54 protein-coding genes and 1 riboswitch (1 of these 55 running past the window's edge) are annotated in these 57,671 nt (G+C 42.3%); of the genes, 29 read left to right on the top strand and 25 right to left on the bottom strand.

Features of this window, described 5'->3' with window-relative positions:
• From era to WKF69_RS01480, 4 genes are all read left to right on the top strand, one after another.
• A protein-coding gene (gene era, locus WKF69_RS01495; RefSeq protein ID WP_340378930.1) for a GTPase Era crosses the window boundary here: on the top strand, window positions 1-50 show its 3' end. It extends 829 nt beyond the left edge of the window; 50 of the gene's 879 nt are visible here — the last part of the coding sequence; its start codon lies beyond the left edge, outside the window; its stop codon occupies window positions 48-50.
• Window positions 51-165: 115 nt separating this feature from the next.
• Entirely contained in the window at window positions 166-516 is a 351-nt protein-coding gene (locus tag WKF69_RS01490) for a four helix bundle protein (RefSeq protein WP_340378928.1), read from the top strand.
• Between the two features lie 67 nt (window positions 517-583).
• Complete coding sequence (gene der / locus WKF69_RS01485) at window positions 584-1,885, top strand: ribosome biogenesis GTPase Der (protein WP_340378925.1); 1,302 nt, start codon at window positions 584-586, stop codon at window positions 1,883-1,885.
• Window positions 1,886-1,907: 22 nt separating this feature from the next.
• The gene (locus WKF69_RS01480) at window positions 1,908-2,111 is read left to right on the top strand and encodes a hypothetical protein (protein WP_340378923.1); all 204 of its coding nucleotides are present in this window, start codon (window positions 1,908-1,910) and stop codon (window positions 2,109-2,111) included.
• A gap of 4 nt (window positions 2,112-2,115) precedes the next feature.
• Here WKF69_RS01480 and WKF69_RS01475 read toward each other — a convergent pair whose 3' ends face one another.
• Window positions 2,116-3,729, bottom strand: a complete 1,614-nt coding sequence (locus WKF69_RS01475; RefSeq protein WP_340378921.1) for a S41 family peptidase — start codon at window positions 3,727-3,729, stop codon at window positions 2,116-2,118.
• A 194-nt stretch (window positions 3,730-3,923) separates the two neighbouring features.
• On the opposite strand from WKF69_RS01475, the gene murQ reads away from it, so the two are divergent.
• The 6 genes from murQ (at window position 3,924) to WKF69_RS01445 (ending at window position 11,424) form a co-directional block, all read left to right on the top strand.
• The gene (gene murQ, locus WKF69_RS01470) at window positions 3,924-4,748 is read left to right on the top strand and encodes an N-acetylmuramic acid 6-phosphate etherase (RefSeq protein WP_340378919.1); all 825 of its coding nucleotides are present in this window, start codon (window positions 3,924-3,926) and stop codon (window positions 4,746-4,748) included.
• Between the two features lie 40 nt (window positions 4,749-4,788).
• A complete protein-coding gene (locus tag WKF69_RS01465) occupies window positions 4,789-5,355 on the top strand; it encodes a hypothetical protein (protein ID WP_340378917.1) in 567 nt (188 codons plus the stop codon).
• 34 nt (window positions 5,356-5,389) lie between these two features.
• On the top strand, window positions 5,390-6,127 hold the full coding sequence (locus WKF69_RS01460; protein WP_340378915.1) for a Bax inhibitor-1/YccA family protein: 738 nt from the start codon (window positions 5,390-5,392) through the stop codon (window positions 6,125-6,127).
• Between the two features lie 108 nt (window positions 6,128-6,235).
• Window positions 6,236-6,336, top strand: a riboswitch (SAM riboswitch).
• A gap of 148 nt (window positions 6,337-6,484) precedes the next feature.
• Window positions 6,485-10,159 (top strand): methionine synthase, encoded by a 3,675-nt coding sequence (metH, locus tag WKF69_RS01455; protein ID WP_340378913.1) that lies wholly within the window; start codon window positions 6,485-6,487, stop codon window positions 10,157-10,159.
• Window positions 10,160-10,445: 286 nt separating this feature from the next.
• Entirely contained in the window at window positions 10,446-10,805 is a 360-nt protein-coding gene (locus WKF69_RS01450; protein ID WP_340378911.1) for a hypothetical protein, read from the top strand.
• Window positions 10,806-10,896: 91 nt separating this feature from the next.
• Window positions 10,897-11,424 (top strand): ferritin, encoded by a 528-nt coding sequence (locus WKF69_RS01445; RefSeq protein ID WP_340378909.1) that lies wholly within the window; start codon window positions 10,897-10,899, stop codon window positions 11,422-11,424.
• Window positions 11,425-11,455: 31 nt separating this feature from the next.
• Here the strand turns inward: WKF69_RS01445 and WKF69_RS01440 are convergent, their stop codons facing one another.
• The 5 genes from WKF69_RS01440 to WKF69_RS01420 form a co-directional block, all read right to left on the bottom strand.
• Window positions 11,456-11,725, bottom strand: a complete 270-nt coding sequence (locus tag WKF69_RS01440) for a (2Fe-2S) ferredoxin domain-containing protein (RefSeq protein WP_340378907.1) — start codon at window positions 11,723-11,725, stop codon at window positions 11,456-11,458.
• Window positions 11,726-11,906: 181 nt separating this feature from the next.
• Window positions 11,907-13,214: a threonine synthase gene (thrC, locus tag WKF69_RS01435; protein WP_340378905.1), complete on the bottom strand. Its 1,308-nt coding sequence runs from the start codon at window positions 13,212-13,214 to the stop codon at window positions 11,907-11,909.
• Window positions 13,215-14,150, bottom strand: coding sequence for a homoserine kinase (locus tag WKF69_RS01430; protein WP_340378903.1), 936 nt, complete (start codon window positions 14,148-14,150; stop codon window positions 13,215-13,217). It abuts the gene before it with no gap.
• 77 nt (window positions 14,151-14,227) lie between these two features.
• Window positions 14,228-16,678, bottom strand: a complete 2,451-nt coding sequence (thrA, locus tag WKF69_RS01425; protein ID WP_340378901.1) for a bifunctional aspartate kinase/homoserine dehydrogenase I — start codon at window positions 16,676-16,678, stop codon at window positions 14,228-14,230.
• 341 nt (window positions 16,679-17,019) lie between these two features.
• A complete protein-coding gene (locus tag WKF69_RS01420) occupies window positions 17,020-17,295 on the bottom strand; it encodes a hypothetical protein (RefSeq protein WP_340378899.1) in 276 nt (91 codons plus the stop codon).
• Window positions 17,296-17,386: 91 nt separating this feature from the next.
• Here WKF69_RS01420 and rsgA point away from each other — a divergent pair, with 91 nt between their 5' ends.
• Genes rsgA through WKF69_RS01405 form a run of 3 tightly spaced genes read left to right on the top strand, consistent with a single transcriptional unit; the run spans window position 17,387 to window position 19,091 of the window.
• Window positions 17,387-18,307, top strand: a complete 921-nt coding sequence (gene rsgA / locus WKF69_RS01415) for a ribosome small subunit-dependent GTPase A (RefSeq protein WP_340378897.1) — start codon at window positions 17,387-17,389, stop codon at window positions 18,305-18,307.
• 1 nt (window position 18,308) lies between these two features.
• Window positions 18,309-18,761: a D-aminoacyl-tRNA deacylase gene (dtd, locus tag WKF69_RS01410; protein ID WP_340378895.1), complete on the top strand. Its 453-nt coding sequence runs from the start codon at window positions 18,309-18,311 to the stop codon at window positions 18,759-18,761.
• Window positions 18,762-18,764: 3 nt separating this feature from the next.
• Entirely contained in the window at window positions 18,765-19,091 is a 327-nt protein-coding gene (locus tag WKF69_RS01405) for a nucleotide pyrophosphohydrolase (RefSeq protein WP_340378893.1), read from the top strand.
• Between the two features lie 118 nt (window positions 19,092-19,209).
• On the opposite strand, the gene WKF69_RS01400 is transcribed toward WKF69_RS01405, so the two are convergent.
• The 6 genes from WKF69_RS01400 to WKF69_RS01375 all read right to left on the bottom strand — a co-directional run bounded on the left by WKF69_RS01400 (window position 19,210) and on the right by WKF69_RS01375 (window position 25,293).
• Entirely contained in the window at window positions 19,210-19,950 is a 741-nt protein-coding gene (locus tag WKF69_RS01400; RefSeq protein WP_340378891.1) for a 2-phosphosulfolactate phosphatase, read from the bottom strand.
• Window positions 19,951-19,966: 16 nt separating this feature from the next.
• Window positions 19,967-21,043, bottom strand: a complete 1,077-nt coding sequence (gene gcvT, locus WKF69_RS01395) for a glycine cleavage system aminomethyltransferase GcvT (protein ID WP_340378889.1) — start codon at window positions 21,041-21,043, stop codon at window positions 19,967-19,969.
• Window positions 21,044-21,108: 65 nt separating this feature from the next.
• Window positions 21,109-21,714 carry a ribonuclease HII gene (locus WKF69_RS01390; RefSeq protein WP_340378887.1) on the bottom strand — a complete coding sequence of 202 codons (606 nt, stop codon included), beginning with the start codon at window positions 21,712-21,714 and terminating at the stop codon, window positions 21,109-21,111.
• 176 nt (window positions 21,715-21,890) lie between these two features.
• Window positions 21,891-23,135: a PP2C family protein-serine/threonine phosphatase gene (locus tag WKF69_RS01385; RefSeq protein WP_340378885.1), complete on the bottom strand. Its 1,245-nt coding sequence runs from the start codon at window positions 23,133-23,135 to the stop codon at window positions 21,891-21,893.
• A 69-nt stretch (window positions 23,136-23,204) separates the two neighbouring features.
• Window positions 23,205-24,338, bottom strand: a complete 1,134-nt coding sequence (locus tag WKF69_RS01380; RefSeq protein ID WP_340378883.1) for a glycosyltransferase — start codon at window positions 24,336-24,338, stop codon at window positions 23,205-23,207.
• Entirely contained in the window at window positions 24,319-25,293 is a 975-nt protein-coding gene (locus WKF69_RS01375; protein ID WP_340378881.1) for a lysylphosphatidylglycerol synthase domain-containing protein, read from the bottom strand. Before WKF69_RS01375 ends, WKF69_RS01380 begins: the two co-directional genes overlap by 20 nt.
• A gap of 86 nt (window positions 25,294-25,379) precedes the next feature.
• On the opposite strand from WKF69_RS01375, the gene ruvC reads away from it, so the two are divergent.
• The gene (gene ruvC, locus WKF69_RS01370) at window positions 25,380-25,946 is read left to right on the top strand and encodes a crossover junction endodeoxyribonuclease RuvC (protein ID WP_340378879.1); all 567 of its coding nucleotides are present in this window, start codon (window positions 25,380-25,382) and stop codon (window positions 25,944-25,946) included.
• A 108-nt stretch (window positions 25,947-26,054) separates the two neighbouring features.
• On the opposite strand, the gene WKF69_RS01365 is transcribed toward ruvC, so the two are convergent.
• From WKF69_RS01365 to rsmA, 4 genes are all read right to left on the bottom strand, one after another.
• Window positions 26,055-26,447 (bottom strand): HIT family protein, encoded by a 393-nt coding sequence (locus WKF69_RS01365; RefSeq protein ID WP_340378877.1) that lies wholly within the window; start codon window positions 26,445-26,447, stop codon window positions 26,055-26,057.
• Between the two features lie 10 nt (window positions 26,448-26,457).
• Window positions 26,458-26,931 (bottom strand): transcription elongation factor GreA, encoded by a 474-nt coding sequence (greA, locus tag WKF69_RS01360; RefSeq protein ID WP_340378875.1) that lies wholly within the window; start codon window positions 26,929-26,931, stop codon window positions 26,458-26,460.
• A 586-nt stretch (window positions 26,932-27,517) separates the two neighbouring features.
• Window positions 27,518-28,441 carry an NAD(P)-dependent oxidoreductase gene (locus WKF69_RS01355; protein ID WP_340378873.1) on the bottom strand — a complete coding sequence of 308 codons (924 nt, stop codon included), beginning with the start codon at window positions 28,439-28,441 and terminating at the stop codon, window positions 27,518-27,520.
• Window positions 28,442-28,447: 6 nt separating this feature from the next.
• Window positions 28,448-29,227 carry a 16S rRNA (adenine(1518)-N(6)/adenine(1519)-N(6))-dimethyltransferase RsmA gene (gene rsmA, locus WKF69_RS01350; RefSeq protein WP_340378871.1) on the bottom strand — a complete coding sequence of 260 codons (780 nt, stop codon included), beginning with the start codon at window positions 29,225-29,227 and terminating at the stop codon, window positions 28,448-28,450.
• A gap of 351 nt (window positions 29,228-29,578) precedes the next feature.
• Here rsmA and pdxA point away from each other — a divergent pair, with 351 nt between their 5' ends.
• The 13 genes from pdxA to WKF69_RS01285 all read left to right on the top strand — a co-directional run bounded on the left by pdxA (window position 29,579) and on the right by WKF69_RS01285 (window position 40,417).
• Complete coding sequence (pdxA, locus tag WKF69_RS01345) at window positions 29,579-30,634, top strand: 4-hydroxythreonine-4-phosphate dehydrogenase PdxA (protein ID WP_340378932.1); 1,056 nt, start codon at window positions 29,579-29,581, stop codon at window positions 30,632-30,634.
• 130 nt (window positions 30,635-30,764) lie between these two features.
• Window positions 30,765-31,001 carry a DUF4160 domain-containing protein gene (locus WKF69_RS01340; RefSeq protein WP_340378869.1) on the top strand — a complete coding sequence of 79 codons (237 nt, stop codon included), beginning with the start codon at window positions 30,765-30,767 and terminating at the stop codon, window positions 30,999-31,001.
• Window positions 30,985-31,350, top strand: a complete 366-nt coding sequence (locus WKF69_RS01335; protein WP_340378867.1) for a DUF2442 domain-containing protein — start codon at window positions 30,985-30,987, stop codon at window positions 31,348-31,350. The genes WKF69_RS01340 and WKF69_RS01335 overlap by 17 nt, the downstream gene beginning before the upstream one ends.
• Before the next feature lie 121 nt (window positions 31,351-31,471).
• A complete protein-coding gene (locus WKF69_RS01330) occupies window positions 31,472-32,341 on the top strand; it encodes a hypothetical protein (protein ID WP_340378864.1) in 870 nt (289 codons plus the stop codon).
• A 254-nt stretch (window positions 32,342-32,595) separates the two neighbouring features.
• Entirely contained in the window at window positions 32,596-33,129 is a 534-nt protein-coding gene (locus tag WKF69_RS01325) for a DUF177 domain-containing protein (protein ID WP_340378862.1), read from the top strand.
• A 20-nt stretch (window positions 33,130-33,149) separates the two neighbouring features.
• Complete coding sequence (gene rpmF / locus WKF69_RS01320; RefSeq protein ID WP_276348793.1) at window positions 33,150-33,341, top strand: 50S ribosomal protein L32; 192 nt, start codon at window positions 33,150-33,152, stop codon at window positions 33,339-33,341.
• A gap of 12 nt (window positions 33,342-33,353) precedes the next feature.
• Window positions 33,354-34,289 (top strand): phosphate acyltransferase PlsX, encoded by a 936-nt coding sequence (gene plsX, locus WKF69_RS01315; protein WP_340378859.1) that lies wholly within the window; start codon window positions 33,354-33,356, stop codon window positions 34,287-34,289.
• 14 nt (window positions 34,290-34,303) lie between these two features.
• Window positions 34,304-35,290 (top strand): beta-ketoacyl-ACP synthase III, encoded by a 987-nt coding sequence (locus WKF69_RS01310; protein ID WP_340378857.1) that lies wholly within the window; start codon window positions 34,304-34,306, stop codon window positions 35,288-35,290.
• A gap of 122 nt (window positions 35,291-35,412) precedes the next feature.
• The gene (gene accB, locus WKF69_RS01305; protein ID WP_340378855.1) at window positions 35,413-35,892 is read left to right on the top strand and encodes an acetyl-CoA carboxylase biotin carboxyl carrier protein; all 480 of its coding nucleotides are present in this window, start codon (window positions 35,413-35,415) and stop codon (window positions 35,890-35,892) included.
• Between the two features lie 62 nt (window positions 35,893-35,954).
• Window positions 35,955-37,295, top strand: a complete 1,341-nt coding sequence (gene accC / locus WKF69_RS01300) for an acetyl-CoA carboxylase biotin carboxylase subunit (protein ID WP_340378853.1) — start codon at window positions 35,955-35,957, stop codon at window positions 37,293-37,295.
• Between the two features lie 142 nt (window positions 37,296-37,437).
• On the top strand, window positions 37,438-38,313 hold the full coding sequence (gene tatC, locus WKF69_RS01295; RefSeq protein ID WP_340378852.1) for a twin-arginine translocase subunit TatC: 876 nt from the start codon (window positions 37,438-37,440) through the stop codon (window positions 38,311-38,313).
• A 41-nt stretch (window positions 38,314-38,354) separates the two neighbouring features.
• Complete coding sequence (gene rpiB / locus WKF69_RS01290; RefSeq protein ID WP_340378849.1) at window positions 38,355-38,789, top strand: ribose 5-phosphate isomerase B; 435 nt, start codon at window positions 38,355-38,357, stop codon at window positions 38,787-38,789.
• Window positions 38,790-38,812: 23 nt separating this feature from the next.
• Entirely contained in the window at window positions 38,813-40,417 is a 1,605-nt protein-coding gene (locus WKF69_RS01285) for a M28 family peptidase (RefSeq protein ID WP_340378847.1), read from the top strand.
• Window positions 40,418-40,577: 160 nt separating this feature from the next.
• On the opposite strand, the gene WKF69_RS01280 is transcribed toward WKF69_RS01285, so the two are convergent.
• Window positions 40,578-41,231, bottom strand: coding sequence for a hypothetical protein (locus WKF69_RS01280; RefSeq protein WP_340378845.1), 654 nt, complete (start codon window positions 41,229-41,231; stop codon window positions 40,578-40,580).
• Window positions 41,232-41,393: 162 nt separating this feature from the next.
• Here WKF69_RS01280 and WKF69_RS01275 point away from each other — a divergent pair, with 162 nt between their 5' ends.
• Together WKF69_RS01275 and WKF69_RS01270 are read left to right on the top strand one after the other, a co-directional pair.
• On the top strand, window positions 41,394-42,776 hold the full coding sequence (locus tag WKF69_RS01275) for a LutB/LldF family L-lactate oxidation iron-sulfur protein (RefSeq protein WP_340378843.1): 1,383 nt from the start codon (window positions 41,394-41,396) through the stop codon (window positions 42,774-42,776).
• Window positions 42,777-42,849: 73 nt separating this feature from the next.
• Window positions 42,850-44,832, top strand: coding sequence for a dehydrogenase E1 component subunit alpha/beta (locus WKF69_RS01270; RefSeq protein WP_340378841.1), 1,983 nt, complete (start codon window positions 42,850-42,852; stop codon window positions 44,830-44,832).
• A gap of 162 nt (window positions 44,833-44,994) precedes the next feature.
• Here the strand turns inward: WKF69_RS01270 and WKF69_RS01265 are convergent, their stop codons facing one another.
• The 8 genes from WKF69_RS01265 to WKF69_RS01230 form a co-directional block, all read right to left on the bottom strand.
• Window positions 44,995-45,603 carry a sprT domain-containing protein gene (locus WKF69_RS01265; RefSeq protein ID WP_340378839.1) on the bottom strand — a complete coding sequence of 203 codons (609 nt, stop codon included), beginning with the start codon at window positions 45,601-45,603 and terminating at the stop codon, window positions 44,995-44,997.
• 3 nt (window positions 45,604-45,606) lie between these two features.
• On the bottom strand, window positions 45,607-47,721 hold the full coding sequence (gene feoB, locus WKF69_RS01260) for a ferrous iron transport protein B (protein ID WP_340378837.1): 2,115 nt from the start codon (window positions 47,719-47,721) through the stop codon (window positions 45,607-45,609).
• Window positions 47,722-47,724: 3 nt separating this feature from the next.
• Window positions 47,725-47,940, bottom strand: coding sequence for a FeoA family protein (locus tag WKF69_RS01255; protein WP_340378835.1), 216 nt, complete (start codon window positions 47,938-47,940; stop codon window positions 47,725-47,727).
• A gap of 268 nt (window positions 47,941-48,208) precedes the next feature.
• The gene (locus WKF69_RS01250) at window positions 48,209-48,613 is read right to left on the bottom strand and encodes a VanZ family protein (RefSeq protein ID WP_340378833.1); all 405 of its coding nucleotides are present in this window, start codon (window positions 48,611-48,613) and stop codon (window positions 48,209-48,211) included.
• Window positions 48,614-48,994 carry a glycine cleavage system protein GcvH gene (gene gcvH, locus WKF69_RS01245; RefSeq protein ID WP_340378831.1) on the bottom strand — a complete coding sequence of 127 codons (381 nt, stop codon included), beginning with the start codon at window positions 48,992-48,994 and terminating at the stop codon, window positions 48,614-48,616.
• Between the two features lie 174 nt (window positions 48,995-49,168).
• On the bottom strand, window positions 49,169-56,227 hold the full coding sequence (gene sprA, locus WKF69_RS01240) for a cell surface protein SprA (protein ID WP_340378829.1): 7,059 nt from the start codon (window positions 56,225-56,227) through the stop codon (window positions 49,169-49,171).
• Between the two features lie 21 nt (window positions 56,228-56,248).
• Window positions 56,249-56,833 (bottom strand): Holliday junction branch migration protein RuvA, encoded by a 585-nt coding sequence (ruvA, locus tag WKF69_RS01235; protein ID WP_340378827.1) that lies wholly within the window; start codon window positions 56,831-56,833, stop codon window positions 56,249-56,251.
• Window positions 56,834-56,838: 5 nt separating this feature from the next.
• Window positions 56,839-57,671, bottom strand: an 833-nt coding sequence (locus WKF69_RS01230) for a phosphate acyltransferase (RefSeq protein ID WP_340378825.1), incomplete at its 5' end; no start/stop codon positions are given.

The raw sequence follows: 57,671 nt of genomic DNA, 5'->3' as shown, positions 1-57,671 counted from the left end.
ATTGGAGGAACAGGAAGAATTATTTGAAGAGTTTCGGATACGAGGACTAAGAAAGAGTATCAAGTAGCTAGTATCAAGTATTAAGACACGAGGCCGGATAATAAAAAATGTCCGCCGGTGATAAAAAACACCGATGGAACAGCGAATAAAATATGAGTTTGAGAAATGCACAACTTCAAAGAACTTAAGGTGTGGCAAAAATCAATTGATTTAACTACACAAATTTATTCGGCACTTTCTTGCTTTCCTTCGGATGAAAAATATGGACTGGTTTCACAGATGAAACGAGCAGCAGTTTCGATTCCATCTAATATCGCTGAAGGATGTGGACGAAAATCAAACAAAGAGTTAAAATACTTTTTGTCAATCAATCTCGGGTCTGCATTTGAACTCGAAACTCAACTAATCGTAGCGCATCGGTTAAATTTGATGGAGCAGACAAAAATGAATGATATCGAATTAAAGATATCAGAAATACAAAAAATGATCTTTTCGCTTGAACGATCTTTTATATAATTTGAAAACAGTACGTATAATTATCCGGTCATCAATCCTGATACTTAATACTTGATACCAAAACAAAATGAGTAACATAGTTGCAATAGTAGGCCGCCCCAATGTAGGAAAGTCGACGTTATATAACCGGCTAACTGAAACACGGAAAGCTATAGTGGACGATTTCAGCGGGGTAACCCGCGACAGGCATTACGGCACGGCTGAGTGGACGGATAAGAATTTTACGGTAATTGATACCGGAGGCTATGTAGCGCACTCTGACGATGTGTTTGAAGCAGCGATACGTGAGCAGGTTATTATCGCCATCGAGGAAGCTACGGTGATCCTTTTCATGGTTGATGTGGTTACCGGTATTACCGACCTTGATGATGATATAGCAAAGCTTTTGCGCCGCAGCAAGAAACCTGTGTTTGTGGTTGTGAATAAAGTTGATAATAACCAAAGGCTCAATGATGCCAGCATTTTTTACAGTTTAGGGCTGGGTGAGATCTATTCATTATCGGCTATGTCAGGTTCAGGAACCGGCGAGCTTCTTGACGAAATGATCAAACATTTTGAAGACGAGCCTGAGGACGAAAACCAGCTTCCGAAATATGCAATCGTTGGCCGCCCGAACGTTGGGAAATCCTCTCTGATCAATGCATTGATTGGCAAGGAGAGAAATATTGTTACCCCTATTGCTGGTACTACCCGGGATTCAATTCATATTCATTACAATCAGTTCGGACATGAGTTTATGCTTATTGACACCGCTGGTTTACGTAAAAAGACTAAAGTAAAAGAGAATATCGAGTTTTACTCGGTGATGCGTACTATTAAAGCGCTTGAAGAGGCCGATGTGATCATCCTGATGATTGATGCGGTTGAGGGTATTGAGTCGCAGGACATCAACATCTTCCACCTGGCGGAAAAGAATAAAAAGGGTGTGGTGATCCTGGTAAACAAGTGGGATCTTATTGAAAAGAATACCAAAACAACCGGTGTATTTGAAGATACTATCCGGGATAAAATAGCTCCGTTCAGCGATGTTCCAATTGTATTTACATCAGTGGTCGAGAAACAACGGATCTATAAATCGCTGGAAGCTGCTTCTAAAGTTTATGAAAATAAGCTGAAGAAGATCCCGACGTCAAAGCTGAATGATGTAATGCTGCCGATCATTGAGAAATTCCCTCCGCCTGCTGTGAAGGGAAAATATGTCAAGATCAAATATATTACCCAGATCAACGGTGCATCACCGATGTTTGCATTTTTTTGTAATTTACCCCAGTATATCAAGGAGCCATACAAACGCTTTATTGAGAATAAACTCCGCGAACATTTTGATTTTACCGGGGTTCCAATCCAAATCTACTTCAGACAGAAATAATTATATACTAAACACATAAAGCATGAAGAAAATAATCTTTCCACTATTTGCTGCTGTATTAGTTACAGCAGCGTGTACAAGCATTGATAAAAAAGAAAAAGAAACCCAGGATTCTATCGCGCAGGCTGCTGCGGCTGATTCTATTTTAAATGCTGCAATGGCTGCTGATACACTTAGTGTTGATTCAGTTGGAGTTGACAGCGCTGTTGTAGATTCTATAAGATAATAAGCTATTTAAGAACTTCCAGCGATCGGGCGATGGCCTGGTCGCCGGAGTTTAAAGCTTTATGATACCCTTCATCCCCGAAATAGTACCGGGCAAACAAAGCCTTGATCTGGGTTTCTATTTCCTTCCGGGATAATTCAATTTGCTTTTCAGTAATCTTAAGCTTTTTTGCTGCTGCCAATTGCACGATCTTTTTAATATCTGCGCCGGCCAGCTTAAAATTCCTTAAAATCTCTTCCAAAGAGGTGAATTTTGGATTTGTTTTGACCAGGCTATTAAAGACCAGTTCGTTTAATACCCCCCTGGCCCCCAGCGCATAGTAAGCGCTGGTATATCCGCTTGTATCAACGGGGACGTATATATCGGGCATAATGCCGCCGCCGCCATAAAGCACTTTGCCGGATTTGGTAGTAAAGGTTTTCTTCTTGTCAAAGAGGGTATCACTAAGGTTTCTACCGTCAGAAGCCAGCTCGCCGTTCTTATGACGATCGCCAACCTCACCATAATAAGCATCATTCCCTTTTTTGTAGGATTTCTGGATTGACCGTCCGGATGCCGTGTAATACCGGGCTATTGTCAGGTTCAGCGCTGAGCCATCTCCAAAATCGAATTGCTCCTGCACCAGGCCTTTACCGAAGGAACGCCTGCCGATAATCGTCCCGCGTTCCAGGTCCTGCACTGCGCCCGCAACAATCTCACTTGCGGAGGCCGTATTTTCATCGATAAGCACAACCAATTTTCCCTGCTCAAAATTCCCTTTGGAGCTGGCGAAATAATCCGTTCGGGGCTCGTGCAAGCCTTCTGTATAAACGATCAGCTCATTATCTTTTAAAAACTCATCGGCAAGTCCTGTTGCTGCACTCAGATAGCCCCCGCCATTATCGCGAAGATCAAGCACCAGGTTTTTCAATCCAAGTTTCTGCAGCTTTTGAAGCTGCTCATGGAAATCTTCATCGGTTTGTGCGCCAAACTTGCTGATCTTAATGTAGCCGCTCTGCTCGTTTAACATATAAGCAGCGTCGATGCTGCTAACCACAATTCTTTGCCTTAAGACACTGAAATTTTTCCTTGTTGTATCACGCTTCACAAGGATCTCAACCGGAGTGCCTTTTTTGCCTCTTATCTGCTCAACAATTTTTTTCTGCGTGATCTGGATACCCGATACCACCTGCTTGTTTATGGCGAGGATCTTATCTCCATGTCTAAGCCCAGCTTTAGATGCCGGGCCGCCCGGGCTGACGGATGTAACTAGTAATGTGTCGTTAAGAATATAGTATTCGATACCGATACCATCAAAGTTGCCTTCGAGATCTTCGGAAAGAGACTGAGCTTCTGAGGGGCCCAGGTATGCAGAGTGGGGATCCAGGTGTTTCAGGATCTCCTGGATTGCCATGTTATTGACGGTATCAATTTTTACAGAGTCTACATAATTGTCGTTAATGATCTGAAGTACCTCTTCAACCTTATCAACACGGCCTCCAAGTTCAAAACCAAGCAAGGATCTTTTTCGGGGATTTCCATCATTCGAAGCAATCCTGGGCCCCAGGAACAAACCAGCCACTAACACCGCTGCATAGCCTGCAGCAATCCACAAATTTTTCCTCGTAAAAGAGCCCATTACAATATTCCCAGAATCAGAACGTAAAGTTAGTCGCTTAATGTACGTTTAACACTATCTTTGTGTTACAAAATTTAAAAATACCGCTTTTTTTTGCCTTTTTCCGGTCAATTAGTCGGATGAATGTATATTAGTTGATTAATATTTTACGCTATTGGATAATATTCCGATTTTAGCGGCATCAAATTTAAAAAATGAAACGAACTACGGAGGCGGACTCAAACTATAATGATCTAGAAAAAATGTCGGTTGCGGATTTATTGCACGGCATTAATAAGGAAGACACTACTGTACCACATGCTGTTGAAAAAGTAATACCTGCAATTGAGAAAGTAGTTACTGTGATTGTGGAGAAGATCAGCAAGGGAGGACGCTTGTTTTATATCGGAGCTGGAACCAGCGGCAGGCTGGGAGTACTTGATGCTTCTGAATGCCCTCCGACTTACGGAGTGCCGTTTGATATGGTTATTGGAATTATTGCTGGCGGTGATAAAGCCATCCGGAAAGCTGTAGAAAACGCAGAAGATGACATGGAGAAGGCCTGGGAAGATCTTTCAACATACGGGATAAATGATAAAGATGTAGTTGTTGGAATAGCTGCTTCGGGAACAACACCTTACGTGGTAGGAGGTTTGCGCAAAGCCAATGAAAACGGCCTTGAAACCGCATGTATTGTTTGTAATGACAAGAGCGCCATTGCCGCGGAAGCTAAATACCCTATCGAAGTTGTAGTTGGCCCTGAGTTTGTCACCGGATCGACCCGGATGAAGTCGGGAACGGCCCAAAAGCTTGTATTAAACATGATCAGTACGGCAACAATGATCCGTTTGGGAAGAGTGAAAGGCAATAAGATGGTTGATATGCAAATGACCAATACTAAGCTTGTTGGACGAGCGGTCAATATGGTAATGCAATCTACGGATGTGGATCAGGAATCTGCGCAAAAGCTGCTTGATAAATATGGCAGTGTTCGCAAGGCTATTGACAATGCACCAAAAAACGACATGGATCTGGCATAAAATTAATTGAACAGTTCTCCGTTCAGAAATAAAAAAGCCAATGCATGAAATAGAACCATATTACAGATGGCGCGATGATTATGAAGCTTCCGAAGATCCCCGTTCCCCCTTCTTTGAAACGAAGTATAATGAATTCGAATTCGATAAGCAGATCTACAACTATCTCATCCACCCTCAATGGGATTTCTTTGGTTCTCAAACACTATATTTAAAGGTACTTTACGCCGATTACAACAGAGGCTATGCCGTCATCGAATTTATCGGTGAGTGGAATGATGCGCTGCATAATGACATTATGATGCTCAAGCGGGAGATCCTCGACCTGATGGTAACCGACGGCATTAATAAGTTCATCCTGATTGGTGAGAATATACTGAACTTCCATTCTTCAGATGACTGTTATTACGAGGAGTGGTTTCAGGACGCAGATGAAGGCTGGATTGCCGGAATAAATTTCCGTGAGCATGTCATCAGCGAATTTAAGCGCAACAATATTGATTACTATATTAATTTTGGGGGCAACCTGGATGATATGAACTGGAGGAACCTGAAGCCTCTGCAGCTTTTCAAAAATGTAGAGCTGGAGTTAGGAAGACGGTTGAATTGATAAAATTTCATTAAATTTAGAAAAAAACATTGTTATGCCAGAAGTAAGAAATGCCTTTGAATTCGATCAAAACCCATTAGTACAGCGCGGCGGTGCCATCACATCAAGAAACTTTCTTCCAAATGTTTTCCTTTGGATGTTTATCGCTCTTGGGCTTTCGGCAGGATTTGCATATTTCTTTTCAACTGATGCAGGCTTACTAAGCTTGTTGATCGATCCAATCAGCGGAAGCAGGACCGGCCTTGGCACAATTGCAATGTTCGCTCCTCTTGCATTCGTTCTTCTAATGTCTTTCGGTTTAAACCGCTTATCCTTTCCGGTCCTGGCATTGGCATTCGTGCTTTATTCGGCCACAACAGGCATCAGCTTAAGCTATATTCTCCTGGTTTACACCTCGGCTTCAGTACTGGGATGTTTTATCTCGGCCTCCGTATTATTTGCTGTAATGGCCATAGCTGGCTATACCACAGAGACTGACCTTACTAAATTCGGCTCAATCCTGATGATGGCCCTTGTCGGGATCATTGTCGCAAGTCTTGTAAATTTCTTCTTAGGCAGCAGCCAGCTTGATTACATAATCAGCTTTATCGGCGTAGCATTATTCATCGGCCTAACCGCTTATGACATGCAACGCCTTAAAAGAATTGCCGCCGGCATAGAATACGGCGACGCCTCAGCAAATAAAATGGTAATCATGGGCGCCCTTACCCTCTACCTCGATTTTATTAATCTGTTTATTATGCTATTGAGGTTGTTTGGAGGACGTAAGTAGTTGTTAGTTGGTTCGTTATTGGTTGGACTAACGTACCAGTCGAACAACTAACAACCAACAACTAACCAACCAATTTGCTTTTTACCGAAAAATCCCCCACCTTTGCACTGCTTATTCAGAAAGACGGAGGGATTAGACCCTGCGAAGTCTTAGCAACCTGTGCTAACAAGGTGCTACATTCTATCCGCCCCAGGCGGAACAGATAAGTGAAAGTCAATGCATACCGACTTTTCGAAGATAAGCCTGTTATAGATGTGAGATATGAGATATGAGGTATGAGACTGACTGAGCGGAATTTGATCGCTGGTTACTTGCTATCTCACATCTCCCATCTCACATCTCATATCTAAATAATATATGAGCATAAGAGAAGAACTAAAGAAACGCATACTGGTTATTGATGGCGCAATGGGTACGATGATCCAGCGCTATCAACTTACTGAAGAGGATTTTCGTGGCGAGCGGTTTAAAGACCATCCTTGTGACGTAAGGGGTAATAATGACCTTCTTAATATAACCCGTCCGGATATAATCAAGGCGATCCATGCCGAATATCTGGAGGCAGGCGCCGACATTATTGAAACGAATACTTTCAGTACACAGCGCATTTCCATGGCTGATTACCAGATGGAAGATCTCTCTTATGAGATGAGTTACGAGGGTGCACGTATTGCGAAAGAAATAGCCAATGAATTCACGCTTAGAAATCCTGATAAACCACGCTTTGTGGCAGGAGCCTTAGGCCCAACGACAAAAATGGCTTCTATGTCGCCGGATGTAAATGATCCGGGTTATCGTGCAGTTACTTTTGATGAGCTTGTTGATGCTTATTATGAGCAGGTAAAAGGGCTTATTGAAGGAGGTGCTGATGTACTTTTATTCGAGACCATTACAGATACTCTGATCACTAAAGCTGCGCTTTTTGCTGCTAAAAACTATGAGAACGAGATCGGCAAAAAAATAGAGATCATGATCTCCGGCACCATTACGGATGCCAGCGGCAGAACTTTATCCGGCCAGACCGTTGAGGCATTTTTAAATTCTTTAAGCCATGCAAATCTTTTAAGCATCGGTCTTAACTGCGCTTTAGGAGCAAAAGACATGCGCCCGCACATTGAGGAACTGTCTCAAAAGGCGGGATGCTATATTTCGGCTTATCCAAATGCCGGCCTGCCAAATGAGTTTGGTGCCTATGACGAGCTTCCGCATGAAACTGCCCATTTGGTGGAGGATTTCATGGCAAGCGGTTTTGTGAACGTTGTTGGCGGATGCTGCGGAACTACACCTGAGCATATCAAGTGCATCGCTGAGAAAGCGGCTAAATTTTCGCCAAGAGTTCCGGGTGTTCCCGAGCCATTTCTGCGTCTAAGCGGATTGGAGCCGGTGACTATGACTCCTGAAACTAATTTTGCGAATATTGGGGAGCGTACAAACATCACAGGTTCACCTAAATTTTCGAAACTTATATTGAACGGTGACTTTGAAGAAGCGCTATCAGTTGCACGTCAGCAGGTAGAAGGCGGCGCGCAGATCATCGATATAAACATGGACGAAGGAATGATCGATTCCGAGGCCTCGATGGTGAGATTTCTGAACCTGATCGCATCGGAGCCTGATATTTGCAAACTGCCCATCATGGTCGATTCGTCGAAATGGTCGGTTATTGAAGCTGGTTTGAAATGCCTGCAAGGTAAAGGTATTGTAAACTCCATCTCCCTGAAAGAAGGCGAAGAAGCATTCATAAAGTCCGCAAAAAAAATTGCCCAATACGGCGCTGCTGTTGTTGTAATGGCATTTGACGAAAATGGGCAGGCAGACTCACTGGAAAGAAGAAAAGAGATCTGTAAACGCTCATACGACATTCTTGTCAATGAAGTTAACTTCCCTCCGCAGGATATCATTTTCGATCCGAACATCCTTACCGTTGCAACCGGCCTTGAGGAGCACAATAACTATGCAGTCGACTTTATAGACGCGACACGATGGATCAAGCAAAATCTGCCTCTCGCTAAAGTAAGCGGGGGAGTAAGTAATATTTCGTTCTCTTTCAGAGGTAATAATACCGTGCGTGAGGCGATGCACTCTGCCTTTCTTTACCATGCCATCAAAGCCGGTCTGGATATGGGAATTGTGAATGCTGGTATGCTTGAAGTTTATGAAGAGATACCGAAAGATCTGCTCGTGCTGGTTGAAGACGTGCTGTTAAACCGTCGTCAGGACGCCACCGAACGCCTTGTAGATTTCGCAGAAACTATCAAGACCAAGGGCAAAGTGTTGGTGAAGGATGAGGAATGGCGCAAGGAAAGTGTTGAATCGCGACTATCGCATTCTCTTGTAAAAGGAATTATTGATTACCTCGACGATGATGTAGAAGAAGCGCGTCAAAAATATGCGAAACCCCTTGAAGTGATTGAAGGGCCGTTAATGGATGGAATGGGCATTGTTGGTGACCTGTTCGGCCAGGGGAAAATGTTCCTGCCACAGGTTGTAAAATCAGCAAGGGTGATGAAAAAAGCCGTAGCCTACTTACTGCCATTTATTGAGGAAGAGAAATTAAATAACGCCGACAGCAATCAGCGTAAGAACGCCGGTAAGATCTTGCTAGCTACTGTAAAAGGAGATGTTCATGATATTGGAAAGAATATCGTTGGGGTAGTGCTTGCATGTAATAATTTCGAGGTGATCGATCTTGGGGTAATGGTTCCGGCACAAAAGATCATCGAGGTTGCCAAAGCAGAAAACGTAGACATTATCGGCCTTAGCGGTCTGATCACTCCTTCTCTTGATGAGATGGTGCACTTTGCTAAGGAAATGGAACGTGAAGGATTCAGTATTCCATTGATCATCGGCGGTGCAACTACTTCCCGCATCCACGCGGCTGTTAAAGTTGCTCCTAATTATTCGGGTGCAACAGTTCACGTCCTTGATGCATCAAGAAGTGTTACTGTCTGCAGTACGCTGATGAGCGATGACAACAAGGAGGAATATATCACTAATATCCATAACGAATACAATAAGGCTCGTGAGGCTCATTTGAGCAAAAAATCCGACAAACGTTTTAAAACTATAGAGGAGGCACGGGCTCAGAAATTCCAGATAGACCTTAACGGATCTATTGCACCTAAACCGGCATTTATAGGGACGAAGGTGTTCACAGATTTTTCGCTGGAGGAATTGGTACCATATATCGACTGGACGCCTTTCTTCCATACATGGGAATTACGCGGAAGCTACCCGAAAATCTTTGATGATCAGTTTGTGGGAACTGAGGCTAAAAAATTATATGACGAAGCGAGAGTATTACTCAACAAGCTTGTAAAAGACAAAAGCCTGAAAGCAAATGGCGTTATAGGCTTCTGGCCTGCCAACTCTGTTGGTGACGATATTGAACTTTACACAGACGAAAGCCGCACCGAAGTTTTCAGAACTATTCATACTCTTCGCCAGCAGGCTGAAAAAGCTGCCGGGGAACCTTATTATGCTCTTTCTGATTTCGTTGCGCCTAAAGAATCGGGCGTTGCTGACTACTGGGGCGGTTTCGCCGTAACCACTGGTATTGGCGTGGACGAGCTCGTGGCTGAATTTGAAAAGAACTACGATGACTACAACAGCATCATGGTAAAAGCACTTGCAGACCGTCTGGCTGAAGCTTTCGCAGAGCGGATGCATGAGCTTGTCAGGAAAGAATTCTGGGCTTATTCTCAGGGTGAAACTCTTTCAAACGAAGAATTGATCAAAGAAAAGTATGCTGGGATCCGTCCGGCACCAGGTTATCCTGCCTGCCCGGATCATACGGAGAAAGCTACCTTATTTGAGATCCTTGACGCTGAAAAAGCTACCGGGATCAATCTCACAGAAAGCTTCGCGATGTTCCCGACAGCAGCTGTAAGCGGCTTCTACTTTGCACATCCGCAATCACGCTACTTCGGCCTTGGAAAAATCAACAAGGATCAGGTAGAAGAATATGCCGTGAGGAAAAAGATGACGCTGGAGGATGTGGAGAGGTGGTTGGGTCCCAACCTTAGTTATTAGTGGGTTGCCCGTTGCGGGTTACCAGTTGCCAGGCTTGTCCAGCAGTGTAAGGAACTTATTGAAGCTGGCGCCCGGTACTTCATTTCTATACAATGAGTAATCCCGGACCAAGGAAAAGGATTGCAGAAGCGCTATTTTAGAGCCAGGAACCAAGTGTAAAGAATCAAGACTTTCAAGTTCTGCAATGAATTTGTTTTTTATCCGCAACGTGTCTTGATTCTTGGCTCTTGATTCTTTTTCAATCTTTTATTTGGATTCCTTCTAAATAATCCGATCTTTGTAGTCAATGTTAGACAAGGATCTCATCGCTGCAGCTGAATTAATAGAAGTATTCGTTACTTCGAAAGGCGGAGTCTATCAATCTGACGCAGAGAAATGCCTTTATCTTAATTTCTCCGGAAAAACTTCCAGGCTCAGCTTTCAATCACTTAGTGATCTGAAAAAAATAATTGACAAGGTGGATCTTGGTCATATGTGCACGCTTATTGAACACGCCGATATCGAGATTATCCTGTTAAAGGACAATTGCTTTGTTTTATCGGGTATCGAAATTATCTACCTGAAGGAAATTCTGCAGGGCGCGTTCACTATGTTCAGCCTAAATCATATCATCACCGATTGCCTTGACCGCCTGATCGTATCTTAATTTAGATTAACTCCATATTGCCTTTCTTCAAATTCCTGCAACTTATTATAGTTAAGTTTGTTTATTAGTAAACAATATTAATACTTAGGTTATGAAAGATCTGATGCGTATTAAAAGCATTCTGTCAACAGAAATCGAAACCCTTCTTAATCAGCAGGTAAAAAAAGAAGCACATTCTTCGGCCATTTATCTGTCAATGGCTTCATGGTGCGACCGCAATGGCTTCGACGGCTCGGCAGAGTTCTTCTTTAAGCAATCTCACGAAGAACGAGAACATCAATTAAAAATCTACAAGTACATCCTTGATATGGGCGGGACGGCTATCTCTCCGGAGATTAGTAATATAAAACATGAATTCAGCACCTTCCGCGAAGTATTCGAAGATGCTCTTGATCAGGAAATTTCGATCACCCAGTCATTCAAGAATATTGTGGCACGCTGCCATAAAGAGCAGGATTATGTCACACTTGAATTCCTTAATTGGTTCATGAGAGAACAACGTGAAGAAGAATACATAGCTCGCAGGGCTCTCGAATTATTCGAAGTAATTGGCGAGAATGGAACAGGTTATTGGGATATTGATAAGAACATCGCGAATATTAAATATTCTGCAGATTAAAAAGCAAAGGCTGTCCCAAAAGGATGGCCTTTTACTTACTCTTTAAAAGATCGTCAACCAACTTCACAACATCTTTTGCATTGTACTCGTGCAGCCAGATATTGGCAGGCTGAGCAGCCAGAACCGGAGCGTATTTACACCTGTCGGTACATTCGGTAACGATAAGCTCAACATCATTCTTTACTCCCATACTCTTCAGATAGTGCTTCAAATTTTTATACAATTCCCTGCTGCCCCGCTTCGAGCATTTGCTGCCCTGACAGATGTAGATGGTGTTTTCGGGAACGGTGAATTTGCCCATATAGGTAAGGTACGGTTTTTGGTTGGTTTGGTCCGGAATCTGTTGCTAGTTGTCTGTTGCCAGTTACCAGGCTAACGTACCTAAAATGCCGCTAGGTGCTAACCTGTCACTTACACACTTAGTAGGAACACTTGATATATCTCGTCATCGATCTTGGTACCTGATACTAGATACTCACTACTTAATTATCCAACAAATACTTCTTAAACCCTTCAAAATCCTTGCCTAAAGTAACTGCAAGTTTTTCACGAGTTTCGAGTTCCTGCACCTGGGAAGGGACATCGATCTTTGCGGCTATTTCCTGCGGGAAGATATCCGGGAATTTGCAGGGGTGAGCTGTTGATAGGAAAACAAGTTCTGGGTTTTCGTTCGGATGATCTTTTAACCACTGCTTAGAAGCAAGCCAGGCTATCGCGGTATGTGGACACATAATGTAGTTCTGTTCGCTATAAACTTTCTTTATCGCGTCAAGCGTTTCTTTATCACTAAATGTATAAGCAGTCAAGAGTTTTTTCAGGTCATCACTGTTGCCCTGGAAAAGATCCATGATCCTCACCCAATTGCTTGGATCGCCCACATCCATCGCATTCGAGTAAGTTTGAACAGAAGGCTTAGCGGCATACACACCGCTGCGCAAAAAGGCTGGAACGGTATCGTTAATATTGGTTGCTGCGATAAACTGCTTAACAGGCAGGCCCATCTTCCAGGCAAGAAAACCTGCGCCGATATTCCCGAAGTTGCCGCTGGGCACTGCGAAGATCACTTCAGTTTTGCCTTCCCGCATCAGTTGAGCATAGGCATTAAAGTAGTAAAATGTTTGAGGGATCAGCCTGGAGATATTAATCGAGTTAGCAGAGGTTAAACGAAACTCCTGCTTTAATTCGGGGTCATTGAATGCCTGCTTCACTAGAGACTGGCAATCATCAAATGTTCCCTCTATTTCAATAGCTCTGATATTCTGGCCATTGGTGGTTAACTGCAATTCCTGAATAGGGCTTACCTTACCTTTAGGATATAAAATGGTGACCCTTGTATTCGTCACACCCAGGAATCCAAGTGCCACTGCCCCGCCGGTATCCCCGGATGTTGCAACAAGTACATTCAGCTCCTTTTCACCTGCCTCAAGGAAGTAGCTCATCACCCTGCTCATAAAGCGGGCGCCAAAATCTTTAAAGGCTAAAGAAGGTCCATGGAAAAGTTCCAGAACATGTACCTGTTCCTCCAGTTTCACAACCGGCGCCTTAAAATTTATAGCATCATCTATAATACTCTTCAAATCCTGGTCGGGAATGTCATCATTAAGGATATTCTTAGCCACTTTAAAAGCTATTTCAGCCAGGTTATAAGTGTGAAGACTACGGATGAATTCCGGGTCTAATGCAGGAATTGATTCGGGCATGTATAAGCCTTTGTCGGCAGGCAGGCTGTTGAAAACGGCTTCTTTAAAAGATACCCGAAGGCCTTTATTATTAGTACTGTAGAGTTGCATTTAATCTAATATTATCGGGCCTTTGGAATTAATTGGAGAATGGTAGGAGATACTTTCAGTATCCAGCCACAGGAAATGTTTCCTGAGTTTTTCATTGATGATCTGAGCATCGTCAGCATTCCGCGTAAACGTGAAAACCGATGGCCCAGAACCGGAAATGCCAAAGCTCAACGCGCCGTTTTCCATGGCAATTTCCCGCAATTTGTAAAAGTCAGGTATCAGGATAGATCTCACAGGTTCCACTATAACATCCTTCATGCTCCGTGAGATCAAATCAATGTCTTTCAAAAATAGACCACTAACCAAGCCGGCCACATTCCCCCACTGCACGACAGCATCTTTCAATGATACATTGCTACGGATAATTTTACGGGCATCGCGTGTTGGAACGTCGACGTGAGGGAATACAATTGAACAATACAATTCCTCAGGGTATGGCAGTTTTATAATGTCTAGTGGCTCATAGCTTCTGATCAGCACAAATCCGCCAAGCAAGGCCGGCGCCACATTGTCAGCATGGCCCGTTCCGCACGCCATTTCTTCACCTTTCATGGCAAAAGGAACAAGCTCCATCTGAGTTAAGGGTTTTCCCATTAACGTGTTTATCGCGAATAATCCCGCAACCGTGCTCGCAGAACTTGACCCAAGCCCGCTGCCAATGGGCATTTTCTTGAACAGTTCAATCTCCACTCCGACATCAGTACGTCCAATGTGTTCGAGGTAATGCTGTACGCTCACACTCACTGTATTCTTAGCAGGATGGTAAGGCAACCGTCCTTCATCACCGCTGATCTTTGTTATAATTACTCCGGGCTCATCCTTAATACGCATGATCACTTCGTCTCCTGGCTGGTCGACAGCAAAGCCCAGGACATCATAACCACAAACAACATTCGCTACCGTCGCCGGAGCAAAGACTTTAACTGATCTATTCATTTTAAACTATTTCCCTCTGACGCATATGCCTTTCACCCTGTGCATCAAAATTATCAAATTCATTCGTTCGGAGAGCTTTATTGTGCGCCAACATTCACAATATCTGCAAATACCCCCGCAGCTGTTACATCGGCTCCGGCTCCTGGTCCTTTCACAACCATTGGACGTTCTTTATACCGGTCTGTTGTAAAGGAAATTATATTGTCACTTCCGGAAAGCGCGTAGAATGGGTGCGTATCGTCAACCATCTGCAAGTTGATCGTTGCCTTGCCATCTTCAAGCTTTGCGATATATCGCAGAACTTTACGACCATCCTCAGCCTGTTTCTTCAGGTTCTCGAAGAAAGCACCTTCCTTTCTCAATTCGTCGTAGAATTCATCGACCGATTGGGCATCGATACATGATTGTGGCAACATACTTTCGATGTGAACATCTTCGGCTTCAAGCGGATATCCTGCATCCCTGGCAAGGATGAGCATCTTACGCATGAAGTCGGTTCCTTTCAAATCATCACGAGGATCAGGTTCTGTATAGCCTTTTTCCTGCGCCTGCTTCACGATATCATGGAAAGTGACATCGCCTTTGTAGTTATTAAATATGTAGGAGATCGTACCGGAAAGGATAGCTTCAATACTGAGCACTCTATCGCCACTTACCATAAGATCTTTAAGCGTGCGAACTATGGGCAATCCTGCACCCACATTAGTTTCATAGAAGTAATCTACGCCATGAATCCTTGCCGTGTCTTTGAACAGCTTGTATTGGGCGTAGCTTGAGGAATTGCCAATCTTATTACAAGTAACAATTGAAATATTTGAGCTGAAGATCTCGTGATAAAATTCTATCGGTTTTAAACTCGCTGTATTATCCGCAAAAACACAATTCGGCAGGTTCATATTCTTCATTTTTTCGACAAAACCTGGCAGATCTGCAGCGTGACCTGAGTAGTCCAGGGTTTTTTCCCAGTTTTCGAGATCTATTCCGTCCGGATCAAAATACATTTTCCGGGTATTGCTGATCCCCACCACTCTGATCTGAATGCCATTGTGTTCCTGTAAAAACTGGCGGTGTTCCTGAACCTGACGAAATAAGGTTTTACCAATATTTCCAGTACCCAGGCAGAACAGATTTAGTGTTTTATTAAGATCAACAAAGAAGGCATCATGAACTGCATTTAAGCCTTTGTTAAGGTCATCTTTGGAGATGATCACAGAAATATTGTATTCTGATGAGCCCTGAGCAATAGCCCTTACATTGATACCATTCCTTCCCAGCGCGTGAAACAGCTTTCCCGAAATACCGGGTGTTTGTTTCATATTTTCCCCGACAATTGCAAGCACGGCCAATCCTTTCTCAAAAACGGGTGCCTCCAATTTTTTTGCTAATAACTCCAGTTCGAATTCATGCTCAATTACCCGCTGTGCTTTCGCAGCATCAGTAGGATGAATGGCAAATGTAATGCTGTGTTCCGACGACGATTGAGTGATAAGGATCACGTTGATCTGCTCACGGGCAAGAAGGGAGAATAAGCGGCCGCTGAAGCCTGCCTTGCCGACCATGCCACTTCCCTCGATATTTATTATGCTGGTATCATTAATAGATGATATTCCTTTTATTGCCAGGTCAGAGCTGTCGCAGTTATGTTTAATTACAGACCCAGCAAATTCAGGCTCAAATGTATTTCGGATAACAATAGGGATCTTCTTCATGAAAGCCGGGATCATGGTTGGCGGATAAATTACCTTCGCCCCAAAAAACGAAAGCTCCATTGCTTCTGTGTAGGATAATTCAGGCAATGAAAATGCCTTTTTTACCATTCGAGGATCCGCCGTCATCATGCCGTTTACATCTGTCCAGATCTCAATCTCGCTTGCGTTAAGCGCTGATCCGAATATAGCTGCAGTATAATCGCTGCCGCCTCTGCCGAGAGTGGTTACCCTGCCGTCATCGTTACTCGCAATAAAGCCGGTAACGAATAACATTTTAGCCTTATTTTTTTCATAGAAATCACGGATCAGCATTTCCGTGAGCTCGATATTGACTTTAGCTTGTCCGAAGCTGCTGTCAGTCTTAACAAGATCAGCCGCATTCACAAACATGGTATTGTCCTTTTCCTGGCCGACAATCTTACTGATCATGAAAGTTGAGCAGCGCTCTCCATAACTTAAAACCAGATCGCGGGTTCTCGGAGTAAGTTCCCGCAACATGGACACCCCCTGCAGCAGATCCTCAATTTCGTTAAACAATATCCTCAGTTGAGTAAACACCGGATTTTGTCTTGAAACCGCAAGCAGCTCCTTGATAACGTCAAAATGACGTTCTTCCAGTTCCTTCAGCTCATCATGAAAAGCCCCTCCCTGTGAAGCTTTATCAGCCATGGAAGAAAGCAGGTTCGTGACCCCACTCATCGCTGAAAGAACGACAACGGGGTTACCGGAACTCTGATCCTCTCTTTCAATGATTTGCAATAGCTTGCTGATCGATTCAACTGATCCAACTGATGTACCTCCGAATTTTAAAATTTTCATCTATTATTTAGTTTGTTTTCAATGGAGATGAAGCTTGCATGAGCTTGAAATTTAAATTATTCTATGAGTGGTAAGCTCATGCAGGTTTCATGTTATTCTTTTAAACTCTTGATAAAAAAAAACGCCTTCCCCGTTATCGGAGGAAGGCGCTTTTGATGTTTTTATTTTAATTACACCATACAAAACCTTCCCCATCGCTTAAGCGTGGTTGTTGTTGTTGTAGTGGTATAAAAATTAATGTTCATTGCTTTTTCTGTGCCGCTAATTACGGGCTTAGTTTTTGAAATAGCAAATGAATATGAATTTATTTAAAAAAACTCCTTTTAAACAGCTTTAAACAATTAAGCAATAACGTTTTTTCTTGATCTCATATAAAACACCAACCCGCCAAAGGCAAGTACCAGAAAAATTGGGATAAATAAGGTCGTCTGCAATACTTCAGGCCCGGCTAAGTTCTTAGCATCGTTCAAAGCTGTCGCCATCGGACTACCCCCAGGGGCGGCCCCATAAGTACCGAGATCCGCATCGCCCGGAAGATGTTTCGCAATAAGCTCATCATAATAGCCTCCCATGAAAATGGTATATAAAGAGACTGCAAACATTCCGGCACCTCCCATCAGGTTTATACCTAAGGCGGTCTCTCATCATTTACAGCGTTTAGTTTCCAACAACTAACAACCAACAACTAATAAGTATCTTTACACCCCAATGCAAGGACTAGTAATTAAATCTACAGGGAGCTGGTACGAGGTAGTCGTGGATAATGGTGAGACCATTAATTGCCGCATAAAAGGAAAATTCAGGACGCTTGACATTAAGACTACAAACCCCATTGCAGTAGGTGATCACGTTGATGTTGAACCCGAGCCTGAACAGGACACAGGATTGATAACTGCACTCCACCCTCGAAAAAATTATATCATCAGGAAGTCTGTTAATCTTTCAAAACAGGCACAGATCATTGCCGCTAATCTCGATCAGGCATTTTTAATCGTTACGCTGGCTTCTCCCCGGACTTCCCTTGGATTTATCGATCGTTTTTTGGTTACCGCCGAAGCATATGCTATCCCCGCCAGGCTAATATTTAATAAGCTGGATCTTTTTAGTGATGAGGGCCTGGACATTCTGAAGCAATATCAGGAGATCTATGAAAAAGCCGGGTACCCATGTTACAGTGTTTCCGCGGTTGAACAAACCAATCTTGAGCAGATAAAAGAATTATTAAAGGATCAGGTTACTTTGGTTAGCGGTCATTCGGGCGTTGGAAAATCTACCTTGATAAATGCGCTGCTTCCGGGGTCACAATTAAAAACAGGCGATATATCGGATTGGAGCGACAAGGGAAAACACACCACAACTTTTGCGGAAATGTTTGACCTGCCTTTCGGGGGATATCTGATCGATACTCCAGGTATTCGTGAATTGGGAGTGTTCGACATCGAAAAACAAGAACTGGGTCGGCTTTTTCCCGAGATCCGGGAACTGATGAGTGATTGTAAATTTCACAACTGCAGGCACATTAATGAGCCTGGCTGCGCGGTACTCAGGGCAGTGGAAAACGATGAGATTGAGCCTTCACGCTACGACAGCTACTTGAGCATTTACCACAATTACGATACCAGGGCTTAAAATGAGAGCAATTATACAGCGTGTAAGCAGTGCCTCCTGTACCGTAGACGGAGAAATAACAGGAAAGATAGGAACCGGGTTTATGGTTCTGTTAGGCATTGAAGAATCCGACAATGATGAGGATGTAAGTTGGCTTGCCCAGAAAATCGCAAACATGCGGATCTTCTCTGATGAAAATGGCGCAATGAACAAAGCTCTTGCCGAAGTTAACGGCGACATCTTATTGATCAGCCAGTTTACATTATATGCGTCAACTAAGAAGGGAAACAGGCCCGGCTTTACGCGATCGGCTAAGCCTGACGTGGCGATCCCTCTTTATAAAAAGATGATAGCAGAACTTGCCAGCGTGACCGGAAAGCAGATTCAAACCGGCATTTTTGGAGCTGACATGAAGATAAGCCTTGTAAACGACGGACCAGTCACGATTCCGATCGACACGAAATCTAAAGAATAAGACATGACCATACAGGAAGCACAGGAAACGGTTGACAAATGGATAAATACAACAGGGATCCGCTATTTCAATGAGTTAACAAACACGGCTATTCTTATGGAAGAAGTTGGAGAAGTTGCCCGCATCATGGCTCGTAAATACGGCGAGCAATCCTTTAAAAAATCTGATGAAGGCAAGGATCTGGGTGATGAATTCGCGGATGTACTATTTGTACTGATTTGTTTAGCGAATCAAACGGGGGTTAATCTTACAGAGGCACTCGAAAAGAATCTTGAAAAGAAAAGCATCCGCGACAGCGAGAGGCATAAGAATAATGAGAAGTTGAAATAGTTGCTTCGCTTCGCTCGCAATGACATGCAATCAAAAATAATTAAGAATAGCTGAGTAAGTCCCTTCTTAATTACGGTCCTAACTTGCCCGGTTCCTGTTTCTTGCTTCTTAAAAGTCTTTATTCTTTGCTCTTTGTTTCTTTATCTAGCTTCATTCTCACCAAACGCTCACCGTCAAGCACAGGAATGCTTGTAGTAACGTCAAGATTTAAACAAAAAGCAATATCTTCTTCTATCCCCAGTTTTTTGAGACGCTCACTATGTGATGTCTTTTTCAGGTAGTTGTTCAGATCTTCTTTTGCGAGAGTATACAGATCTTCTGAAGCGATCCCGGAATCATCGAGATGATAATTTGCATCTTTAAGCAAATGCACAACCCCACCGGCAAATAAAGTATCTTCAAGATTCACCTTATCTTTCCACCCTGAACATAAGAGCAAAACATCGTTTGGCTGGGTTTTAAGCCAGTCGCAAAGTGCTGTGATATTTAGAAAAGAACCTATAACTATTTTACTTGCCCCGCGGGAAAGATTGATCGCATGGGTGCCGTTTGTAGTTGTAAGAACGATTGTTTTCCCCTCTACCTTTTCCTGGACGTATGAAAATGGTGAGTTTCCGAAATCAAAACCTGCGACTACCTCGCCGTTTCTTTCGGCAGCAAGTAAAAATTCAGATTGCCTGTATGATTCACATGCTTCGACAGTAGCAACTGGGATTATCGCTTCAGCACCGTTTTCGATCCCATAGCAGATCGACGAGGTCGCTCTGAAAATGTCGATCACTACAACGATGCTTGCCTTGAAGTCATAAAGATGGAGAAGAGCAGGTGTCAGGCAAACTTCCAGATTACGTTTTTGCATGCGGAACTAAAATGAATTATTTGAACGGAAATTTAACTACCTGCGCTTTGACCCTGTTATCCCTGATCTTAATATATATCTCTGTATTTTCTTTTGAAAACTCTTTCGCAACGTAACCCATCCCAATTGCTTTCTGCAAAGATGGAGCCTGTGTTCCTGAAGTTACTTTTCCAATAATATTTCCATCGGCATCCACTATCTCATAATCGTGTCGCGGAATGCCCCGATCTATCATTTCAAAACCAACAAGCTTACGTGCGACGCCATCCTGTTTTTGTGCTGCCAGGTTCTCTGAATTCACAAAGTTCTTGGTGAATTTCGTCACCCATCCCAGGCCTGCTTCTATTGGTGAAGTAGTATCGTCGATATCATTACCATATAAACAGAAGCCCATTTCCAGCCTCAGGGTATCTCTCGCAGCCAATCCTATTGGTGTTATTCCAAACTCTTCTCCGGCCTTAAATATCTCATCCCAAATATGCTTAGCATGTTTGTTGTCAAAATACAGCTCGAAGCCACCGGCACCCGTGTATCCGGTAGCAGAGATCAGCACATTATCAACGCCTGCAAAAACACCTTTCTTGAAAGTATAGTATTCCATCGATGGCAGATCAACGTCGGTGAGGCTTTGCAGGGCTAAAGCCGCTTTAGGACCTTGAACAGCCAGCAAAGAAGTTTGATCTGAGATGTTTTTCATCTCTACGCCACTTGAATTATATGAAGAGATCCAGTCCCAGTCTTTATCAATATTTGAGGCATTAACTACCAGCATATATGTTTTCTCATCTATCCGGTAAACTAACAGATCATCAACAATTCCACCATTTTCATTTGGCAGACATGAATACTGGATCTTGCCGTCGAAAAGCTTAGATGCGTCATTAGAACTCACTCTTTGGATAAGATCAAGCGCCCCTTCGCCTTTCAGGATAAATTCCCCCATATGGCTTACATCAAACACTCCTACATCTTTACGAACGGTTTCGTGTTCCGCATTTATGCCGCTGTATTGCACTGGCATATTAAATCCTGCAAAGGGAACCATTTTGGCACCAAGGCCAACATGCACATCATTTAAAGCTACATTCTTCATTCAGGCTAAGATTGTTTGCGGCAAAAGTAATTAAAAACGGGTAAAGGATTGGCTATTTTGAAAAGCTATTCTTCAAAGCTAATAGCCAGCTGTGGATCAGTTACTCTAAATGTCCTGCGATGGTATGGCGACATGCCGTAGGAGATTACAGCATTGCGATGCTTTATGGTAGGATAACCTTTGTTATTGCACCAATCGTACTGAGGGTGTTCCTGCGAGATCCTGTGCATGTGATCGTCCCGGTATGTCTTTGCAAGGATGGATGCCGCAGCAATCGAATAATATTTGCCGTCCCCTTTAATTACACACTGATGAGGCACCTTTTGATAAGCCTTAAAACGATTACCGTCGATGATAATGAACTCAGGGGAAATGTGAAGCAGCTCCAGGGCAAGATGCATAGCTTTGAACGATGCATTTAAAATGTTTATACGATCAATTTCTTTATGATCTACCTGTGCCACTGCGAAAGCAAGCGCTTCCCGTTCAATGCATTCACGCAATACATATCTATCCTTTTCACCCAGCTGTTTCGAATCAGTCAAAACATCATGCTGAAAGTTTTTGGGCAAAATTACCGCAGCTGCATACACCGGACCTGCCAGGCAACCGCGGCCTGCCTCATCACATCCTGCTTCAATAAAATCGTCCTGGAAATACGGTAAAAGCATTTAATTCTGGGGAGTTTTTGTAGCAACAAATTTAGAAATTCCTGCGATACTTTTTGTTGGTTGTTAGTTATTGGTTGTTGGTTGTTGGTTGTTAGGCTGGGCGGTGATCCTTTGCGAAGTTTATGTCAGTTATAAGTTGACCCGAAGCGTCTAGATTAGTTCTAACTACTAACAACCTACAGAATCCGGATGGACAGAAGGGTGATATCATCTGAATTCATCCTGGCGTTATTAGTAAGCTGGATATTTCTTAAAATCGCTTCGTTAAGGTCGTCGACCGACAAGCTGCTGTTTTTCATCAAATGATCCACTAATTCATCGTCAGAAATATATACATCTTCATTCGCGCTTTCAACCAGACCGTCAGTGTAGTTGAAAATAAGGCTTCCTGGTGATAATATCTCAGTTCCCACCCTAACGGACGGAAGCTTGTCGAACGCTCCAATAATAGTAGTTCCGTCTTTAAGGAATTTTATCCTCCCGTCCGTCAATAGAATGGGCGGATTGTGCCCTGCATTCACATATCGCAGCTCACGGGTTTTTTCATTGTAAAGCCCCAGGAAAAGGGTGATGAACCTTTCACCATTTGTGTTGGATACTACAATTTCATTGAGCCTCTCTGTTATCTTAACAAGATCACTCTCAACGGAAGACCATGCCCGAAGGCTTGCCTGTAAATTTGCCATCAACAGGGCGGCTGACACTCCCTTGCCAGATGCATCGGCGATACACCATAAAAACTCTTCCGGACCAAGCTTGATAAAATCAAAGTAGTCCCCTCCAATATTCTGATTTGGCAGATAGGTCGCTCCCACCTCCACCGAGCCGGTTTTTGGCAAGCTTCGCGGGATCAACATGCCCTGTACTTCTACAGCGAGTTCCATGTCGCGCTGCGAGCGTTCGCGGTCAACTCTTTCCTTAAATAATTTCTTATTCTCAAGGGCAACGACAATCACGTTAATAAGGGTTTCCACAAAGTTCAGGTCATTGCCCAGCAATTCATGTCCAATATCAAAATCACCGATCAAAACAAAAGCGAGAAATTCGTCCTTATGGAACACAGGCACGAAGTACTCGTACTTGCTTAATAAAGCATCAGGATTGGATCGTAAGGCCGTTATATTTTTGTAATCCGAGAGCGCCTGGCAGGTTTGCTGCAAGGTTTTGGCATTTTCGAACTCTCCGCCGAACCGGGATGCGCAATAGAAATGCTCGCCTTCGCGGATGAGCAGGCGCACCATACCTATTTTAAGATGAACATTCAGGATCACCTCAAGCATCTCAAACAAAACGTTTGACGAGCTATTCTTATTAATTGCCTGGGTTATTTCAAGCAGGGAATTTAACTCTGCCTGCCTTTTTAAAAGGAGTTGGATTAACTCACTCTCATCATTAATTACTGAAGTTGGAAGATGTGCCAATACAATATTTATTGGTGATGGTGTGTTTAAAAATAAGAAATTCTTGCGTAATAGCAAAAGAAACCCAACTCATCTTACCATCCGCCCCTTCCAGTTATATTTCCCCGAATTCCCCACAATGCCAATAAACACTAAATAAAATATGTGAATTACTGACGAAAGGGGCTGATATAACAGAAGCGTTTTCCGCTCTGCAAAAGAGCAGAGAGGTATTAAAAATAAAATTTCAACAACCATCTTAATGAGCAGTGCAATTAATCCTATTGTCCAAAAAACAGGGTCTATAAACCCTGAAATGAAATTTCCAATAAATGATAAATTGAATAACCAGACGGTTAACCCCAAAAATATAACGCTCTTATTTTTGTACCGTGTACTCTTTGATGCCCAGCGCTTCCGTTGCTGGATAAAATCGCGAAGGTTGTCCTTTGCATGAGTGTAAACTATGGCGTCACGGGATTTACAGAAGCCTATAGTTCCCGGATAAGCCGAAGCGACCTTATGAAGGAATAATTCGTCATCGCCGGATGCCAGCTCATCAATTCCTTTGAATCCATTCAATTTAATAAAGACCTCTTTTCGGTAAGCTAGATTTGCTCCGTTGCATGTTGCTGGCATCTTATTACCGATACCTGCCGCCCCCAGACCAATTAGAAACAGAAACTCAAGTGTCTGCATATCCTCAAAGGCATTCCTTTCCTCAAAATAAGTTACTGGTGAGGATATGAGATTATAATTTCCTGATTCGTAATAAGATGCAATGGTCCTAAGCCATGACCTATTCATCCGGCAATCGGCATCAGTAGTAATTATCAGCTCACCCCGGGAAGCGTTAATCGCTTCCGTGATAGCTTTCTTCTTGTATGAATTAAGGATTTCAGACTCGTTTAATTTTATGAGCTTAACGCCAGACGATGCGAACGACAAGATAATTTCTGAGGTTCGATCTGTGGAATGATCATCCACGATGATAAGCTCAAATAATTCACGGGGATAGTCTTGAGCTAAAATATCCTGAATCGTCTTGTCAATCTTTCCTTCCTCATTTCTGGCCGCGATAAGAATACTCACAAAAGTTACCGGTTTTACATCCGGATTTTTAAAATGTTTGATTCTTCCCCAACCCTGGTTAAGATACAGGATCATTAAAATATAAAACAATGTCAGGCATCCTGTTAGGATACTAGCTGCGATTATTACCAAAGAAATTAAGTTTTAAGACGAACACGGAACCCAGAACAGCCGGAATAATTAAATTAATCAGCCAGATACTTGCAGTTGCAGCCATAATAGCAACCTCCTGATTGGTTAGAAATCCAAAAAAATATTTGGCGGTCAATGCTCGAACCCCTATATCGAAAATATCCAGAGAAGGAAGAGCGGATTGAACAAAAAACAAGATAAAAAGCATAAGAATCATCGAAACAATAGAAATTCCGGGAATAAGAAGATTTATTATGAGACAATATTGAGTAGTGAATACAGCGAACCTGGTGAGACAATAGATCAAGACTCTTAGCAGATCTGCTTTTTTATACTTAGCGAGAATGCTGAAAAATCTTCTGAATGGCTTAATAAATTTCACTTTCGACAGAAGCCCATCGATCAATTGTATATTAAAATAGAACAGCAAAAAGAAGCTGCAAAAGAGGGCTACCAAAAATGCAAGAGCAAAATTGATAATTAAATTCAGTTCGATAAAACTCCCTACAAACCATAATAAAGCAAGCGATCCCAGAACGTTGGTCACGACCATTTGACCTAATGCTCCAACCCCCATAGATATCACTCCGATTATTCGCTTGCGTGGCGACAGAAAGAAGACCCGTCCTCCATACTCACCAATGCGGTTTGGTGTAAAAACAGCCCAGGTCAGGCCACAAAAAACAGACTCAACAGCTCTCCAAGTACTGATCTTTTCCACATCCCGCAATAGATATTTCCATTTCAAAGCCTCAATAAACCAGTTCAATAACATTAATAGGAAAAGAGTAATCACTACACTCCATATGCTGGTAGATGACAGCGAGGCTGTAAGCGATCTGAAGTTGCTAATATTCTGATCGTTTCTGAGCGTCTGAAAAATAGACCAGGAGGCAAGCGCCAGAACGCTGATCTTGATAATGATGCTTAAAATTTTCTTTGCGCGGGGATTCAATTGCTTTCTTTCTGCAATGTTAAGAAAAACCTTTGCCGAATCTAAATTTTAGAACAGCTTTGACGGCAAATCGCTAATATTGAGGCATGCTAAAAGAGAAAGCGAAGGAGAGAATAATTCTGGGAATAGACCCAGGTACCAGCATCATGGGATACGGGATCGTGAAGGAAGTGAAAAGCAACATTGATCTTTTATGCATGGGAGTGGTCAAGCTTGATCATTTGGATGACCATCCCCACAAGCTAAAACACATTTTTGAAAAGACCGTAATATTAATAGACCAGTATAACCCGGATTGCCTCGCCGTGGAAGCGCCTTTTTACGGAAAAAACATTCAGGTTATGTTAAAACTGGGCAGAGCTCAGGGCGTTGCTATGGCTGCAGCCCTCTCCAGAAATCTGCCCATATTCGAATATTCACCGAGAAAGATTAAGCAATCCATAACAGGAAATGGGAACTCTTCGAAGGAACAGGTTAGCGCTATGCTTAAGACCTTATTGAGGTTTACAGAAACACCGGAGTTCCTTGACGCAACAGACGGACTGGCAGTTGCCGTTTGCCATTCCTTTCAGAAAATAACGACTTCAGGTGATAAAAAGAATTACACCGGATGGGATGCGTTTGCAAAGGATAATGTGAAAAGGATTAAATAAGACTGAGGTCAGTGGTCGGAGGTAGGATACCGAGGTCCGATGTCTGAGCTGAATGGAGAGAAGCAAGGTGTGTACGCCTGCGTCAGACCTCCGACTTCGGACCTCCGACTAAAGCTCCCCCCTGATACGGTCGGCAATTTCCGTTAGGCCCTCTTCACTAAGCTTCAACTTTGGACGGCTAAAGTTCATATCATCCATAGTGTTCATAGGTATCAGGTGCACATGTGCATGAGGAACTTCCGTCCCAATAACGGTGACACCGATCCGATTGCATGGCACCGCTTTCTTCAAACCTTTTGCAACTATTTGAGCAAACATCATCAGCCCTACATAGCTTTCGCTGTCCATATCAAATAAATAATCGATCTCTGTCTTCGGAATTACCAGAACATGGCCTTCCACGAGTGGATTTATGTCGAGGAAAGCCAGGTACTCTGTTGTTTCTGCAACTTTATGAGCAGGTATTTCTCCGGATACAATTTTTGAGAAGATTGATGCCATGATATCAGTATTATCTGTTTATTTCAACTATTTCGAACTCTATTTTTCCAGCCGGAACAACAATTTCGACCCTATCTCCAACAGATTTGCCCAGCAGCCCTTGTGCAATTGGCGATTTAACAGAGATTTTTCCAGACTTCAGGTCGGCTTCAGTCTCTGATACCAGCTGATAGGTCATCGCTGCCCCGTTTTGGATGTTTTTTATCTTAACTATCGATAGTGCCAGAACTTTTGACGTGTCGAGTTTCGACTCATCAATTAATCGCGCATTTGCAAAAATGTTTGTAAGCTTAGATATTTTGGACTCGTGGTGTCCTTGTGCCTCTTTGGCAGCATCGTATTCAGCATTTTCCGAAAGATCGCCTTTATCTCTCGCCTCAGCTATCGCCTTTGAGATTTGCGACCGTCCTTCGGTCTTTAATTGATGAAGTTCTTCTTTTAATTTATCTAATCCTTCCTGGGTGTAATACGTTACGTCCGTCATGTCACTCTCAATTTTATGGTAAAGTCTATAAAAACAAACAAGACTATGTTGGCATAAGCCAATATAGTCTTGCTCGTATCAATACGAAGATAATATTTTTGATTTCAGATTTCCAAATTCAATTAATAAAATAAGATGGAGTGATGTTGACTGACGGAGCGCGTGGTTATCTCACGAAGTTTTGATAACCGATTTGAAAAACTTCGTAGGTCGTACATCGATAGTTGAATCTGGAATATTAGGTGAATTTAAAAATTAGTGATAGTGAACAATATTTATCTTGGGGTTGCGCCGTTGTGCGGCGCCGGGCTTTCCGCTTCAATATTTTGCCCAAATGGGCAAAATGATTTACGCTACAATCCCTAACCCAGGTACTCCCTTCAAAAAAATTCTTTTGATTCCTGTAAATTTAAGATGTTTAATGATGTTACCTCAGACCCGGCACCTTGTTGGTGTCCCACCAATAAGGCAAACGATCATCAACGATCCTAAAATTAAGAAACAACCCTGCCTTGTTGGTGTCCCACCAATAAGGCAAACGATCATCTGTTCGACGTTGGTGTCTTCACCGACACAATTAAATTAATCAAATCAGCTTCAATTTCTCAGCAAGCACTTCCGATATCTTTCGATAAGATTCCACACTCCAGCCAGCTACATGCGGGCTTAATATAACCCGGTTATTTTCTTTAAGCTCACCAAACCAGGCTTGTTCTGACAGATCAGGGAATTTCTCGACTTCCAGAACATCCAGCCCGGCAGCAATTATTCTTCCAGAGCTTAAGCCTTTAAGTAATGTTTTAGTACTAACAATTTCGCCCCGGGAGGCATTGAGCAATACTATTGGTTTCTTAAAATGAAACAGGTACTCATCATTAAATAATCGTCGGGTTTCCCGGGTTAGCGGAATATGATAACTTAATACGTCAGCCTGCTTAACAATTTGTTCCATGCTCACCTCTGCTGCATAGTCATCACTGAAGCCGGTTTTATATTTATCGTAAGCTATTACATTAACTTCAAATCCCGAAAGCTTGCGCGCAAGGCTCCTTCCGTTATTACCGTATCCAATAATTGCAACGGTTCGCCCTTTAAGCTCCCATCCTCTGTTTCCTTCGCGATCCCATACTCCAGAACGGATCTGCTTATCGCCGTTCCTTAAATTATTAAGCAGGCTCAATAACATTCCTATCACATGTTCGCCTACCGCGTCCCGATTACCTTCGGGGGCGTTTATACAAGTAATCCCCTTCGATACCGCATACTCCTCATCTACATTATCCATTCCAGCCCCTGCCCTTGCGATAAACTTAAGGCTGGCTCCGGCATCAATAATTTCTTTATCGATTAGAAATTTGGTACGGATCGCTATGCCTGTATAATCTTTAAGGATATCTAAAGTCTCTGCCCGGGTAATAAGCGGCATATCATCACATTCATATCCCAACTTCTCAGCTTCTTCTTTAAAAGCCGGATGAAGTTGATCAGCTATGAGTATTTTCTTATTCATTAGATACTATCTTGAAACGCTAATCAAATTCGTTAACCTGACAAATTCATTTACGCTGAGCCGTTCTGCCCTCAATTCGAGCAAGGGATCGTCCTGCATCGAGTCCTTACTTACCAGTGATGACAAAGCGTTTCGCAATGTTTTCCTTCGCTGATTAAATCCAGCCTTTACAACCTGCCAAAATAACTTTTCATCACAGTCCAGTTTTTCGACTTCATTGCGGGTTAGCCGGATGACAGCTGAAGTGACTTTTGGCGGCGGATTAAATACTCCGGGCTTTACAGAAAATAAATACTCAACCTTGTAAAATGCCTGCAGAAAAACACTGAGTATGCCGTATTCCTTGCTACCGGGCTTCTCCGCACATCTTTCAGCAACTTCCTTCTGAAACATCCCCACAAGTTCAACTACCTGATCGCGATTATCCAAAACTTTAAAAAGAATTTGGGAAGAGATATTATATGGAAAGTTGCCGATTATGCCTAGCTTTCCAGGAAATGTTTCTTTAAAATCAAGTTCCAGGAAGTCACCGTTTATTAATCTCTCGCCCAGTAATGGGTACTTTTTCTTTAAGAAATTAAATGACTCTGTGTCGATATCTATAAGATGAGCCTGAGGATTATCTTTACTCAGTAAGAAGTCTGACAGAATCCCCATGCCGGGGCCAACCTCAAGAACATCCTTGTATTTATCCGTGGATTTAAGGCTGTTCACAATTTTCTCAGCAATATTCTTATCTGTTAAAAAATGTTGTCCGAGATGTTTTTTCGCCTTAACTAAGCTCATGGAGGTTTGTTTGGAGCAAATCTACGTATTTAGAAGTTGTAGGTTATACGTTTTACGTCGTAAGTCTTCTTTCTGGCGTACCAGACGTCAAACTTTTAAATACCTCACAGGTGTATATTCACCATTATGCATCTGGTTCTCCACCCCGACGTAAAACGTAACATGTGCAACGTACAACTCCCGTCTCTGCCCAAAAGCAGAACGTATCATGTTCAACGTTCGACTCCTTTTGCCGCCCTGACTTACAACGTATAACCTAAAACGTACAACTTAAAGATTAAAGTCCTTAATTTGCGTACATAAAAAGGCTATCTGACTTCTTATTAATCAGTGAGCATATATAAAAAAGGCATGGGCGAAAAAATAAAAGTAGGTATATCTATTGGCGATGTAAATGGCATTGGGCTGGAGGTAATCATAAAAACTTTGATGGATAACCGTGTCCTGGATTATTGTACGCCAATTGTATACGGCCATACCAAGGTTGCTTCGTTCCATCGCAAGACAATGGACACTAACGAGTTCAATTTCAACGTCATCAGCAATGCCTCAATGGCTCAGAATAAACGGGCGAATATGATCAATTGCTGGGAAGAGGATGTAAAGATTGAGCTTGGGATGACAACCGAAACTGGGGGGAAATATGCTTTTATATCACTTGAAAAAGCGCTTGACGACCTGATTGCAGGAAACACTGATGCATTAGTAACTGCTCCAATAAATAAACATAATATACAAAGCGACAGTTTTCAATTCGCCGGCCATACTGAATATATACAGGCAAAAACAAATGCTGCAGACTCGCTCATGTTTTTGGTAAGTGACGACATCCGTGTTGGAGTTGTAACCGGACACATCCCGGTACAGGAAATACCTGAAAAGATAAGCGTGGAAAAGATCGTTTCCAAACTTACCCTTATGAGCGAAAGCTTGAAAAAAGATTTTTGGATCCAAAAACCAAAGATTGCAGTTCTGGGCCTAAACCCACATGCAGGAGATAATGGACTGATAGGCAAGGAAGAGCTTGAGATTATAATTCCAGCCATTGCAGAAGCAAACGCGCACGGCATTTTTGCTTTCGGCCCCTATGCAGCAGACGGTTTTTTTGCAACTCACACCTATTCACAATTCGACGCGGTTCTGGCCATGTATCACGATCAGGGGCTTATACCATTCAAACAAGTTGCTTTTCATAACGGGGTAAATTTTACAGCGGGCTTGCCTGTTGTACGCACTTCACCGGATCATGGCACGGGCTATGATATCGCTGGAAAAAACCAGGCTTCAGAAAGTTCATTCCGTGAAGCGCTTTTTACCGCCATCAATATTGTGGAGCGGCGAAGGGAAAGCGTTGAGCTCAGTTCAAATCCATTAAAGCTGAGTAAATTTTCGAAGGACAGGGATTGAAAAGCTCCAAGTACAGAGGACGAGAATCATCGATTTTATCAACAACTTTTTAGTTTCATTATACTTATTCAAATAACAAAAACGTTATAACGAATTCTGTATATTGCTAAATCATTGTACTTTTGAATATATGCCAACAGTTTTTGAATTCAAAGGTTACCGATTTTATTTTTACAGTAATGAAAATGATGAACCTATCCATATTCATGTAGCAAAAGCAAATAGCACGGCCAAGTTCTGGGTAGTCACTGATGTAAGAGAAGAATACTCTTATGGCTTTAAGGTTAAAGAACGGAAAGAAATAGGTCTCATAATTAAGAGTCGGCAAGAGGAAATTAAAAATGCCTGGAATGAATATTTCAAATAATAAAGAAAACCGGATTTTAAATAAAAAATCCAAGGATCCCTTTGACATAATTATTTTCGAAAAGGGAATACGTATACATAATCTGTATGCAGACTCTGAGTATAAGCTTATGATTATCTTATTGAACACAGGCAAAGCATTCAAATTCTCCTATAGGAAATTTCCTAAGCTAAATAATGCCAGTCAAAGCGAATTGAGTAATTTTAAACTTATTGGAGATGGTATTGGAATACATTGGAATGCGATAGATGAGGATTTATCTTTGAAAGGAATTATAAAAGAGGCTGTTCAATCTGAAGCTTTAAAAAGACTCGAATCCAAAGACAATTCAGAATTGGCAATTTTTTAGCCAGAGACTAGTTTCAATTAAACGACGGCATAATTCATATATTATTCAATCGCGTTGGTTGGATTCTGGAGCTGGGTATCCGGCAGGCTGAAATGCCTGATATTTTCTACCTTTATGTTTAGTGTCGAAAAGAAGAATAAAGTCAAACTTCAAAGGAACAACGCGGCGTTCTAAAATCACTCGCCGTGTCGAACCGATTACGAGCCGAAAGGATAGCATCTATCCCATTCTTTTTACTATTGTGATTCTTTTATTAGGTTATTTACTAATCCCTGAAAAGAAATGGCTTTTTTGGCTTACAAATACCTGCTTAATAATCATGGGTCTTACAGCATACATTTATGATGTAAAGCCAGGTAAGATTAAAACAATACCTGGCTATTTTGTGGGCGGCCTTGCAATCATAACGGTAATTGGTTTTTCGATGCAAGCATTTGAGTTGGACTTACCACAACAGAAATTGCCCGATGTGGTAGATAGAACAAATAATGCTTCACCTCGACTGAGAGACACAGTTTTCCAAACCAAAACAGTAGTACAGCGAGAACCTGTCCCAATGATCGAGATTTTAGGTTCTCCACGATTCACTGCAACAGATTCAACAGTTCATTTTACAGTCACAATTATGACTGTAGACGACAATGTCGCTATTATCAATGGCACCTCTGCTACCATTTTTAGAGCAGATATGGTTCTCGAGAATAAGCCTCTGGGCACATTCGAAGTCCACGAATTAGAGAATACGATTGTTTCGAATAAGATACCGATAACATTTACTCAGAATGCAAAAGGCCCAGGATCCAGTACTGACACCTTATACACTTATTTAAAAATTAAGTTTAGCAACAAAAACCATAGGATTCAAAAACCCAATTTCACAAGATTGTATATTTGCGTGAAAAATAGAAATAATGAGTATGAAGTATTTTATATGACACGAAAACAGCGACAAAGGGTGTTTGATTATCTTGCATCAAAAAATAAACTTTAGACGAACATTAAATACCAACAACTATACAGCGAACTCATGAAGGAAACCATTCCTAACATGCCGGCTCTATTATTTCGCAATCTTTGCATATGTATAGTGCAATGTTCAACCATTCTTGTAGATCCAAAAACATTACTCACAGTCGCCGATAAATACTCATTTCCGCAGATACAACAACGCACACCATACAACTTATAAAAACTGTTTCCCAACTAAATAAATTTTCGTAAATTTGCAGGCTCAATTGGCGTGCTTTGAAATCGTTATTACAATACAGCATTCCGTATACCGGATTAAAACTTGGAATTCATCAATTTGAATTTGAAGTTAGTGATGCATTTTTCAGTGAATTCGAGTATTCGCTGGTAAAAAGCGGGAAACTGAAAGTTGATATGGAACTGGAAAAACAGGAGACGATGATGATTCTCCATTTTCGCATATCCGGAGAGATGATGTTAGGTTGTGATGTTTGTCTGGGAAACTACCCATATCAGGTAGAAATAGACGAACGTCAGATAGCAAAGTTCTCAGGCAATGTGGAACTTGAGGAAGACACCGAAGAGATCATCGTCCTGACAAAAAATGAGAATGAGATCAATGTAGCTTCATTGATTTATGAATATATTAACCTGGCGGTACCTTATATTAATCGTTGCAGCGATGAAGGAAACACTGAATGGTGTGACCAGGAGATGATAGAGAAACTCAGGCAGCTTTCAGGCGGCTCAGGTGAAGAAACAGAAAATGCTGATCCTCGTTGGGAAGCATTGAAGAATATTAAAAAGTAAAATTAATACATTAGGAAAAGATGGCACATCCAAAACGGAAAATCTCTAAATCGAGAAGAGATAAAAGAAGAACACACTATAAAGCTGTGGCTCCAGGTTTAACTACCTGTCAAACTACAGGTGCAGTACATTTACCTCACCGTGCATATACAGTTGATGGCAACTTATATTATAACGGCAAAATGGTTATTGAAAATACGTCTGTAGCCTAATATCTCTCAGAAATGAAGATTGGCTTAGATATAATGGGCGGAGATTTCGCTCCCAAAGCAACAGTTTTGGGAGCTATAGAAGCCCAAAAAGTCCTATTGCCAGGTCAAACGATTGTTCTTTTTGGCGATAAAGACCAAGCCTTACCCTTGATCTCTGAAGACGGGATCGATCCTGAAGTTTTTGAATATGTCCATACCACGGAGATGATTGGTATGGGCGAGCATGCAGCGAAAGCTGTACTTCAAAAACCGAATTCCAGTATAAGCTTAGGTTTCCAGTATCTTAAAGACGGACAGATCGACGCATTCTCTTCTGCGGGAAACACAGGCGCCATGCTTGTTGGGGCCATGTTCAGCGTCAAGCCTGTAGCCGGAGTTATACGCCCGGCAATAGCAACTAACGTTCCTAAATTAAAGTCCGGTTTTGGCATTATGCTCGATGTAGGGGCAAACGCTGATTGCAAACCGGAAGTTCTTGCTCAATTTGGCATTCTGGGTAGCCTTTATGCCGAACATGTTTATCATGTAAATAATCCCAAAGTAGCTTTAATGAATATTGGAGAGGAAGAAGAGAAAGGAAATGTCCTTACTCAGGCTACCTTTCCCCTCATGCAAAAAACCAACCTGAATTTTGTTGGAAACATTGAAGGCCGTGATCTGTTCAATGATAAAGCAGATGTTATCGTTTGTGATGGATTTACAGGGAATGTGATGCTCAAATTAGCGGAAACTTTTTATATCCTTACTCTTAAAAAGGGCTTCACAGACGAATTTTTTGACAGGTTTAATTACGAGCAGTATGGCGGAAGCCCTATCCTGGGAGTTAATGCTCCGGTGTTAATAGGCCACGGTATTTCCAGTCCTGAAGCAATCAAAAATATGGTACTCCTTTGCCGGACAATGATAGAGGCCAAGTTTGTCGATAAGATCAAAGAAGCTTTTAACTAATTATTCCAAATATTATGTCAAAAGTCCATGCTGCAATAACAGCCGTTGATGCGTACGCACCAGAATATATCTTAACTAATAAGGAACTGGAGGGCATGGTTGAGACCAATGATGAGTGGATCACCACCCGCACTGGTATTAAAGAACGCCGCATCCTCAAAGGTAATCTTGGAACATCCGACATGGCGGTTATCGCTGTCAACGGATTACTTAAAAAACGGGGCATCAGTGCTTCAGAAATTGATCTGATCATTTTCTGTACAACTACTCCGGACATGATGTTCCCCGCGACCGCCAATGTCCTTGCACATAAGATTGGAGCTAATAATGCCTGGGGATATGACCTGAACGCTGCGTGTTCGGGTTTTTTATTTGGTTTAGCTACCGGATCTCAGTTCATTGAAACAGGTAAACATAAAAAAGTATTAGTTGTCGGTGGTGATAAAATGTCATCCATCATTAATTATAAAGACCGTAAAAGCTGTATTATTTTCGGTGATGGCTGCGGAGCTGTATTACTTGAGCCGAACACAGATGGTTATGGAGTTGTAGACTCTATACTTAAGAGTGACGGATCCGGCGGCCCGTATCTGCATCAGAAAGCAGGAGGCTCGTTACGGCCTGCAAGTCATGAGACTGTTGATAACGACGAACATTTTCTTTTCCAGGAAGGACAGGCGGTCTTCAAATTTGCTGTTACGAACATGGCGGATGTTGCTGCTGAAGTAATGGAAAGAAATAACCTAACGGCAGACGATATTGCCTGGCTTGTACCTCACCAGGCTAACAAAAGAATTATTGACGCTACCAGCAACCGAACCGGCATTGATCCCGATAGAGTCATGATCAACATAGAGAAATACGGCAACACCACCAATGGCACCATTCCGTTGTGCTTGTGGGAGTGGGAAAGTAGGCTAAAAAAAGGAGACAACCTTATCCTTGCGGCATTCGGCGGCGGATTTACATGGGGTTCCATTTATTTAAAGTGGGCTTACTAAATAGTTGAAAGTGGAGAATTGAAAGTTGAAAGTGATAATGTACTTTTAACATTCAAAATTCCGATTCTTAACTTGAAATTATTGTTATAAATTTAGACTAATTGAAAACTAAACTATAAAAAATGGATATTAAACAAATTCAGGAACTCATCAAGTTTGTTTCCAGATCTGGAGTAAATGAAGTATCAATTGAGCAGAAAGAGTTTAAAATTACCATAAAGACCAATCAGGCGCCGACTTATATTACATCTGCACCAGTACAGGCTCCTCAGCACATTATCGCTGCCCCGCAAGCGGCTGCACCGGCAGCGGCAGGTACAGCTCCTGCGGCACCAACTCCTGTGAAGGAGGAAACTTCTAACTATATTACTGTTAAGTCTCCAATGATTGGAACGTTTTACAGGTCATCGAGCCCCGATAAGCCAATATTTGCAAATGTAGGTGACGAGATAAAATCTGGTCAGGTGCTTTGTATCATCGAAGCTATGAAGCTTTTCAATGAGATCGAATCTGAAGTTAGCGGCCGGATCGTAAAAATATTGGTCGACAATGCAAGCCCGGTTGAATATGATCAACCTTTATTCCTGGTTGAACCGGCATAAGCGAGAGCAGGAAGCAAAAATGCTCCTCCCCTTGTAGTACACTTATATCGACAAAGAAATCTATGTTTAAAAAAATACTTATTGCAAATCGTGGTGAGATCGCTTTACGGATCATTCGTACTTGCAAAGAGATGGGTGTAAAAACGGTAGCTGTTTATTCTACCGCCGACCGGGATAGCTTACATGTACGTTTTGCTGATGAGGCTGTTTGTATTGGCCCTCCCCCAAGTAAAGATTCATATTTAAGTATTCCAAATATTATTTCAGCAGCCGAAGTAACGAATGCAGATGCTATTCATCCGGGGTATGGCTTCTTGTCTGAAAATGCCAAATTCTCTGCCATCTGCCATGACTACGGCATCAAATTTATAGGTGCAACTGCAGACCAGATAAACGGAATGGGAGATAAGGCATCCGCCAAGGAAACCATGAAGATTGCGGGTGTGCCTACAATCCCGGGATCCGAAGGCCTATTACAGGATGTTAAGGAAGGAATTAAGATTTCAAAGGAGATTGGATATCCAGTAATACTTAAGGCGACAGCCGGCGGTGGCGGTCGTGGTATGCGAATCGTGTGGAATGATGAGGAATTTGAGCCAGCATGGGATTCTGCGAGACAAGAATCAGCTGCGGCTTTTGGTAACGACGGTCTTTATCTTGAAAAGTATGTCGAAGATCCTCGCCACATTGAGATCCAGGTAATTGGTGATCAGTATGGCAAAGTTTGTCATTTATCGGAAAGAGATTGCTCAATTCAACGCCGGCATCAAAAACTGGTGGAAGAGTCTCCTTCTCCATTCATGACCGACGAACTGAGGGAAAGAATGGGCGAAGCAGCTATAAAAGGGGCCCAATCCGTGAACTATGAGGGAGCAGGAACAGTAGAGTTCCTTGTTGACAAGCATCGCAACTTCTATTTCATGGAAATGAATACAAGGATCCAGGTTGAACATCCGGTAACGGAAGAAGTTATCAATTTTGACCTGATCAAAGAACAAATAAAGGTTGCAGCAGGAATTCCTATTTCAGGTAAAAATTACATCCCTGAAATGCATGCTATAGAATGCCGGATTAACGCTGAAGACCCCTTCAACAATTTCAGGCCTTGCCCGGGATTAATAACGCATTTCCATTCACCAGGAGGACATGGCGTACGGGTGGATACTCATGTTTATGCAGGATATCAAATCCCGCCAAACTATGATTCCATGATTGCAAAATTAATTTGTGTTGCACAAACTCGTGAAGAAGCGATAAGCACGATGGAGCGTTCACTCAGCGAATTTGTAATAGAAGGGGTGAAAACCACTATACCTTTTCATTTGCGTTTAATGAGAGATCCAAACTTCCGTGCGGGTAATTTCACGACTAAATTCATGGAAAGTTTTGATCTTACAGAATAGTACAATAAATCTAATTGAATGCAAAAATCGTTTATTTACAGGATGTGCTACATTCGATTGTCACAAATAAACTGATGCTGATTAAATATCCTAAGAATACCATTCTCAAGTCAAACAGAATGGTATTTTTGTTTTAGAAATTATGAGTGAAGAACGTACCGACCTGGTCAAGGCAATAAAAGAAAAAGGCAAGACTATCGAAGCCGAAATGTCATTTTTCGACCATCTGGATATACTTAGAGGACATTTGATAAGGGCTGCAATTGCAATAATTGTATTTACTATTGTGGCATTTAGTTTTTACGATTTCATTTTCGAAGAAATCATAATGGCTCCGGGAAGGACCAATTTCTGGACCTATAGAATGATGTGTGCTGCCACGGAAAGATTCAATCTTGGAGCTGAATTCTGTGTAACTAAATTAAATTTTATTATTATCAACACCCAATTGGGGGGACAGTTCACATTACAACTAAACTCGTCGTTGATGATCGGGATCGTTTTAGGATTCCCTTACTTGCTGTTTGAAATATGGCGCTTTGTTAAGCCAGCGCTTCACGAGAATGAGCGTAATTCAGCAACCGGTTTTGTTTTCTGGGCCTCTATGTTATTCGTTGTCGGCGTTCTTTTCGGATATTATATAATATCTCCATTATCGATTAATTTTCTGTCAAACTACGAAGTCAGTAAGATTATCAACAATAACATCGACATCGACTCTTACTTTTCAATTTTAGCAACGCTGAGTATTGGTGCGGGTATTATTTTTGAACTCCCAATAATCATTTATATACTTTCGAAGCTGGGAATCATGACACCCGCCTTTATGCGATCATCAAGAAGATATGCAACTGTGCTAATTTTGATTGTCGCTGCTATTGTAACACCAACAGTAGACCTAATTACCATGTTTACTGTGAGTTTACCGCTCTTTCTTCTCTACGAGGCAAGTATTTACGTGTCTGCTGTGGTGGAACGTCGCAAAAAACAAGCGGAAGTTGAATTCTATAAAAATTAATTGTAGCTAATCCTGCTAGTTAGAAAAGTTAAATTTGTTTTATGACTAATCCTGTAAGTATCGCTATTGGCGGAGACCATGCCGGTTTTAAATATAAAGAGGTCCTTATCGATTTCCTTAAAGAATACACAGTAAAAGATTTCGGGACTTTTAGTGACGATTCTGTGGACTATCCCGATTTCGCACATCCCGTGGCAAGCGCTGTAGAGAATGACGAATTTGATCTGGGCATTTTAATCTGCGGAAGCGCAAATGGCGTGGCCATTACAGCTAATAAACATCAGGGTATCAGGGCTGCAATTTGCTGGAATGGTGAACTTGCTGAGCTGGCAAGAAGTCATAACAATGCTAATGTATTATGTATTCCGGCCCGCTTTGTTTCGACCGAGCTGGCTAAAGAGATTACCTTTAAATTTTTAAATTCAGCGTTCGAGGGCGGACGTCATGCCAACAGGGTGGATAAAATCTCCTGCTAATTTTTAAACTAACCCTATATCCAATGAATATTAAAAAATCACTATGGGCAGTACTTGTTTTTGGAATCTCCATCCAGGCATCTGCACAGGATCCTAACGCGCAGAAGTATGCGGGAGTAATAACCCCAAAACTGGCGAAAAAACATTTGAAAATACTCTCTTCCGATAAATTTGAAGGCAGAGAAACCGGGAAAGCCGGTGGGCAAAAGGCTGCAGATTATATAGCAGCGGAATTCAAAAAGCTTGGACTGACTGCACCGGTAAATGGCTCTTATTTCCAGGAAGTACCTCTGGTAGAAATTGTATTTGAGGTTAACTCGTTTACAGTAAATGGTACGAATCTTAATATTGGAAAGGACTTCATTTTCACTGGTAGTGGACCTTCAAAAACAATCGCCGCGAGCGATATCGTATTCGTGGGTTACGGCATCACCTCAGAGAATTACGATGACCTGAAGAATGCTGATCTCCAGGGCAAGGTCGTAATGCTAATTAATAAAGGCGAGCCAATGGCAAGTGGCGTTTCTGTAGTAAGTAAAACAGCAACACCATCCGACTGGACAACCAGCCGAAGCAAACGCTTGCAGAACATTATGAGTAAAGGTCCATCGCTAATCCTGGCGGTAAGTCCGGACGTAAGCAATTCACTTAAACAATACAGACCTGGTAGCGGTAGGTTAAGCCTTAAAAAACCGAACGCTGCTCCTTCTACCCGTCCAGGATCTGTAGCAATCGTTTACATAACTCCTGAAGTTGCTAATCAAATTCTAAAAAATTCAGGGAAAACGTTTGACGGACTTAAATCATCGATCGATAATAGCGGCGTAGCTCAGACACAAACTTTAAAGTCAGCTGTTGCGATGAATTACGGGCCTAGTCTTAAAGATGTTCGGTCGGCAAATGTGCTTGGGTATCTGGAAGGCTCAGATCTAAAAAGTGAAGTGCTTGTTTTTTCCGCGCACTACGATCACATTGGATTGACAACTGACGGCGGCAAGGATAAGGTGAATAACGGTGCCGATGATGATGGCTCTGGAACAACAGGTGTGCTTGAGATAGCCAAAGCATATGCTAAAGCCAAAAAGGATGGTCACGGCCCACGTAGAAGCATTTTGTTTCTTTTGGTAACTGGCGAGGAAAAAGGCTTACTCGGTTCTGAGTGGTATTCTGAAAATCCTGTGTTCCCTATAGCAAATACTGTAACCGACCTGAATATAGATATGATAGGAAGGGTTGGGGACGAATACAAAGGTTCTGCTGATTCTTCGAATTATTGCTACCTGATCGGCTCAGATAAGCTAAGTACCGATCTTCACAAGATCAGTGAAAATGCAAACTCGGTATATACAAAGATGAAGATCGATTACAAATACAATGATCCGAAAGATCCTAACCGTTTTTACTACCGTTCAGACCACTACAATTTTGCTAAGCATGGAGTGCCTATCGTATTCTATTTCAATGGTGTCCACGAAGATTATCATAAACCGAGTGACGAATTCAAAAAAATAAGTTTCGATTTGTTAACCAAACGGACGCAGCTTGTATTTTACACTGGATGGGACCTTGCAAACCGGGATAAAAGGCCAGTTGTTGACGTGACGAATAATATGCCTAGTACCCGATAACTCATCAGTTGACAGTTGACAATGGACATTTGACCATGATCCTAAAGTAAAAATCCTTCGTTCAAATGAAAATCTGAACGAAGGATTTTAAGTTTTATGACAAAATGGCCCAATAACCACTGGAATGTCTTGGATCTTGGTTCCTGGTTCTTGGCTCCTATTAATTTCTCACATAAACTGGCAGCTTACTTGTCCTCAGACGCCGTTCTGCATTGAAACGAACAATAGCTTCAGGTTGCGATGAGTGGTATAATGAAAGATCCATATCGGTTTCGCCGGATCTGGTTCTGGGCAATCCCACTGTAGAACTATTTCCTTTATTAAGCAACCCTTCGATAACAGAGGCTCCAATATTGATTCCGGTAGCAGCTGCCTGCGACATGTAACGGACGTTTTCAACTTTTGCCCTTACTACCATATCTGCTCCCAAAATTCTGGCGATCTCTTCTGAAGGGAGATTCCATGAATCTTTTAACGAGATGCCACTTTTTTCAAGCCTGTCGTTCACCACCTTAATGTCCATCAGCTTAATATTCCATTTCTTTCGGACCGCCCGGTCTGACGCATGATAAAGAAAGTCATCGTAAACTTCCTGCTGCAAGCCTGAACTCGCTTCGTTCTCCATTTTCGTTATCCGGGCATCATCCCAACTCTTCGGCAAATTGCCGCTATATGTCACCTCTGCCGGAAGAACAGCCAGTGTTTGTCCGCTTAGATTTACTTTAGAAAAGAATGCCTTGTCTTTGTAGACGTTAGAATTACAAGATGCTATAATTAAGACAGCGGGTAAAATAAGTGTAATTAAAGGTTTCATAAAAAAAAGTATTTGGTAATTAATACTTGATAGACGATAGAATCCAATAAAGAGTTACATTAATTTTCAAAAAAAGCTATGGATGTATCGCTTTGAATAGAAAGTCATCAATGAAATTGAAACTATAACACCGTTAAGGTCCAAAATACTTAAATTCGTAACATGAGTACATTGGCATCTGAATTCATTTCCACATCTGAGAATAAAGCCTTTGATCTGGATCACAGGCGTATCATTAATAATAATATCGGCAAGTATGATACAGCTGTATTAAGAGGCCTTTCACGATTTGCTGATCTTGAAAACTCAAAGCGTAAAGCCCATACTATTAAGTGGAAGGTAATGGAGAATCTGGACAAGCTCTTACCCGAGTTTGAGACCAATTTTCAACGCAGAGGAGGAAAGGTTATCTGGGCAAATGATGCTGCGGAGGCAAATAAAGAGGTTCTCAATATTCTCAAAAAAGCGAATGCCAAAACCGTCATAAAATCTAAGTCGATGGTTACTGAAGAGATTCTTTTAAATGAATTTCTGGAGCACAATGGTGTAGATACAGTTGAAAGCGACCTTGGGGAATACATCGTTCAATTGCTGGGCCAAAGGCCTTACCACATTGTTACCCCGGCGATGCACCTCAGCAAAGAAGATATCGCGAAGCTTTTTAATGAAAAGTTCGGAACTCCTGTTGATGCAACCCCGGAGCAACTAACGCAAAAAGCGCGGGAATTACTTAGGGAAAAATATACCTCAGCGGATGTAGGAATTACAGGCGGGAATTTTCTGATCTCAGATACCGGAAGCGTAGCCTTAACTGAGAATGAAGGCAATGCACGGCTCACAACTACCTTCCCAAAGATTCATATCGCTATTGTAGGGATTGAAAAGATCATCCCATCGATGGCTGACCTGGACCTTTTTTGGCCAATTCTCTCGACTCACGGCACAGGACAAAACCTTACAGTATATAATACTATTCTTAGCGGGCCGAAACAGCCAACTGAAACTGACGGCCCCGAAGAAATGTATGTCATTCTACTAGACAACGGCCGGACGAACCTGCTTGCTGAAAAAGATCAGCGTCAAGGCTTGTACTGTATACGCTGCGGAGCATGTTTAAACGCATGTCCGGTTTATAAAAATATAGGCGGCCACACTTACGAAACTACCTACAGTGGGCCAATAGGCTCAATTATCACCCCACATATGGCGGGCATGAAAGAGTTTAAACACCTCAGTTATGCCTCGAGTTTGTGCGGAAAGTGCACAGAAGTCTGTCCGGTGAAAATTGATATTCATAAGATGCTTTTATTAAATCGCAGGGATTCTGTAAAATCGGGTTTAAACCCTGGATCCGAAAGTATAGGGTGGAAGGGATGGAAAATGGGCATGATGAAGAGGAAAATGATGGACATGTTTGGCGGTGGCTGGAAAAACACTCTATTGAAGATGTTTTTCAAAAAGAGCTGGGGAAAACACAGAGATCTGCCGGCTGTCGCAAAGGAATCGTTCAGCAAACAATGGACTGACAAACGGGAAAACAGGTAATCTGTGATTAGTAATTAAAAAATATCTCGTCAGATACAATAAATTAACTCATAGCCCAAAGCCCATAGCCTTAATGAACTTCGACCCTAAAGATCTCAGCGATAAAGTTCTGATAAAATTTTATAAGCAACTCCTCAAACCCAGAATGATCGAGGAGAAAATGCTGATCCTGTTGAGGCAGGGGAGAATCGGTAAATGGTTTTCGGGGATTGGTCAGGAGGCAATAGCTGTTGGAACTACCCTCGCCATGCGTTCTGAGGAATATATCCTCCCGATGCACCGTAATCTCGGTGTGTTTACTACCCGCGATATTCCGTTATCCAGATTAATGGCCCAATGGCAGGGCAAAAGTTCGGGCTTCACAAAGGGCCGTGACCGGTCTTTTCATTTCGGTACCAAGAGGTTTAAAATTGTAGGAATGATCTCTCATTTAGGTCCCCAGCTTGCCCTGGCCGATGGTATCGCTTTGGCGGACATACTTAAAAATGAGAAAAATGCAACACTTGTTTTTACTGGCGAAGGGGCTACCAGCGAAGGAGACTTTCACGAGGCATTAAACGTAGCTGCCGTGTGGGATCTTCCTGTAATATTTATTATCGAAAATAATGCTTACGGTCTTTCTACCCCCACCAACGAACAATATCGCTGTAAAGATCTTGTGGACAAGGCAATTGGATATGGGATGGAGGGGTATCGCATTGACGGAAATAATATCCTTGAAGTATATCACACCATTAATGATATTGCCATAAACATCCGGCAAAAACCACGCCCGGTGCTTGTCGAATGTATGACATTCAGAATGCGGGGACATGAGGAAGCATCAGGTACAAAGTATATCCCGCAGGAACTTTTCACAGAATGGGAAAAGAAAGATCCGGTGAAAAATTTTCAAGAATATCTCCTAAGCGAACTGATAATTGATGACCAGCTGGTAAGTGACATCCGGGCAGATCTTAAGCTTGAAATTGATGCCGAAATTGAATTGGCTTTTGCTGAAGATGAAATTGTAGCTGATACGGACACAGAAATAGAGGACATGTATGCGCCTTATTCAGCTGCTCCAGTAGAGCCTGCGAATATATCTTCCCAAACTGATAAGAGGTATATTGATGCTATAAGTGATGGATTGAGGCAGTCCATGCAAAAATTCCCTGAGCTTGTTATTATGGGGCAGGATATCGCTGAATACGGAGGAGCTTTTAAAATCACCCAGGGATTTGTAGAAGAGTTTGGAAAAGGGCGCGTCCGTAATACGCCGATCTGTGAATCAGCAATTGTAGGGGCTGCTCTTGGCCTCTCGATAAACGGATATAAAGCCGTGATGGAAATGCAATTTGCTGATTTTGTTACGTGCGGCTTCAACCAGATCATAAACAATCTTGCCAAAACTCATTACAGGTGGTCTGAAAAAGCAGATGTTGTAATTCGGATGCCTACAGGGGCAGGGACAGGAGCCGGGCCTTTCCATTCTCAAAGTAACGAGGCCTGGTTTACAAAAACTCCGGGGCTGAAAGTTGTATATCCTGCTTTTCCTTCTGATGCTAAGGGGTTATTGACAGCAGCTATAGACGATCCAAACCCGGTCCTGTTCTTCGAACATAAATATCTTTATCGGGCAATATCCGAACCGGTTTACGACGACTATTTCACTATCAAAATAGGTAAGGCAAAGGTTTTAAGGCAAGGGGAACAAATTAGTCTCATCACCTATGGCTTGGGTGTGCACTGGGCAATTGAATATTTAAATGAGCATCCGGAAATATCCGCAGACCTTATTGATCTTCGAAGCTTACAGCCGTGGGACAAGGAATCAGTAGAAAGCTCCGTCAAGAAGACCGGCCGGGTTTTAATTCTTCATGAAGATACGCTGACTGGTGGTTTTGGAGGAGAGATCAGTGCACACATCGCAGAACACTGCTTTGAGTTTTTGGACGCTCCCGTTAAACGCTGTGCCAGCCTGGATACGGCCATACCGATGAATAAGGCGCTGGAGGATAATTTCCTGGCGAAGGCAAGGCTTCATGAACAGATAAGCGGGCTTTTGAATTATTAAAGCTGGGAAGACCCGACAAGGGGGCATTTTTTTTTAACGCAGAGGACGCTGAGGTTTTCGCAAAGGGCGCAAAGATGAACGACTTTTAATCCTTTTCCTTAGCGAATATCATTCGTCTCTTTGCGCCCTTTACGATGTACTTTGCAGCCTCCGCGTTTCAATTTACCTCACCTGGGTTACTTCCGAAAGCGGATTGAACAGGTAAACAGCACCCGTCTTTACTTCAACACACCTGTACCTTTTTCTAACCAGCTCCCCTTTCTTGAAAATTCGATTATTCTTTATAGCAAACAGGCTGTTTATGGGGAGCCTCTCTACATGTACGATACCCTCCGCCTTTTTATCATAACGATTGAGAACCCTGAATAAATTCAGATCTGTACAGCTCGAAGCAGAGGGATTTTCAAGATAGCTTACTATAGCTTGCTTAACATCCGGCGGAAATATAGTTTGCTCAAAGAAAGGCTTCATCATTCGCTTGAAATTTTTCTTCCATTCAAGTCCATGAGGTTTGGCCTTGCGCTTATGCTCATTCCACGTGAGCAAATGAGCGAATTCATGTACCGTGGTAATTAAGAATGCGTAAGGATTGAGATTATAATTAACAGAGATCCTGTGGCCCTCATCCTTGTACGGATGTCTGTAATCTCCATATTTAGTACTCCTCCCCCTGGAAATCTTAAATTCACACTTAAAATAATCTATCCATCGGGCTATCACAGGTGCAGCTCCTGCCGGAAGATAATTGCTCAGTACGTTGACTTTATCCAAGGGTTACTTTAATAACTGGTACACGATGAAGCTTGCAATATAAGCGAGAGTGGTCATGTAAGCAAATTGTATCGCCGGCCATGTCCAGCTATTGGTTTCCCGATACACAATTGCTATCGTACTTATACACTGCATAGCAAAAGCATAGAAAACCATCAACGAGAAAGCAACTGCAACTGTAAAGACGGGCAGCCCGGTTTCAGGATTTTCTGCGGATAACATTTTATCGCGAACGGAAGCCAAATTTGAATCATCGGCCTCAACGCTGTAAATCGTTGCCATTGTGCCCACAAAAACTTCACGGGCGGCAAAAGACGTTATAAGTGCGATGCCTATTTTCCAATCAAAACCGAGTGGCTTAATCACTGGCTCAATACTCTTACCAAGAATACCCGCATAAGAATTTTCAAGCTTCTCCGAAGATATCATTCGATCGATTTCTTCGGATGGATATTGCTGATTAATTGATACAGACCGGTATTTTTCATCGATAGTATCGAATCGTCCCGAAGGACCGTATGAAGACAGCACCCACAAAACTATAGAAACCGCGATGATGATCTTTCCAGCTTCAAAAACAAACGTTTTTACGCTTTTATACATGGTCATCAAAACATTGTTCCACCTGGGCATCCTGTAGACAGGAAGTTCCATTATGAAATAGCCGCGCTCACGCGATTTGATGATCACTTTCATGGCCCAGGCAACAATAATTGCGCTAACAATGCTCAATATATATAAAGCCATTAAAGCTATTCCCTGCATATTAATAAAGCCCCACACCTTCTCATCCGGGACTACCATCGATATCAGGAGAGTATAAACTGGCAAACGCGCGGAACAAGCTATGAGAGGCGTCACCATAATGGTGATCATTCTGTCCTTCCAGTTCTCAATATTACGTGTGCTCATAATTGATGGAACTGCACATGCAAAACCACCGATCATTGGCACTATTGACTTTCCGCTGAGGCCTACTTTTCGCATGATCTTATCCATCATGAACGTAACCCTCGCCATATATCCGGTATCTTCCAAAATGGATATAAAAGCAAATAAAATAGCTATTTGAGGTATAAAGATCAGGACGCCGCTCAGCCCAGCCAACACCCCATCGATCATTAGATCAGCAAAGACCCCGCCCGGCAGATACTGGTGGCCTATATTTGTCATCCATATAAATAGCCCTTCTATAAGTGACATGGGGTATTCGGACCAGGCGAAGATCGATTGAAAGATCAGGAAAAGAATCGCAAAGAATATCACAAAACCAAAGACCCGGTGGGTAAGAATATTATCTATTCTATTACTCATCGTCTCCTTTCCGGGGTCATTGTTTAATTTAACTGTATCAAAAAGGACGTCATTAATAAAATTGTACCTCCCTATAGTTTCAGTTGCCTGGGATTGCTGTGAATGAAAATCGAATTCACTTTTTATCTCCTCTATCCGGTTATTTTGTTCATCCGATAAGAATGAAAGCTGCTCATGCTGATGTGCCAGTTGAAGAGCCACGTACGGATACCGGATATTGAGATCCCGCCTCATTGCATGAATCAGGTCCGGTGCAAGCGCCGGAACATCAATTGAGCTGAATTGTGTAGGAATCGAGCTGCTATGGCTGATGGCAATCTTTAACTGATCAATTCCCTCAGCCTTCCTTGCGGAAATAGACACTATTTGAACACCAAGTTTTAAGGCAAGTTCATCTACAGCTATTTCAATTCCAGCCTCGGTGGCCAGATCCATCATGTTTAACGCTATGATAATGGGGATCCGCAGATCTGCTACTTGCGAAAACAGAAGTAAATTTCTTTTAAGATTAGATGCGTCCGCTACAAATACAATGAGATCCGGATGTACAGGACTGGTTTTGTCGGCAAGCGCGTCCATTACGATCCGCTCGTCCCTGCTTTTAGGATAGAAGCTATAGGTGCCGGGCAGGTCAATTATACGAGCTACACGATTATCAGGAAGCTTTGTAAAACCTTCTTTTTTTTCCACGGTGACTCCGGGGAAATTGCCAATCTTTTGGCTTAATCCGGTAAGAACATTAAAAAGCGTAGATTTTCCTGAGTTGGGATTTCCAACCAATGCAACTTTTAACTCCTGACTCACTTATTATTGCATTATGATGGTTGAAGCTTCATGCTTCCTCAGGCTGAGTGAATAGCCTGCGACTGTTATCGCCATGGGATCGCCAAGCGGAGCTACACGTTCTACAACAATTGATTCACCCGGCAAACATCCCATTTCCATCAGTTTTATGGACATTTCAAGATCAGTAAATTCCTTAATTATCCCTGATTGACCTGGCTCTAATTGCGAAAGCTTCATAACTGTGAATTATATACAAAAATAAAGCTTATTTGAATTAATTCCAAATAGTATGACTGATCATTTATTGAGTCAGGAACCAAGAATCAAGATGCAAGATAAATGTTACCGAAAGAGATGACCTTTAATACTCTAAGCCGTCTTGGTTCCTGGCTCTTGGTTCTAGAATCTAATCTCAGATTGATACTTGCTAATTTCAGGACAGTTACAGCCCTTTTTAAAGATGCTGCAAGAACCTAAGCTAAGTACAATCAAAAGGCAGCCAATTTTATATAAGTTTTTCATTGAATCTGACTCTATGTAAAAAAATATAACTAAAAATCCCCATGCCAACACCGGTCAAATCTGCAAATATATCCCACCATTCGGCTGAACGATAGGTGAAGATCTGCATCTGTAAAACTTCTATTAATACCCCTAAAGCAGTTGTTATCAATAGAATTTTCAATATTGTCAAGGCTCTGTAGGAGTAACTGCTCTGCTCCTTAATCTTTCCGTAAAATAGCAATACTGTAAGTACGAAAAAGAAGCCTGTATGCGCGAGCTTGTCGAATCCTTCAAAAAATGTAAATCCCAGGTCGCTGCTTGTATCCGACATAGGCATCTCGCACATAATCAGGGTAAACACAGCCCAAAGAATGGCCAAATACTGATGCCGGATGGTCTTTAACATTTATACCCCAACCAATGATTTGTAATCTGAGGCAGATAAAAGACTATCAACTTGTGCCGGATCAGAAAGCTCAATTTTAACCATCCAGCCATCTCCGTAAGGGTCAGTATTAACCAGCTCAGGATTAGTATCCAGTTTTTTATTTAATTCTTTCACTGTTCCTGTAACGGGCATAAGCAGGTCAGAAACTGTCTTTACTGCTTCCACGGTGCCAAACTGATCTTCCTTTGTAACTTCCTTACCAAGTGTGTCAATTTCTATATAAACTATGTCTCCAAGTTCATGCTGAGCGAAATCAGTAATTCCAACGCAGGCCACATTACCTTCAACTCGCACCCATTCGTGATCATTTGTATATTTTAATTCTTCAGGAAAATTCATTTTGTATAGTTTTTATAGGTCAAAAATACTCTAAAGAGAACAAAGAACCAAGAACCAAGATTAAAGACTTATACGGCAATTACATTGATCAGGTACCTTATCCAATGACATACACAAATAAAACCAGTATTAAAATTAGTCGACGATCCTGTCTTGATTCTTGGCTCTTGATTCTTACAACGTAAACCTCAAATTCACCCCAAAATTGCTAAACGAGGTATTAAATGTTTGAGAAGTATATGGCTTGGTGATATTTCCATCGTAAAACATTCGGATGGTAAAACGCTGGTCAAGGACGTAGTCAACATTTGGCCGGATGGTAATTCTCTGATCACCCGACGAAACTTCCGCATCAACAACATCAGCTCTGTAGATCACGAGTTTTCTGTCGCTCAATGCGAAGTCAAGCTTGAACGTCATGTCGTTGTCCAATTTAAGTCCTTTGAATAACCCAAATGGAAACCTGAACTTAGTTGTGCGATATCCCCACCCAAACACAGCATTATCTTCCTTTTGCTGCGCCATCTGACTATTCGAAAGGCTGAAACTTAAAGCGCGTGATTTACGATATTCCATCGTTAAGGTCATGTTATTCTTCAGCCTGACATCAACCCCAATCAAAGGCTGGAATTGCTCGAATAATGTAACCTGAGAGAACTGATAAAAGGGAAGGAAATTACCATTAGCGTCGCGCACGCTTACAGCTCCATTGTTTTCCTGGTAACGCACAAGTGAATTAAAGCCGTTTACTGTATAAGCGGACCGATAACCGTGTCTTAGATCGAAAGACGTAAATATATCGTTGAAGAAACTAAACTTGCTCAATCCATTGTAAGTTATGTTCCAATTCGGTACAGGTATTTTTGGGAAACGATTGAGCGAAACTTTATTTGCATCTTTCCCGGTATAAGCAGCTAAAAAAGAAGCAATCAAAACATCCTGGGATCCTTTGTTATAACCATCTGCGAAACCTCCGCGTGCTCCTGCAGAGTTTGGATTATTCTCACCCAGTCTCCTGGATATAATTGCCCGGTTCTCTTCAAGTTGACGGAAAAGCCGTGATGAATTATTATTCTTATTTTCTTTACTAAATGCGGTTCTTAGGGTAAAAAAGGAAATCGTATAATCTCCTGTAGTAACCGGGCTAAGATTCTCAAAATTATTGGATGAGGGGAGGAATTTAAAGTTAGTTGAATAGTTAAAGTTCTGCCCTTTAATGGCGCTAAGGTCAATAATCATATCCCGGAATGGTTCAATCCGTGCCCTGAAGTTCATATCCTCGCGTTTTGTTGTGATATATAACTGATTCAGCAGTGAATCGCGCGTGATCCAGCCATTTGCAATCGCGCGCCCGCGAATGTCATGCTGGCTTCCCAGCAGAAAATCATAACCGGGGGCGCTTGCATCTAAATCCTGTCCGATGAAATCTGTTGAAGGTAAATAACCTGGTAGAAAAGTACCCTGGCTTCTTGAATATGTTCCATTTACAGTCTTCACGCTGGTTAATAAATTAACGAAAAATTTCCCTGCACCGCTTTCTGCCTGCGATGCCGAACGTATAAAGCCAAACTTATTATACAATTGCATGAGATTCAGGCCAGGGTTCACTTTAATAGTCCGGGCGTTCTGAATTGTATTTCCAACCTCAATTAGCGGATCTCTAAGTGTAATCAGAGGTTCGGTTTGCCAGTTAAAGCCTGCTTGATAAGCTGTTGCAACATTAATCCAATCAAGGCCTGGTATCTTACTTATAGGAAGGTTATATGTAAGGTTAAGACTATGATTATAATCTGTTGTACGGCCTAGTTTTTTTAGGTTTTGCAATAATGTGTCCCTTTTCAAACCATTAATACGTCCGTCTGGTTCGTCGATAATGGAGAAATTTGTAGCGTTAAAATCCAACTGCATAGAACGGGTTAAATTCCAGCTTATGCCGTAAAGGCGCGACATTTGAAAATTCTTGTTAAAGTTGGTGTTGATCGGTAAAAAGTTATTAGGGTCATTGTCCCGTAAAGTATTTTCTGAATATAGCCTGTCAACACTAATATTAAAGTTAAGAACCGAAGGCAGTAAGCTGAAGTTAAAATCGCGGATCAACGCAAGGCTTTTTGACTTGATCAGCTTTTCAAAAGGTGTGATTGATTTTGCCTGTTTCGCGTAATTATATTGAAGGCCCGCACGATAGGTTTTTTGGATCGTGCTTTCGTTAATATAGTCACGGTGATTGAAAGCGTTAAATGCGTAAGTAGCGCTCAGGTTCTCGATGTCCCACAAATGAACTTTGCTTTGAGGATTAGTCTTGATCTTGCGAACATTGGTAAAATTGATACTCTTACGAGAGCTATAATCTTCAGTAATAAACCGCAAGGAATCCCTCATGCTCCTTGGTGAATTCTCCAGCACCTGCTTAAACTCAGTATCCTGATTCCGCGGATCGTATTGCGGGCTTCCTACCTGCGATGAAAAATTGATGTACATCGGCACCTTAATACCTGTACGTTCCGGGAAGAACTTACCAAGTTCCATACTTCCCGATACATCTAACAAGACATCATCTTCACGATTGCGTTCGCTTACCCTCTTGTCGATTGAACCAAATCCGATGGTACTCTTACTTCCGGATATTGTAATATCCGCGAAGTCAGCCAGCTTAGCATTCAAGCGAGCTGTTGCAGCCCAGCCACCGCGTTCATCGAAATCAGTTAACCGGAGCTCATTAAACCATATTTGTGCGGCTTTATCAAGGCCGTCGTCTCCCCCCGGACTCGCCGGATTTCGAAGAGGGTTCCTTACGCCCAGCATATAGACTTTAACCTTACTCAGGTCGGGCTGACCTTTTACGATAATGGTATTAACTCCGTCCTGATAAATAAAGGGGCGGTTGATAGGCCAGGGTTGTCCGTTAAATATTGCCTTATTCCGTGCGGTTTTAGCCGCCTGAAACAAACTCAGCTGGACATCGATTTTATTCTGTTCAGGCCATATTGTTGCCGGGTCACTGGATCCAGCCGGAGTGATCTTAAGTGGAATATCATAGTCGTAATAGTTGTCCTGATTATCTGTACCTACCCTTAAAAATGCCCGCAGATCATTGTCTCTTGCCGGATCTCGCGCCGGGTCTGATTCGGCGTGGATAAACATCTCCAATCTCTTGTACGAACGGAAATCGTTGAAGGTAGTTCTGAAGGCAGCGCGTCCATAACCGTCCCGCAGGTTTCTCACCGTCAACGCCAATGACTGCTCATTCTGCTGCGATTGACCCCGGAAATTTGTGATGTCCTGTTCGCGCTTTATACCCGGGGGTAATACATATGGAATAGGGCTACGCTTCCCATTCTCCTCGATATTAACTGCAGTTACATCAATAGATGAATTATCAAGACCCGGGCTTAGCAGCGACGGATCCGCAAGCACCTTTGTCGGATTGTTTTCCGAGTTATAACGTCTCCACTCGCCCCTGACCAACTGGAGCTTCGCAAGGCGCAGCACAGCCGTATCTGCGAAATCGGTCATAAACATCCTGATAAATCGAATCGACTTGAAATCCTCAATGTTTCCGACCTTCTGAATATAATCTGTTACCGGGATCTTAAATTGGATCCAGCGTACGGTTTCTGTTTTACCGTTCGCTAATTTCACCGTAGCATTAACGATATCAGTGATATAATTAGATCCAACGTTAAGATCTGCCCGACGGATAGACACTTTATATTGATAATATTCATCTGCCTGCGTGGAATTATTGTCCCTGTTTATGTCTTCGCCATCCGGCAGAGACGTTGCAGCAGTGTTTTCGATACCCGTTTGAGCTAATGATTGATCAGGTGTTTTTGAATTTCCCTCCGGGTTATTATACTTTTCATAGCGCTTCAATATTCCGGCATTTTGTTGGTCCAGATTGGAGCCGCGGTAATATTGGTAATCATCTGATGACGGATCTTCATCGAGTGAATTACGGGCTGCCGGAGAACTGATGGCCGCCTTCGCCAGCGTTAGGAAAGGCGCAAATTGCTGTACCTCATCTGTATTGGCTAACCCGTCAATGCCGACATCCTGAAAAGCACGAGCTCCCGAATTATTGTCAAAGGCCTGGATAACCGGCTGCAACTTTGGAACGCGTCCCCATTGCGTTGCATCTGTTTTAGCAACATTTCCATCTACAGGCAAGCCGTTTTCAAGACTTTTCCTGCCATCCTTCAGGATATCTTCTGTTATGTTACCAAGATTGAAGTACACATCGCCCCCCGCGCTGTTTGGTTTATAAATAAAGGGATCGAGCATCCACATCTCAATAAATTCAATGTTGAGCGCTTCAAAATCATTGGTTTCTAACTTTCTGAAAATACCTCCCCAGCGATTTCTTGGATTGGTGAATGTACCGTCCGGATTCAAGCCTGTAGGTGTAAAATTATAAGGCCCTCTTTGACGCGGGTAAAAAGCAAGATCAAAAGTAGGCAGTATTATCGCCTGCCCGGTCGACGATTCTTTGAATGGAAAAACTTCCCTCTCAAAAACCTGACGCACATAATGATTGGAAAGCTCGTTTTTGTCTTTCCGGATATTATCGGGAGTTAGTGAGTTACCGCTTACAAAGAATATCGGATCAATATTATAGAAAGCAAGCCTTGCACGGTTATACCCATAGGACAGATCATTGTTTAAACGGGATTCGGGGAAAAGCTGAGGAGTACCTGAGATTTGCCAGGCTATAGCACTCTTAATATCAATAAGCGATCTGCTTGCTTCAAAATCATCGAGATAACTGGCTCCGTTCTTGCTTCCGGCAAAGTTTAATGCTCTGGGATGCCCGGGTATAAGATTTGCATATTCACCATTGAATGTTAAGGTAGAAGGCTCTTTTGTATTTATAAAGGGGATCTTGTCTACCATCCTGGTAAGCCACCTTGAAGGAGAGCTGTAATTAGCATCGAAGCCCCAGATTGTATTTGAAATAGATTCCTCGCCAATATTGACTTTTTCAGTCAGGGGCTTTTCAGTCAGGTTCATAAATGTACCGCCCAAGTTAAGTTTGTTGTTGACCCGGTAATCAAACCTGGAACCGGTTAACGATCGCTGTTGCAGGCCAAAGAGTTCATTGTTCTCAAGTTTGATACGGATCGGCTGACCAGAATTCAACAGGGCCTGATTCAGGATACGCACCGTCCCACCATTGTAATCTACCGTAAAGTCAACGCCTTCCTGTAATGGCAAGGTGCCGGCAGTAACCTGTACTGATCCCTGGGGAACATTTATCGCATTGAGCTGAAACTCAGAACTTGCCTGCGATTGATACGTACCCCGGATCTGATACCTGTTTAACCTTGGAAATAACTGCTGAGCCAGCACCTTTGTCGAATCATATAATGGCTGATAGACGTATTTGTCGATCAGATTCCGTTCTGAAACTGGATTAAAACGCCTTGCCAGATCTGAACCAAATGGTTCGATAAGCGGAAAAGTTATACGCCCATTCTGCGGGTCAATTGTTATCCCTTCCACAAAATCAAAAAATCCATCCCGCTTTCTATCATTCTGTTGATTCAAATTATCAAGATTGGTTAACTGCAGCCAAAGCTTACCGCTGGTATTTTGACCTTCAAGGATCTGAGGAGTTTCAATACCGGTATCTTCTCCCAATCTGAATATATTCAACCTAAAATCTGTACGACTTACAGCGTAGGCGCCCAACGAGTAGATGTTTTTCATCATCAGATCCCAGGTCGGCAAGCTCGTTTTCAGGGTTTCATTCTTTAAAAGCTTGACGAATAAGACCTGCGGAGTCGTGTTATCAACCGAGATGTCAGTAGAAAATTCCCCAACCTGATATTCTTCTCCATTCACTGTATAACGAAAAGCCACAGCGAGAACTTCGTCTGCATTGAGTGCCGTATTTAGTGAGATGTACCCGAGCCTCGGATTTAATGTAAATTCCTTATCGGTAAGGTTTCGCGCAAATGTTAGCTTTGCGAAGTTATCAGTAGCGCCATTTGCCTGAAAAAAAGCGCTGGCATCATTGCTGTTGGTTTGTCGTACCCCTGGCGGCAATATCTGAAGGAGATTATTTGATTGTTTAGTGAAACCAGGTCCTGTAAAGCCAGCTGGCAGAGATGAAAAGCCCGCTCCTCCTCTAACCTGGGCAGAATTGTAAACCTTATTTTCCCCAAGATCAATTAAGCCAAGAACGTCCCTTGAGTTTACTGTAGAATTTGCCCGATTTGTAATCCAAACCTCAATCTTGGTGATATTAATATTCGAACTGATGATCGGAATATTTTCCAGGGCCCTGTTGTAATTATTTCTGAAATATTGAGCCAGAAAAAAGTGCCGGTTTGCTTCGTAGTTATCTCCCGAAATACTGAACTCGTTTTGCTGCGAGCCGTTTGTAATGGTTATTTCCCGCTGCTGCGATTTCTGCTGAGAGAATACAGTGGTAACGTTCAGACGCCCAAACTGAAGCTGAGTTTTTAGTCCAAATAAGGCCTGGCTCCCTGATATCAGTGATGTGCTTAGAGGAAGGCTTACATTTCCTGCTTCGATCTTCCTGATGATCTCGTCGTCTTTCCCTGTGTAGTCCAGTTTAACCTGATTTTCAAAATCAAATTGGGCTTCTGTATTATAGTTGGTGGTTATCCTCAGCTTTTCCCCGATCTGACCGACAACATTCATTTGTATTCGCTGATCAAAATCAAAATTTCCCTGAGTCCTTTGTCGCTCATTAAACAATGGATTCTCATTCCTGTTAATTCTTCCGGAAAAGGTCAGATCGGCTGAGCCCTGTGGCCGGATATCGATTGTCGAGCCGCCAAAAATCTTCTCAAAAGATTTACTATTGATCTTAACAGGCGGGATAAAACCGGGTTCCCTTGCTTCGGTCAAGGGAAGGTCAGCAAGTTCTCTCCAGTAGTTTTTCTTAATGAGCTCATTCTCATATTTCTGATACTCCTCAATACTTAAATATTGCGGAGAACGGTAAAAGCGTTCACCAATTTTCTCCCGGATTATATAGCGCTTTGAAACCGGGTCGAATTCGACACTTCTCTGAATATTTGAAGGATTTGGAAGAGTTATTCCAGCTGGCCGTTTGAGCTGGATATATTTCGAATCTTCAAATGGATAAGTAAGCCGGGAAGTATCCTTTACTGCGGGCGTGTTTTGTGCAATAGCCTGCCTGCCGATTAGTGCAAAGAAGAGGAAGCAAACTCCAGTCAAATAAAACGACGCAGCACTTTTCAATTTCCTTAGTATTGTTAGTAGTTATAAGCTCTTAAGAGCGATTTTTATTAAGCCCTCAACTGTTAAATTTTCACCTTCTGATTTTACTGCCGCATCCAGAGCTTTTTCAGCAATATTTTTAGTAAAGCCAAGCATCACCAAAGCCGATAGAGCCTCATCCTTAGCTGTATCATTATGCGGCATTGAAATCAATGAATCCGGTCCTTCTTTCTTTAATTTGTCTTGTAATTCTAATATCATTCGTTGCGCCGACTTCGGTCCAATCCCCTTAATTCTCTGGATCAATGGAACATCACCCTTTACTATCGCGGTTTGTATTTCCGCAGGTGTAATTGACGATAATATCATTCTTCCGGTATTAGGGCCTATTCCCGATACCGAAATCAGATGGAGAAAGAGCCGTCTTTCCCCCTCATCAAAGAATCCATATAAGGTATGGCCATCCTCTTTAACATGAAGCCAGGTGAAAAGCTTACACCTTTCTGCGTCGTTTAAAGCAGCATAGGTATTAAGCGAGATATTAATATGGTATCCAACTCCGCCTGCGTCTATTACTACATACGTAGGACACTTAAAAACAAGTTTTCCATCAATATAAGCGTACATCCCTTTTAGTTTTGAGCCTTAGTAACACGACTGAAAATACCCTTTTTGCGTGAAGAAGCTTCCTGCTCCTCCTTGGTCTGAGCATCAACAACCGCTATAGTCACCATATTAACGATCTCTCTAACTGAGCTATCCAACTGCAATACGTGAACCGGCTTCTTAAGTCCCAGAAGGATAGGGCCTACAGCTTCGGCACCACCTAACTCCTGTAACAATTTATACGCAATATTTCCCGATTCGAGGTTTGGAAACATCAATACGTTTGCCGGAGCTCCAATTAATGTGCTGAACGGATAATTATCCTTTAACAGGTCAGGGTTCATTGCAAAATTCGCCTGCATTTCGCCGTCAACAACGATGTGAGGATACTTTTGATGCAATATTTTCACAGCCTGGCGCACTTTCTCAGGCACAGTACCATCGTTTGATCCAAAGTTAGAGTAGGCCAGCATAGCTATCCTCGGCGGGATATTAAATTTCTTCACCGATTTGTCCATTAAAACCGTGATATCAACAAGCTCTTCAAGAGTGGGATTTTTGTTGACGGTTGTATCTCCAAAAAATACCGGGCCCTTCTTAGTTAGCATCATATACATCCCGGCAACGCGGTTAACTCCTTCTTCAATTCCAATAACCTGCAATGCAGGTTTAATAGTCGTTGCGTAATCTTTCGTGAGGCCAGAAATCAACGCATCAGCCTGGCCGAATTGAACCATGGTTGCACCGTAGTAATTACGGTCGCGCATAAGCTTTCTAGCCTCAGAAAGTGTTATTCCGCGACGCTGGCGCTTCTTGTAAAGGAATTCCGCGTATTGAGCACAAACATTCTTTTCCTCTA

The sequence above is a fragment of the Daejeonella sp. genome (genome assembly GCF_037719425.1).
Taxonomy (GTDB): Bacteria; Bacteroidota; Bacteroidia; order Sphingobacteriales; family Sphingobacteriaceae; genus Daejeonella.
The sequence above is the reverse complement of the archived record's forward strand: the minus strand, read 5'-3'. Positions and strand labels throughout refer to the sequence as shown.

Coding starts and splice junctions, on each gene's coding strand:
- WKF69_RS01450 (WP_340378911.1), top strand. CDS start 10,446: ATGTTAGACAAGGATCTCATCGCTGCAGCTGAATTAATAGAAGTATTC.
- ruvC (WP_340378879.1), top strand. CDS start 25,380: ATGCTAAAAGAGAAAGCGAAGGAGAGAATAATTCTGGGAATAGACCCA.
- thrC (WP_340378905.1), bottom strand. CDS start 13,214: ATGCAACTCTACAGTACTAATAATAAAGGCCTTCGGGTATCTTTTAAA.
- WKF69_RS01275 (WP_340378843.1), top strand. CDS start 41,394: ATGAGTACATTGGCATCTGAATTCATTTCCACATCTGAGAATAAAGCC.
- WKF69_RS01335 (WP_340378867.1), top strand. CDS start 30,985: ATGAATATTTCAAATAATAAAGAAAACCGGATTTTAAATAAAAAATCC.
- WKF69_RS01390 (WP_340378887.1), bottom strand. CDS start 21,714: ATGCTTTTACCGTATTTCCAGGACGATTTTATTGAAGCAGGATGTGAT.
- WKF69_RS01420 (WP_340378899.1), bottom strand. CDS start 17,295: ATGGGAGGTGCCGGAATGTTTGCAGTCTCTTTATATACCATTTTCATG.
- WKF69_RS01270 (WP_340378841.1), top strand. CDS start 42,850: ATGAACTTCGACCCTAAAGATCTCAGCGATAAAGTTCTGATAAAATTT.
- WKF69_RS01285 (WP_340378847.1), top strand. CDS start 38,813: ATGAATATTAAAAAATCACTATGGGCAGTACTTGTTTTTGGAATCTCC.
- der (WP_340378925.1), top strand. CDS start 584: ATGAGTAACATAGTTGCAATAGTAGGCCGCCCCAATGTAGGAAAGTCG.
- WKF69_RS01405 (WP_340378893.1), top strand. CDS start 18,765: ATGACCATACAGGAAGCACAGGAAACGGTTGACAAATGGATAAATACA.
- WKF69_RS01355 (WP_340378873.1), bottom strand. CDS start 28,441: ATGAATAAGAAAATACTCATAGCTGATCAACTTCATCCGGCTTTTAAA.
- WKF69_RS01445 (WP_340378909.1), top strand. CDS start 10,897: ATGAAAGATCTGATGCGTATTAAAAGCATTCTGTCAACAGAAATCGAA.
- WKF69_RS01280 (WP_340378845.1), bottom strand. CDS start 41,231: ATGAAACCTTTAATTACACTTATTTTACCCGCTGTCTTAATTATAGCA.
- WKF69_RS01430 (WP_340378903.1), bottom strand. CDS start 14,150: ATGAATAGATCAGTTAAAGTCTTTGCTCCGGCGACGGTAGCGAATGTT.
- rpmF (WP_276348793.1), top strand. CDS start 33,150: ATGGCACATCCAAAACGGAAAATCTCTAAATCGAGAAGAGATAAAAGA.
- rpiB (WP_340378849.1), top strand. CDS start 38,355: ATGACTAATCCTGTAAGTATCGCTATTGGCGGAGACCATGCCGGTTTT.
- WKF69_RS01365 (WP_340378877.1), bottom strand. CDS start 26,447: ATGGCATCAATCTTCTCAAAAATTGTATCCGGAGAAATACCTGCTCAT.
- WKF69_RS01340 (WP_340378869.1), top strand. CDS start 30,765: ATGCCAACAGTTTTTGAATTCAAAGGTTACCGATTTTATTTTTACAGT.
- WKF69_RS01480 (WP_340378923.1), top strand. CDS start 1,908: ATGAAGAAAATAATCTTTCCACTATTTGCTGCTGTATTAGTTACAGCA.
- WKF69_RS01460 (WP_340378915.1), top strand. CDS start 5,390: ATGCCAGAAGTAAGAAATGCCTTTGAATTCGATCAAAACCCATTAGTA.
- WKF69_RS01255 (WP_340378835.1), bottom strand. CDS start 47,940: ATGAAGCTTTCGCAATTAGAGCCAGGTCAATCAGGGATAATTAAGGAA.
- tatC (WP_340378852.1), top strand. CDS start 37,438: ATGAGTGAAGAACGTACCGACCTGGTCAAGGCAATAAAAGAAAAAGGC.
- WKF69_RS01475 (WP_340378921.1), bottom strand. CDS start 3,729: ATGGGCTCTTTTACGAGGAAAAATTTGTGGATTGCTGCAGGCTATGCA.
- WKF69_RS01310 (WP_340378857.1), top strand. CDS start 34,304: ATGTCAAAAGTCCATGCTGCAATAACAGCCGTTGATGCGTACGCACCA.
- pdxA (WP_340378932.1), top strand. CDS start 29,579: ATGGGCGAAAAAATAAAAGTAGGTATATCTATTGGCGATGTAAATGGC.
- dtd (WP_340378895.1), top strand. CDS start 18,309: ATGAGAGCAATTATACAGCGTGTAAGCAGTGCCTCCTGTACCGTAGAC.
- greA (WP_340378875.1), bottom strand. CDS start 26,931: ATGACGGACGTAACGTATTACACCCAGGAAGGATTAGATAAATTAAAA.
- metH (WP_340378913.1), top strand. CDS start 6,485: ATGAGCATAAGAGAAGAACTAAAGAAACGCATACTGGTTATTGATGGC.
- gcvH (WP_340378831.1), bottom strand. CDS start 48,994: ATGAATTTTCCTGAAGAATTAAAATATACAAATGATCACGAATGGGTG.
- WKF69_RS01400 (WP_340378891.1), bottom strand. CDS start 19,950: ATGCAAAAACGTAATCTGGAAGTTTGCCTGACACCTGCTCTTCTCCAT.
- rsmA (WP_340378871.1), bottom strand. CDS start 29,227: ATGAGCTTAGTTAAGGCGAAAAAACATCTCGGACAACATTTTTTAACA.
- thrA (WP_340378901.1), bottom strand. CDS start 16,678: ATGAAAATTTTAAAATTCGGAGGTACATCAGTTGGATCAGTTGAATCG.
- accC (WP_340378853.1), top strand. CDS start 35,955: ATGTTTAAAAAAATACTTATTGCAAATCGTGGTGAGATCGCTTTACGG.
- murQ (WP_340378919.1), top strand. CDS start 3,924: ATGAAACGAACTACGGAGGCGGACTCAAACTATAATGATCTAGAAAAA.
- WKF69_RS01490 (WP_340378928.1), top strand. CDS start 166: ATGCACAACTTCAAAGAACTTAAGGTGTGGCAAAAATCAATTGATTTA.
- rsgA (WP_340378897.1), top strand. CDS start 17,387: ATGCAAGGACTAGTAATTAAATCTACAGGGAGCTGGTACGAGGTAGTC.
- accB (WP_340378855.1), top strand. CDS start 35,413: ATGGATATTAAACAAATTCAGGAACTCATCAAGTTTGTTTCCAGATCT.
- WKF69_RS01250 (WP_340378833.1), bottom strand. CDS start 48,613: ATGTTAAAGACCATCCGGCATCAGTATTTGGCCATTCTTTGGGCTGTG.
- WKF69_RS01440 (WP_340378907.1), bottom strand. CDS start 11,725: ATGGGCAAATTCACCGTTCCCGAAAACACCATCTACATCTGTCAGGGC.
- ruvA (WP_340378827.1), bottom strand. CDS start 56,833: ATGTACGCTTATATTGATGGAAAACTTGTTTTTAAGTGTCCTACGTAT.
- plsX (WP_340378859.1), top strand. CDS start 33,354: ATGAAGATTGGCTTAGATATAATGGGCGGAGATTTCGCTCCCAAAGCA.
- gcvT (WP_340378889.1), bottom strand. CDS start 21,043: ATGAAGAATGTAGCTTTAAATGATGTGCATGTTGGCCTTGGTGCCAAA.
- WKF69_RS01465 (WP_340378917.1), top strand. CDS start 4,789: ATGCATGAAATAGAACCATATTACAGATGGCGCGATGATTATGAAGCT.